At 44.6% G+C, this 57,671-nt stretch carries 46 protein-coding genes and 4 tRNA genes (2 of these 50 running past the window's edge); 28 read left to right on the top strand and 22 right to left on the bottom strand.

The features are described from left to right. The 10 genes from CLHUN_RS04645 to CLHUN_RS04605 all read left to right on the top strand — a co-directional run. Positions 1-262, top strand: the 3' portion of a protein-coding gene (locus CLHUN_RS04645) for a PAAR domain-containing protein (protein WP_080063393.1). It extends 134 nt beyond the left edge of the window; the window shows 262 of its 396 coding nt (coding positions 135-396); its start codon lies beyond the left edge, outside the window; the stop codon is at positions 260-262. 120 nt (positions 263-382) lie between these two features. Continuing rightward, positions 383-778 (top strand): GPW/gp25 family protein, encoded by a 396-nt coding sequence (locus CLHUN_RS04640; RefSeq protein ID WP_080063392.1) that lies wholly within the window; start codon positions 383-385, stop codon positions 776-778. Continuing rightward, positions 778-4,353 carry a putative baseplate assembly protein gene (locus CLHUN_RS04635; RefSeq protein WP_080063391.1) on the top strand — a complete coding sequence of 1,192 codons (3,576 nt, stop codon included), beginning with the start codon at positions 778-780 and terminating at the stop codon, positions 4,351-4,353. The genes CLHUN_RS04640 and CLHUN_RS04635 overlap by 1 nt, the downstream gene beginning before the upstream one ends. 21 nt (positions 4,354-4,374) lie before the next feature. Then, positions 4,375-5,247 (top strand): baseplate J/gp47 family protein, encoded by an 873-nt coding sequence (locus CLHUN_RS04630; protein ID WP_080063390.1) that lies wholly within the window; start codon positions 4,375-4,377, stop codon positions 5,245-5,247. After that, complete coding sequence (locus tag CLHUN_RS04625) at positions 5,244-5,987, top strand: phage tail protein (protein WP_080063389.1); 744 nt, start codon at positions 5,244-5,246, stop codon at positions 5,985-5,987. The genes CLHUN_RS04630 and CLHUN_RS04625 overlap by 4 nt, the downstream gene beginning before the upstream one ends. 44 nt (positions 5,988-6,031) lie before the next feature. Beyond that, positions 6,032-8,581: a tail fiber domain-containing protein gene (locus CLHUN_RS04620; RefSeq protein ID WP_080063388.1), complete on the top strand. Its 2,550-nt coding sequence runs from the start codon at positions 6,032-6,034 to the stop codon at positions 8,579-8,581. Positions 8,582-8,627: 46 nt separating this feature from the next. After that, entirely contained in the window at positions 8,628-8,807 is a 180-nt protein-coding gene (locus CLHUN_RS04615; protein ID WP_080063387.1) for a hypothetical protein, read from the top strand. Positions 8,808-8,868: 61 nt separating this feature from the next. After that, on the top strand, positions 8,869-11,559 hold the full coding sequence (locus tag CLHUN_RS04610; protein WP_080063386.1) for a tail fiber domain-containing protein: 2,691 nt from the start codon (positions 8,869-8,871) through the stop codon (positions 11,557-11,559). A gap of 31 nt (positions 11,560-11,590) precedes the next feature. Next, on the top strand, positions 11,591-11,767 hold the full coding sequence (locus CLHUN_RS22030) for a hypothetical protein (protein ID WP_165755654.1): 177 nt from the start codon (positions 11,591-11,593) through the stop codon (positions 11,765-11,767). Positions 11,768-11,819: 52 nt separating this feature from the next. Next, positions 11,820-17,414 (top strand): tail fiber domain-containing protein, encoded by a 5,595-nt coding sequence (locus tag CLHUN_RS04605; RefSeq protein ID WP_080063385.1) that lies wholly within the window; start codon positions 11,820-11,822, stop codon positions 17,412-17,414. Between the two features lie 111 nt (positions 17,415-17,525). Here the strand turns inward: CLHUN_RS04605 and CLHUN_RS04600 are convergent, their stop codons facing one another. Continuing rightward, entirely contained in the window at positions 17,526-18,836 is a 1,311-nt protein-coding gene (locus CLHUN_RS04600; protein ID WP_080063384.1) for a S1C family serine protease, read from the bottom strand. A gap of 168 nt (positions 18,837-19,004) precedes the next feature. After that, positions 19,005-19,259, bottom strand: a complete 255-nt coding sequence (locus CLHUN_RS04595) for a hypothetical protein (protein ID WP_080063383.1) — start codon at positions 19,257-19,259, stop codon at positions 19,005-19,007. Between the two features lie 338 nt (positions 19,260-19,597). Between CLHUN_RS04595 and CLHUN_RS04590 the strand changes: the two genes are divergently transcribed. Both CLHUN_RS04590 and CLHUN_RS04585 read left to right on the top strand, forming a co-directional pair. Further along, complete coding sequence (locus CLHUN_RS04590) at positions 19,598-20,299, top strand: ABC transporter ATP-binding protein (RefSeq protein WP_080063382.1); 702 nt, start codon at positions 19,598-19,600, stop codon at positions 20,297-20,299. 18 nt (positions 20,300-20,317) lie between these two features. Next, positions 20,318-23,353: an ABC transporter permease gene (locus CLHUN_RS04585; RefSeq protein ID WP_080063381.1), complete on the top strand. Its 3,036-nt coding sequence runs from the start codon at positions 20,318-20,320 to the stop codon at positions 23,351-23,353. A 95-nt stretch (positions 23,354-23,448) separates the two neighbouring features. On the opposite strand, the gene CLHUN_RS04580 is transcribed toward CLHUN_RS04585, so the two are convergent. Next, complete coding sequence (locus CLHUN_RS04580) at positions 23,449-25,155, bottom strand: hypothetical protein (protein WP_080063380.1); 1,707 nt, start codon at positions 25,153-25,155, stop codon at positions 23,449-23,451. An 84-nt stretch (positions 25,156-25,239) separates the two neighbouring features. Next, positions 25,240-26,097, bottom strand: a complete 858-nt coding sequence (locus tag CLHUN_RS04575) for a helix-turn-helix domain-containing protein (protein ID WP_165755653.1) — start codon at positions 26,095-26,097, stop codon at positions 25,240-25,242. A 166-nt stretch (positions 26,098-26,263) separates the two neighbouring features. Here CLHUN_RS04575 and CLHUN_RS04570 point away from each other — a divergent pair, with 166 nt between their 5' ends. Together CLHUN_RS04570 and CLHUN_RS04565 are read left to right on the top strand one after the other, a co-directional pair. After that, positions 26,264-26,995, top strand: coding sequence for a hypothetical protein (locus CLHUN_RS04570; protein ID WP_080063378.1), 732 nt, complete (start codon positions 26,264-26,266; stop codon positions 26,993-26,995). 272 nt (positions 26,996-27,267) lie between these two features. Then, a complete protein-coding gene (locus tag CLHUN_RS04565) occupies positions 27,268-27,714 on the top strand; it encodes a hypothetical protein (protein ID WP_080063377.1) in 447 nt (148 codons plus the stop codon). A 185-nt stretch (positions 27,715-27,899) separates the two neighbouring features. Here CLHUN_RS04565 and CLHUN_RS04560 read toward each other — a convergent pair whose 3' ends face one another. Then, entirely contained in the window at positions 27,900-29,093 is a 1,194-nt protein-coding gene (locus CLHUN_RS04560) for a C39 family peptidase (protein WP_080063376.1), read from the bottom strand. Between the two features lie 756 nt (positions 29,094-29,849). On the opposite strand from CLHUN_RS04560, the gene CLHUN_RS04555 reads away from it, so the two are divergent. From CLHUN_RS04555 to CLHUN_RS04545, 3 genes are all read left to right on the top strand, one after another. Beyond that, positions 29,850-29,926 (top strand) — tRNA-Met (locus tag CLHUN_RS04555). 32 nt (positions 29,927-29,958) lie between these two features. Next, positions 29,959-30,033 (top strand) — tRNA-Glu (locus CLHUN_RS04550). Positions 30,034-30,234: 201 nt separating this feature from the next. Further along, a tRNA-Val gene (locus tag CLHUN_RS04545) sits at positions 30,235-30,310 on the top strand. A 109-nt stretch (positions 30,311-30,419) separates the two neighbouring features. Here the strand turns inward: CLHUN_RS04545 and CLHUN_RS04540 are convergent. From CLHUN_RS04540 to CLHUN_RS04525, 4 genes are all read right to left on the bottom strand, one after another. Next, positions 30,420-30,917 carry a CBO0543 family protein gene (locus tag CLHUN_RS04540; RefSeq protein WP_080063375.1) on the bottom strand — a complete coding sequence of 166 codons (498 nt, stop codon included), beginning with the start codon at positions 30,915-30,917 and terminating at the stop codon, positions 30,420-30,422. 94 nt (positions 30,918-31,011) lie between these two features. Next, the gene (locus CLHUN_RS04535) at positions 31,012-31,863 is read right to left on the bottom strand and encodes a YitT family protein (RefSeq protein ID WP_080063374.1); all 852 of its coding nucleotides are present in this window, start codon (positions 31,861-31,863) and stop codon (positions 31,012-31,014) included. A gap of 18 nt (positions 31,864-31,881) precedes the next feature. Further along, positions 31,882-32,172 carry a hypothetical protein gene (locus tag CLHUN_RS04530; protein WP_080063373.1) on the bottom strand — a complete coding sequence of 97 codons (291 nt, stop codon included), beginning with the start codon at positions 32,170-32,172 and terminating at the stop codon, positions 31,882-31,884. Between the two features lie 115 nt (positions 32,173-32,287). Continuing rightward, positions 32,288-33,379 carry a putative NPN-dependent ornithine cyclodeaminase gene (locus CLHUN_RS04525; protein WP_340148322.1) on the bottom strand — a complete coding sequence of 364 codons (1,092 nt, stop codon included), beginning with the start codon at positions 33,377-33,379 and terminating at the stop codon, positions 32,288-32,290. 478 nt (positions 33,380-33,857) lie between these two features. Here CLHUN_RS04525 and CLHUN_RS04520 point away from each other — a divergent pair, with 478 nt between their 5' ends. Then, positions 33,858-34,403, top strand: coding sequence for a DUF6273 domain-containing protein (locus CLHUN_RS04520; RefSeq protein WP_340148321.1), 546 nt, complete (start codon positions 33,858-33,860; stop codon positions 34,401-34,403). 251 nt (positions 34,404-34,654) lie between these two features. Next, positions 34,655-35,131, top strand: a complete 477-nt coding sequence (locus CLHUN_RS04515) for a pyridoxamine 5'-phosphate oxidase family protein (RefSeq protein WP_080063371.1) — start codon at positions 34,655-34,657, stop codon at positions 35,129-35,131. 267 nt (positions 35,132-35,398) lie between these two features. Here the strand turns inward: CLHUN_RS04515 and CLHUN_RS04510 are convergent, their stop codons facing one another. From CLHUN_RS04510 to CLHUN_RS04500, 3 genes are all read right to left on the bottom strand, one after another. Next, the gene (locus tag CLHUN_RS04510; RefSeq protein ID WP_080063370.1) at positions 35,399-35,797 is read right to left on the bottom strand and encodes a hypothetical protein; all 399 of its coding nucleotides are present in this window, start codon (positions 35,795-35,797) and stop codon (positions 35,399-35,401) included. Positions 35,798-36,018: 221 nt separating this feature from the next. Further along, entirely contained in the window at positions 36,019-36,813 is a 795-nt protein-coding gene (locus tag CLHUN_RS04505; RefSeq protein WP_080063369.1) for a T9SS type A sorting domain-containing protein, read from the bottom strand. Positions 36,814-36,896: 83 nt separating this feature from the next. Next, positions 36,897-37,139 (bottom strand): hypothetical protein, encoded by a 243-nt coding sequence (locus CLHUN_RS04500; RefSeq protein ID WP_080063368.1) that lies wholly within the window; start codon positions 37,137-37,139, stop codon positions 36,897-36,899. Between the two features lie 218 nt (positions 37,140-37,357). Between CLHUN_RS04500 and spoIIE the strand changes: the two genes are divergently transcribed. From spoIIE to CLHUN_RS04480, 4 genes are all read left to right on the top strand, one after another. Next, a complete protein-coding gene (gene spoIIE / locus CLHUN_RS04495) occupies positions 37,358-39,766 on the top strand; it encodes a stage II sporulation protein E (protein WP_080063367.1) in 2,409 nt (802 codons plus the stop codon). Between the two features lie 133 nt (positions 39,767-39,899). Then, the gene (locus CLHUN_RS04490) at positions 39,900-40,244 is read left to right on the top strand and encodes a hypothetical protein (protein WP_080063366.1); all 345 of its coding nucleotides are present in this window, start codon (positions 39,900-39,902) and stop codon (positions 40,242-40,244) included. Positions 40,245-40,319: 75 nt separating this feature from the next. Further along, positions 40,320-40,958: a hypothetical protein gene (locus tag CLHUN_RS04485; RefSeq protein WP_080063365.1), complete on the top strand. Its 639-nt coding sequence runs from the start codon at positions 40,320-40,322 to the stop codon at positions 40,956-40,958. A gap of 78 nt (positions 40,959-41,036) precedes the next feature. Continuing rightward, positions 41,037-41,111 (top strand) — tRNA-Arg (locus CLHUN_RS04480). Between the two features lie 66 nt (positions 41,112-41,177). Here the strand turns inward: CLHUN_RS04480 and CLHUN_RS04475 are convergent. After that, on the bottom strand, positions 41,178-42,269 hold the full coding sequence (locus tag CLHUN_RS04475) for a DNRLRE domain-containing protein (protein ID WP_080063364.1): 1,092 nt from the start codon (positions 42,267-42,269) through the stop codon (positions 41,178-41,180). A 183-nt stretch (positions 42,270-42,452) separates the two neighbouring features. Between CLHUN_RS04475 and dusB the strand changes: the two genes are divergently transcribed. Further along, on the top strand, positions 42,453-43,433 hold the full coding sequence (gene dusB, locus CLHUN_RS04470; RefSeq protein ID WP_080063363.1) for a tRNA dihydrouridine synthase DusB: 981 nt from the start codon (positions 42,453-42,455) through the stop codon (positions 43,431-43,433). Here dusB and CLHUN_RS04465 read toward each other — a convergent pair. Together CLHUN_RS04465 and CLHUN_RS04460 are read right to left on the bottom strand one after the other, a co-directional pair. Further along, on the bottom strand, positions 43,381-44,142 hold the full coding sequence (locus CLHUN_RS04465) for an N-acetylmuramoyl-L-alanine amidase family protein (protein WP_080063362.1): 762 nt from the start codon (positions 44,140-44,142) through the stop codon (positions 43,381-43,383). The two genes, dusB and CLHUN_RS04465, sit on opposite strands and share 53 nt — an antisense overlap. 387 nt (positions 44,143-44,529) lie before the next feature. Further along, positions 44,530-45,357 (bottom strand): C40 family peptidase, encoded by an 828-nt coding sequence (locus CLHUN_RS04460; RefSeq protein WP_242656438.1) that lies wholly within the window; start codon positions 45,355-45,357, stop codon positions 44,530-44,532. A gap of 385 nt (positions 45,358-45,742) precedes the next feature. On the opposite strand from CLHUN_RS04460, the gene spoVB reads away from it, so the two are divergent. Beyond that, the gene (spoVB, locus tag CLHUN_RS04455) at positions 45,743-47,311 is read left to right on the top strand and encodes a stage V sporulation protein B (protein WP_080063361.1); all 1,569 of its coding nucleotides are present in this window, start codon (positions 45,743-45,745) and stop codon (positions 47,309-47,311) included. A gap of 163 nt (positions 47,312-47,474) precedes the next feature. Then, positions 47,475-47,912: an Hsp20/alpha crystallin family protein gene (locus CLHUN_RS04450; protein ID WP_080063360.1), complete on the top strand. Its 438-nt coding sequence runs from the start codon at positions 47,475-47,477 to the stop codon at positions 47,910-47,912. 127 nt (positions 47,913-48,039) lie between these two features. Here CLHUN_RS04450 and nudC read toward each other — a convergent pair whose 3' ends face one another. The 7 genes from nudC to CLHUN_RS04415 form a co-directional block, all read right to left on the bottom strand. Beyond that, complete coding sequence (gene nudC / locus CLHUN_RS04445) at positions 48,040-48,909, bottom strand: NAD(+) diphosphatase (protein WP_242656437.1); 870 nt, start codon at positions 48,907-48,909, stop codon at positions 48,040-48,042. Between the two features lie 208 nt (positions 48,910-49,117). Continuing rightward, positions 49,118-50,833, bottom strand: a complete 1,716-nt coding sequence (locus tag CLHUN_RS04440; RefSeq protein ID WP_080063359.1) for an O-antigen ligase family protein — start codon at positions 50,831-50,833, stop codon at positions 49,118-49,120. Positions 50,834-50,845: 12 nt separating this feature from the next. Then, positions 50,846-51,340: a DUF4330 domain-containing protein gene (locus tag CLHUN_RS04435; RefSeq protein WP_165755652.1), complete on the bottom strand. Its 495-nt coding sequence runs from the start codon at positions 51,338-51,340 to the stop codon at positions 50,846-50,848. A 123-nt stretch (positions 51,341-51,463) separates the two neighbouring features. Continuing rightward, positions 51,464-52,414: a glycosyltransferase family 2 protein gene (locus CLHUN_RS04430; protein WP_080063357.1), complete on the bottom strand. Its 951-nt coding sequence runs from the start codon at positions 52,412-52,414 to the stop codon at positions 51,464-51,466. A gap of 86 nt (positions 52,415-52,500) precedes the next feature. After that, on the bottom strand, positions 52,501-53,679 hold the full coding sequence (locus tag CLHUN_RS04425) for a Coenzyme F420 hydrogenase/dehydrogenase, beta subunit C-terminal domain (protein WP_080063356.1): 1,179 nt from the start codon (positions 53,677-53,679) through the stop codon (positions 52,501-52,503). A 39-nt stretch (positions 53,680-53,718) separates the two neighbouring features. Continuing rightward, positions 53,719-55,242 (bottom strand): oligosaccharide flippase family protein, encoded by a 1,524-nt coding sequence (locus CLHUN_RS04420; RefSeq protein ID WP_080063355.1) that lies wholly within the window; start codon positions 55,240-55,242, stop codon positions 53,719-53,721. 103 nt (positions 55,243-55,345) lie between these two features. After that, a complete protein-coding gene (locus CLHUN_RS04415; RefSeq protein WP_080063419.1) occupies positions 55,346-56,524 on the bottom strand; it encodes a polysaccharide pyruvyl transferase family protein in 1,179 nt (392 codons plus the stop codon). Positions 56,525-56,783: 259 nt separating this feature from the next. Between CLHUN_RS04415 and CLHUN_RS04410 the strand changes: the two genes are divergently transcribed. Continuing rightward, positions 56,784-57,416 (top strand): coiled-coil domain-containing protein, encoded by a 633-nt coding sequence (locus CLHUN_RS04410; protein ID WP_080063354.1) that lies wholly within the window; start codon positions 56,784-56,786, stop codon positions 57,414-57,416. Positions 57,417-57,460: 44 nt separating this feature from the next. Then, positions 57,461-57,671, top strand: the start of a protein-coding gene (locus CLHUN_RS04405; RefSeq protein ID WP_080063353.1) for an NAD(P)H-hydrate dehydratase. Its footprint extends 1,340 nt past the window's final position; the window shows 211 of its 1,551 coding nt (coding positions 1-211); it begins with the start codon at positions 57,461-57,463; its stop codon lies off the right edge, out of view.

Below are 57,671 nucleotides of genomic sequence, written 5' to 3'. Positions count from 1 at the left end.
CAGCAGTGATGTGAACATTATGGGAAAGCCTGCCGCGACGGTGGATTCAACGGCCACCAACACACCGTCCCATGTTCCTAACGGGGACAGCTTTCAAGCTTCTCCCAGCAATAAGGGAACCATCAAATTGGGGAGTGCTACTGTCAAAATCAATGGGAAGATGGCCGCGAGAAACGGCGATATGGCAATGACCTGCAATGACCCGGCGGATCTTCCTGTGGGAAAGGTCGTCGCAGTAGGCACGGTATTCATTGGAGGCTAGCTGTAGCATGCTTCTTTGCCGCCTTTTAGTCGGGGCTTCAGGTTTAACTGCCGGAAGATATAAAGAATATTAATATTGTGGGCCATGTGGCCGGAGGCCGTAACATGGCGGGAGGTTTGTATGGAAGTAATAGATTTCTTGGGCAAGGGACTCAAATATCCTGTATCGGTAAAAAAGGCAAAAATGAGAACATCAGTGGGAGAAGAATCTATAAAAGAGTCTATTATACTTATTCTGGGGACAGCCAGGGGCGAAAGGGTGATGCGGCCGGATTTCGGCTGCAGGCTAAATGAAATGGTGTTTGCTTCAAATGATTTAAACACCGCAACCTTGATTCAGAATTATGTTGATGAGGCGCTGCTCAATTGGGAACCCAGAATAGAGGTGGAAGCTGTAACAGCAAACATGAGAATGGAAGAGCCCGTTATAGAAATAAATATTGAGTATATTATCAAATCCAGCAATAGTAAGGACAATCTTGTTTATCCATTTTATCTTGAAAGTGTGGGAAAATAATGACGAAAATCTTACCTAAAATCGACCAGCGAAGCCAGGAAGACCTGGTGAGCGAAATAAGACGGCTGCTGCTGTATCATTGTCCCGAATTTGAGGATATTAGTGAAATCAAATCGGACAAACAGGCAGATGCTCTTGTGAATATTTTTGCAAATATGATGGAACGTGTGCTGGGAGCCTTAAACAAGGCACCTGACAAAAATTTTACGGCCTTTTTGAATTTGATAGGTGTAAGCCCCACTGCTCCCAAGGTGGCAAAGGCGGCTGTGATGTTCAAGCTTAAGGAGGATTGGAGTAAAGACGGCTTCATACCTGCCGGGACAAAACTGTCTGCACAGCCTGAAAATCAGGAAGAGGTGGTTTTTGAAACTGAAAATGACCTGACGGTAATCCGGCCGGGTCTGGTCAGGGTGGCGTGCATAGAACCTGCCGAAGACAAATGGAGTGATTTTGATTTTCTTTTGTCGGTTGAAGCTGACGGCAGGGAAGCCGAGCTTTTCAGAGGAGATAATCCTATTCTGCACCGGGTTTATATAGGACATAAAGATATACTGTCCCTTAAGGAGGCTGCAATCAATCTGAACATGCAGCTTGCACAGAATGGCTCTATAAATGCTTCCGCCGACATAAACTGGTTTTATTTTGATGATAAGGGAGAGGCTGTGCCATTGCTGGTTCAGGCAGGACTCAGACAATCGGCCTTTTCTCAAAGCGGGCAGATTTCCTTTTCAAAGGCAGGGGAAATAGCACCTAAAACCATATGTGGATTTGATAAAAACAATGAATATCAGAGCTGGACAAATTACTGGATATTTGCCGAATTGAAATCACCGCTCCTGAATGCCGATCTGATGCCCGAGGTTGAAGCCATGAAGCTGGGAGTGAGGATTACTGAAGCTGCGCTGAGGCCAAAGTCGGCAGTATTCAACTATGCACCCTTGGATTTGACAAAGGATTTTTACCTTTTTGGTGAAAGACCGGCGTTTAATGACAGCTTCTATGTATCCTGCGGGGAAGCATTCTCAAAGGAGACTGCGGACATATCCCTGGAAGTATGGCTTTCAGAAGGAAGGGAAGCCAGTCAGAGCACAAATGCCGTTATTGCCCTGGAGTGCTGGAACGGTGTCAAGTGGAATGAGTTTGGACGGCTTGGAGATGCAAAAAACAAAGGCAATGTCATCTCGGACGACACAGGGGTGTTTACCAGAGATGGGATACTTTTGTTCAAGTGTCCTGCAATTAATTTATACAACCTGAACGGTGAGGAAGACTATTGGATCAGATTCAGAATACTCAGCGGCAACTATGGAAGCGACAGTACAATCGCGTATGACACAAAGACGGTGACAATCCAGGAGGAGGAAGTGCCTCTTTCCCAGGTTGTGTACACTGCGGCCAGCTTTCTTCCTCCATCGGTAAAAGAAATACTCATAAGTTATGAATACAATTCCAAACAGGTATATCCTGAAACTGTAATTACCGAAAACAATTTTCTTTTTGTGGACAGGACGGCGGAATGTTCCTCTCAGGGCAAGACCTTCAAGCTGTTTTCAACCTGTGCCGATTCAAATCCAGCCTTATATTTCGGCTTTGACGGAGATATAAGCAGTTTACCCCTGTCCATGTTCTTTCCGCTTAAGGGAGACCAGGTGGGGGACAAGCCGGTGGTAGCCTGGGAGTATTGGAACGGAAGAAAGTGGCTTACCTTAAGTGTGAATGATGCAATAAGGGATTTTACAAGACGGGAGATACAGCAGTTGTCAATCCCTTTGGATATCAAAAAGGCCGCTCTTTTTGGAACGGCTCAATACTGGATTCGTGCAAGGCTGGAAGAGGGAGACTTTGACATTTTCCCCAAGCTTGATGCCGTATATTCAAATACGGTATGGGCCGCCAATGCGGTTACTCTGAAAGATGAGATACTGGGTTCCAGCAACGGAGAGCCAAGCCAGGTGTTCCAATTCACACGTACACCTGTTCTTCCCAATCAGGTGATAAAGGTGAAGGAAATTCTTGGACAGGTAGCTCCGGTACTATGGGAGGAAGTACAGACCTTCTCACTCTCAGGCCCCGAAAGCAGGCATTATATGCTGGATGCGGACACCGGAAAGCTGACCTTCGGGGATGGGAAAAGCGGAATGATTCCTCCTGCGGGGAAAGAAAATATTATTTCCGATTACAGATATGGAGGAGGTTCACGGGGGAATGTGGAGGCGGACACAATTAAAAAGACCTGGGTTAATTTTGCAGAAATCGATTCGGTTACCAATCCTGTGGGAGCCGATGGGGGATTTAACCAGGAGGAGGCAGAGGAAGCACGAATTCGCGGACCGCATACTTTGAAAAGCTGGGATCGGGGTATTACCTGTGAGGATGTGGAATGGCTGGTACGTGAAGCAGCTCCACAGATAGCAATTGTCAAATGCTTTCCCACAATGGACAGGGAACTGGATTTCACTCCGGGCAAGGCGACTGTCATAGTGGTTCCGGAATACAGCAACCCAAAACCATCTCCCAGCCAGGAGATGTTGAACGAAATTGACAGGTATCTGGCCACCAGGATTGCAGCGGTACTAAACACCTCCCAATTTCCAAGGCTGGATGTTATAGGCCCGGAATATATACGTATCGGAGTTGAAGCAGCGGTAAAATATACAACTCCTGAGTCTGGAAAAATAATTGAAGGACAGATAATGGACAATCTCAGGGAATTTCTGAACCCGCTGCGCGGCGGCCAGGAAAAGACGGGCTGGTCCCTGGGCAAGAACCTGTACATATCGGAAGTGTGCTCTGTGATAAAGAATACTCCCGGTGTTGATTATATTTCCGACATTACGGTCAAGTCCTCCGTCCAGTGCTACACACTGAATATTGAGCAGCTAAAGGACGGACCCTATAAGCCCGGTGTCACATATCCTGCGTACAGTGCCGTAAAAAGCAGGGACAACAGGATTGTATTCGCACTTGCTCAAAAGCTGGAACAGGATAAAGGTGTAAAAACCTTGCTGGTTAAAGGTTTCAGGGAAGGTCATCAGATAGAGCTGACCTACAGAAATCTTCCTCCTGAAAAACTGATTATCAAGGCCGTGGACGGAGATGTTCTTGAATGCAGTACCTATGACGGTGATCCACTGTCCGCGGACTATCCAGTGGGAAGTGACATCCAGTTTGCAGTGACTCCAGATCTTACTTTGCGGTCCTTCATATTGAATGAAATAAAAGGCGGACAGGAGACCTTCTTTATTAAAATGGCCATACTTGAGCCAAGGGATGTGGTCTATTTGAGCCGGAATGACGAGTATACAAATACTGCTCCTTTAAAAATAACCGAGGTGCTGTCAGGGGATGTATTCCTGGAAGAGGATGAACTGGTATACAGCGGTGACCACCTGATAAACAAAAAGCCTGAGCTGCGGTTCCCATACCTTTTGAACAGGGACACGCAAATAATACATGATGCAGGCTATACAGGAGATAACTGCCGTATAACAGATATTCTGAAGGAAGACAGAAGATATCTGGAAAAGGTTGCCGAAGTGCCCGGAGCAGAATTGTGTGACGATTGTATGACTTAAAAAAGGAAAGGAGGTGGAAAAATGTCGCTGCCATTACAAAGTCTGGACGAAATTACCTTTGAAGAACTGATAAAGGAGGCAAAATCCCTAATCCCGGTGTATGCTCCGGAATGGACAAACCACAATCCTTCAGACCCCGGAATAACTCTGGTGGAGTTGTTTGCCTGGCTGTGTGAGATGATTATTTACCGTATTGATCAGATACCGGAGCAAAACTATCTGCGTTTTCTCAATCTGCTTGGAATACAACTGGAGGAAGGGGAGGGACTTGCCTCGGGAATACGCAGGGGAGTACAACAGCTTTCGGAGTGTACCAGAGCTGTTACTGTGGAAGATTATGAGCTGCTGGCTTACAGGGCCCTTATGGAAAAGCCCGGGATAAGGGAGGTTTTTCCCGACATCACCGCGCGAACCATATGTCTGTCCAACAGAGACATGGAAAACAACAAATCGGAGGATTCGGAACAATTCGGACATGTTTCTGTGATTCTCATAGTGTCAACACAAAATCAGCTTGATTTGATGAAGGAAACCTATGATATCAAACAGTATGTCAGGCAATATCTTTCGGAAAGAAAAGTGCTCACAAACCGTGTGCATGTGGTAGACCCTGACTATCAGGATATCAGCATCAACCTGCAGGTGTCGGCCAGGGACGGCAAAATCGCCGATACTGTAAGAAATGTCATAGCGCAGCATATTGATCCTATTGTTGGCGGTGAGGACAAAAAAGGCTGGCCTCTTGGAAGAAACCTGTATAAATCCGATCTGTATTATCTGGTGGAAGGGATTGCGGGAATAGATCACGTCAGGCATATAGAACTTGATGCACCGTCCCTCAAGCCCTATCAGCTTATTAAACTAAAAGAATTAAATATCGAGGTGGAAGCATGAGTTATCCTGAATACAGCAAATATACCCAATACCTCCCTCGAATATTTCAGAAGGGAAATACCGAGGACAGCGAAGACTATTTTCTCGGCCGTTTCCTTAAGGCCTTTGAGCAGATTCTGTCGGGAGGTACAGAACTGCAGGAAACGGTGGGAATTGAAAAACTTTTGAACGAATTTGACCTGTATCTGGATCCTGACAGGACCCCTCCGCAGTTTCTGGAGTGGCTTGCCGGATGGGTGGCACTTGAACTGGAGGATACAGCCGACTTTTTCGGCACTGAAGACAAGGAGCTGAAGAATTCCCTTCAAAATCAGGTCCTGCCGCTGGAACAGCCGCGCAAAACAATAAACAGGCAAATGATCGGCGCCATTGTACAGCTATACAAAAAGCGCGGAACCTGTAACGGATTGTTGGAATACCTGCAGCTTTATGCAGGTGATGAGACTACCATATCAATCAATGAGTTTCAGGAGACTGCAAGAATAGGAAATAAAAGAGAAGTCGGTCAGAACACCATGGTTGGCAGCTCGTCCCCCTGCTTCTTTTCAGTAAACGCTATAATCCCGGCGCACAGCAGAAGCATGCTGAACAACAAGGTTGCACTGATGCGCAGGGTTATTGAAAACGAAAAACCTTTTTATACCAATTACAAGCTTAATGTTGAGATACCTGCATTGAGAATCGGAGTCTATTCAAAAGTGGGAAGAGAGACTCTGGTTGGCGGAATGATTGAGGATTAAGCATAACTTTGACTAAAACATTATGAAATCCGGAGGAAGTGGCAATGGGTAAAGAATTAAAAAGAATGCGCTATTTTGACGGACTCCTGTTGGATGCGGAAGACTATAAGCTTGATCAGAATTATCAAAAAAGGCTTCAGCAGCTTCACAACCGTTACCTGCATACCTGGGGTATCGTAGCAGGACTGGAGGTTGAACCGTCAGTACAATATCTGAAGGTCGCAGTAAAGGAAGGGATTGCAATAAACCAGGTGCAGGACAGCAACGGTGAGAGTACCAGCCAGTACATATATATTACCGACAAGCATCCTGACAGTATTATAGATCTGTCTCCCTTCAGTGCGGGAGATGACATCTACATTTTTGTCAGCTATGAAGAAGAGCTTATGGACAAGGACGACCTGGAAAAGGGCAAAGGACAGGAAATCCACATATATGAACGGGGACGCATAAAATATGCTATGGTCAAGCCCAAGGATGACAAGGCAAATGTAATTCTGGCAAGAGTACAGATGAAGTTGGTGGATAATAAGAAGTACCTGGGGAAGGACTGTATATTTGAAACCCAGCCGGACGGAACTCAGTTGAGGAGGTATGCGGGACCTGCGGGACGTGTACTCGCCATTGAAAAAATTATTTTCAAATTAACCGAGGATATAAAGGGGATGCCCTTCATCAAGGCTGTGGACCGGGGTAATGCCGGCACGGGACTGGAGGTTAATGCTTTAAAAGCCAATTTTTCCGGTTCTGTTAATGTTGCCGGAGATCTTATAGTTAACGGAAAACTGCAAAATGATGATGCAAAGGCAAATGAACTCCTGATCTCAAACTGCTTTGTCCAGGTTAACAGCAGGCCGGAAGAGGGTGAATGGAAACCGCAGGATGGAGGTCTGGAGGTATATAGGGGTGATTCCACGGATTCTCCCGATGCAAGACTTGTCTGGTCGGAAACGGATAAAAAGTGGAAGATCGGTCTGGGCAGCAACCTCTGGGATATAGCCTATGGCCCTGTGTGGGAAAGACTTATAAAAAGTGATATAGCCGATGAACTGCATAAACATTCCGTTCTGAGCTATCCGGGAGGCAATGCCCTTGAAGCTGACGCCTCGGGAAACCTGGCAGTAAAGGGAAACCTGTGTCTGGGAGACAAGACAATGTTGTTGAGAACCTCCGACAATACAGCCCACGGACTGGGATGGTTCGGCAGCGACAAGCTTTTTGCCGGAATAAATGTGGACGGTCCGGTCCTGTACGGCCTTAAAGGGGGAATCATGGGGACTACCGACGGTGGGCAGAGACCCATAATATCCTGGAACAGTCTGGGAAATGTGGGTATTGATACTCCGAGCCCCAAGGATGACAAACTGGAAGTCACAGGGAGCCTCCGTATATTAAGCCAATCCAACCCTGTCAGATTTACTTCCATGTGGAGCGGCTTTCCTGACGGAAATAAGAATTGTGCTGAAATAAGCAATGATACCAGTTATCATAAGGCTCTTATGATTGTTGGTAATCAATCTGCCGGACAGGGCAGGAAGGTAGCCATTTGGGACAGGCTGGACGTGAACGGCTTCCTGTATGTAAACGGCAATATGCAGCTTACTCAGGCTCTCACCCCAAGTGCCGGCAGCGGCAGGAACGGAATAATATTTCCCAGCGATCCCGGAGGAGGCTCAGGGGATTCTGCATGGCTGAAGTACTATGCGCGGAGCGGAGAAGCCTGTACCTTTGAAATAGGAACCTCAAATGACGCCAATGACCACATCTCATTAATGGCATCCGGCAACCTGGGAGTGGGAACACTAAATCCAAACGACAAGCTGGATGTCAGTGGATGGATGAGGGTACTCAGCGGTTCAAATCCCTTGCGCTTTACATCCTCCTGGAGCGGGTTTCCCGATCAGGCTGGAAATCAGGCGGAGATATGCAATGATACCACTAACTATAAATCGTTGATGATTGTGGGCAACAAATCCAGTGGCAGCAGAAAGGTTTCTATCTGGGACAGGCTTGATGTAAACGGAACCACACAGGTCAACGGCGATATTCAAACCGTATGTGCAATCGTACCCAGTGTGGGGAGCGGAGACAACAATGGAATAACCTTCCCCAAAAACTACTACGGCGGCACTGGTGATGCTGCCTGGATAAAATACTACTCTGATCTGAACCGTGGCGGCGGAGAGAACATGACTCTTGAAATCGGCATATCCAATGACGTGGGTACGGGGGGATACTATGGCGGAGGAGACCGTATCAGGCTCTACGCCACAGGAGGAGTTTATGTGGACGGATATTTTTACTACAGCTCTTCTCGTGAATTGAAGGAAAACATTAATTCACTTTCCACCAAAAAGGCAAAAGAAATCCTGGAAGGAATGAATCCTGTCAGCTTTAATTTCAAGGGTGACAGCGAAAAGACCACCCTGGGCTTCATTGCGGAAGATATGCCGGATGCGGTTGCGGCTAACGATCAGAAGGCCATAAGCCCAATGGAGATTATTGCCGTACTCACAAGTGTGGTAAAGGATCAAAGAAAGTCAATAAATAAAATGCAGCAGGATCTGGACAAGATGGCTGCTGGCAGGAACTAATCAATACTGACTGAGTAACCGCACTAAAAGCGGAATGGAGGACAAAATGAAAGAACAAGTGGAGTCAAGAATAAATGAGCTCAGAGTTGAGCTTGAAGCCGGACAGAAGGCAATGGAAGAATTGGATATTCAACGCTCAAATATCACATATGCACTGCTTCGCATCAACGGAGCCATACAGGTACTTGAGGAACTGTTAAATAAAGATGAAGCCTCTGTTTCGTAATGAACTTATTTATTAATGCCAGAGTTCTGGCAGTATTTTGAGTATCCGGAGGAAGAGGCAAATGGGAAAAGAATTAAAAAGAATGAACTATTTTGACGGACTCCTTTTAAAAGCAGAAGACTACAGCCATGACAAGGATTACATCAGAAGACTACAGGGAATCCATAACCGCTATCTCCATACCTGGGGAATAGTGGGCGGCCTCGAGGTCAATCCTGTAATTGACGGTAATATGGAAGTGGTCGTTACTGAAGGAGCGGCGCTGGATTCGGTAGATGGAGAATACGGGCCGGATGTAAAAGAGAGTACCAGCAGGCTGATTTTGATATATGAGGGACATCCTGAAAATCCTCTGGATCTTTCCGAATATCCTGCAGGCGCAAACATCTACATAACCGTCAGCTACTGTGAAACCGGAGCTGACAGGGATAATGAAAAGGGGCAGGGCCAGGAAATACATGTTTGGGAATGTGCAAAACTGAGTCACAGCAGTGAAAAACCCAAGGACGTAAAGAAGGATGTTATCCTGGCACGGATTGTACCAAAAGTCGTAGAGCGGGAATTTATCAATAATGATGGTGAAAGGGACACCTACCAGGAAGTTATTATTGACAGTACCTGCATATTTGACGCGGATACGGACGGAACCCCCTTAAGGGTATATGCAGGTCCCTATGCACGTGTGCTTGAACTGCAAAGGTTCATATTCAAATTGGGTGAAGAAATTGAAGAGATGCCCTACCTCACCGAGACGTTAGATGTGAAGACAAGGGAACACCATTTGGATATAAACTCAGAATCCGTCAAATTCAGCGGAGAGGTTGAGATTGCCAAGGACCTTTGGTTTCGGGGACAATTGATTTCCAAAAAAGATGGAAAGATCACTCATGAGTTTGAAACCGAGGAAAATATCTTTCAGGTGAACAGTATAAATGTGATCAATCCGGAATTGTGGAAAAAAAGGGACGGAGGACTTGAAGTCTTCAGAGGAGGAAACGCTTCCGACCCGGATGCCCGCATTGTATGGTCCGAGCAGGAGGCAAGGTGGCTTGCCGGAATAGGCCTTGATTTAGGTCCCATAGCAAGTGGTGCGGGCTGGGATAAGATGATAAACAAATCCTTTGTGGATTCTCATGGCCACAGCAGGCTGTTTTCCTCAAAGGGAACTGTTCTGGAGGTGGATAATTCAGGAACTGTTTCCGGCAGGACAGGCTTGTCTGTGCCCGAAAGAATACTGATGTCCCCCGGTAATTCCGTAACAGGCCTGGCCTGGTATGGAGAAGGACGGCCATATGGTTCCCAGCCCGTTGAAGGGCCGGCGCTGACCGGCTTGAAGGGGGGCATGCTGGGTACCACCGAGAATGGTCAGAGGCCGGCTCTATCCTGGAATTCAAGCGGAAATGTGGGTATAGGCCCGGTTAATGCTACATCCGACAAGCTTGAGGTATCCGGCAGTATAAGACTGCTGAGCAAATCAAATCCCATAAGACTTACATCGGAGTGGACCGCCTTTCCGGACCTTACTACCAACCAGGCAGAAATATGCAACGATACCGTATACCATAAGGCCTTGATGATAGTGGGCAACCAATCGGCAGGACAGGGCAGGAAGGTTTCCATATGGGACAGGCTGGACGTGAACGGGCTTCTCCAGGTAAACGGCAGCATGCAGCTCTCCCAGGCTCTCAATGTAACTGCAGGTTCGGGAAACAACGGTATTGTTTTTCCAAATGATCCGGGAGGAGGCCTGTGGGATGGAGCATGGGTCAAATACTACCCGAGAAGCGGTGAAGCGTGTACCCTTGAAATCGGAACGTCAAACGACGGGGATGACAATATATGCCTTATGGCCTCAGGAGGTACCGGGGTAGGAACCGCAGAACCCAAGGACAGTTTTGATGCGGTTGGCATGACTCGAATCATGAGCAGTACAAATCCCATAAGGTTTACATCAGCCTGGAGCGGTTTTACCGAGGCGTCTTCAAGGAATTCGGAAATATCCAATGACATTTCGGGCTACAAAACGCTGATGCTTGTTGGAAACAGGTCGGCGGGCCAGGAAAGAAAGGTATCCATCTGGGATAATCTGGATGTGCATGGAACCATGAGAGTGACAGGAAATCTCATTGCAAAGGGTGCTATCGTACCGGGAGTGGGAAACTGTGACGTCAAGGGTATCATGTGGGAAAGAGACAAGTATGGAGGCAGCGGGGATGCGGCCTGGATAAGGTATTATTCCGACCCGCAGCGAGGCGGCGGGGAAAACATGACGCTTGAAATAGGAATAGCGAATGACTCCAATCTGCAGTCATATTCCTACAGCGAATTTGTCAGAACATGCCCCTATAGCTGGGTCAGCAATCCCTGCGGCTATTACAGGACTGTCAGTTATTCCTTTTATGGCAACGGGGGTGACAGGCTGCGCCTCTATGCAAGCGGAGGAACCTATGTGGACGGAAATCTGTATTATTCCTCAACCAGAGAATATAAGCAAAATATTTCAGACCTTGAAAAGTCATCGGCCCAGGCGGCGTTCGAAAAGCTGGAACCGGTGGAATTCAATTTCAAGGGGGATATGAAAAGAAGAACCCTGGGCTTCATAGCGGAAGAGGTTCCCGAGATGTTCTCGGCAAATGATAAAAAGGCAATCAGCCCCATGGAGATAATTGCGGTTCTGGTAAGCGAAGTCAAGGAGCAGGAAAAGCTTATTGCCAAATTAAAGAAAAGAATTACCGCCCTTAAGGCTAAATAAATGAAAATACTGACGGATTGGAGGGAGAAGAGTGAAAGAACTGCTGGAGAAAAGAGTTAATGAACTGAAAAATGAGTTCGAGAACGGACAAAAAATACTTGAGGAATTGGACGCAAAACGTACAAATCTTACACAGACACTTTTGAGGATCAGCGGAGCCATACAGGCATTGGAAGGGTTGCTTCCAAAAGAGGGAGAGAGCAATTAACTGAAACATAAAGATTAGGTTTCATAAATTTGAGAATTCGGAGGAACGAAAAATGTCAAACGAAATCAAGCGTATGAAGTATTTTAACGGTCTGTTGCTGAAGGAAGAGGACCTTGCACTTGAGCAGGAATACCATATGAAACTTCAGCGCCTTCATAACAGGTTTTTTCATGACTGGGGAGTTGTAGACGGATTGACCGTTACCCCAGTGGGAGGCTATCCTCAGGTTACAGTTTCCCAGGGCCTTGCACTTAATAGAATAGCAGTTGAGGAAACAAATGAAAAGTTCAGCCAGGAGATCTGGATTTGTGATAACCATCCCGACAATCCTGTTGATTTATCAGGGTATGATGCAAATAAAGACATATATATTACTGTCGTATATGAAGAGGCCGCCGCCGACAAGGACAACAAAAAAGGCGGTGACAAGGAAATACACATCTGGGAACGCGGAAGAATCAAACATAGAAGTGATATGCCCGAAGATCCCAGCAAGGAAGTGGTACTTGCCAGAGTAAGGCTCAGTTCCACTGAAGCCGGAGGGAAGACTGTCTCGGAAGTAGCTGAAAAAGAGGCAGACGGTATAACACAAATCCGTACATATGCTGTGACCCAGGGGACGGCTCAGGAATTTGCAAAGATATCCATAGGAGAAAAGGACAAGCTGAACCTGCCGTATTTAACAGGGTTCATTGACAGAACACTGAGCCAGAATGACGGGCTGGAAGTACATTCTCCATATACCAAATTTTCAGGCAAGGTAATAAGCGGGGAGCTCAAAGCAAATGGCAATATGAATGTCAATGGAGTACTGACAGTCAATGCCAATAATGCGGAGGCTTTCAAGGTGGATTCAAGCGGAGGTGTCAATATTTCAAAAAATGCCGCTGTTGCAGGAACTCTTTCGGCAGCGGGAGGCATACAGGTAAGCGGGGAGAATACAACCCTTAATACCACGAATGTTATTATGACCGGCAATATGCTTACCGTCAGCAAATACACTCCGAAGACCGGCGAAATAGATCCAAGGATACAGAGCAGCGGTGTGGAGGTGTTCAGAGGCGGAGAAAGGCCAAATGCAAAACTGGTTTGGGATGAAGTGAGCAAGAGCTGGAAGGCTGGTACTGACATAAAGGAGGGTGACGGCGGAAGCGGATTGTACAATTTGGCTTACGGTCCTGACTGGGAAAAGATACATAACGGGTCAAATGCTGATGAGCTCCACAAACACAGTACGGTTTTCGGAACTGACGGAAGAGCGGCTCTCACTGCTGATGACAAGGGAAATATCAATATCGATAAGAAGATAACTGTCACAGGCAGTATTGTTGCCAAAGGTGGAATTGAAGTTCCAAGTCAGGAATCCAGTGCCAGGCTGGTGTGGAATGAAGAAGATCAGCGCTGGCAAATAGGCCTTGGAACTGAAATGTATAATATACCCTATGGAAAGTCCTGGCAGGATTTGACCACCGGAACCAATGCCGACTTATACCACAGCCACAGCGAATTCTACAACGGGGATGGCAATCTTGTAATGAGCGGAACTCCCTCCGGCGATGTGAAGGTCTATTCTGATCTGGCCGTTGCCAAGAACCTGACGGTTGATGGAAATCTCACGGTAAAGAATAAGACCGAATTCACCGAAGTTCAGCAGGTGATTACAGAGAGTGTGGTTTTGGTCAATAAACCGAATAACGGGCAGCAGCCAATCTCGGAAGGCGGCCTGGAGGTTTACCGGGGTGAGGGGCTGCCCAATGCCAGATTGATCTGGGACGAGGGCAGTGACAAATGGAAGATTGGAACCGGTCCAAGTCTGATTGAAATACCCAGCGGCATAGAATGGGAATATCTCACCCACGGACAGGTGGCGGATGGGCTTCACAGCCACGGTGCCCTTACAGATGAAGAGGGCACGCCGATTGTAGATATTGATGTGGATGGAAATGTGCAAATGCTGGGCGATTTGAATATAGACGGCGATGTGGCTGTTGAAAAAAATGCGTCGGTAAAGGGTGACATGGGTGTGGACGGCTCGGTTACCATAAAAGGCGATCTTACAATAAAGGGCAAGCAATCTGTGCTGAATACCACGACAATAAATGTTGACAACAATACCATAGTTGTCAACAGGTATACCGGTACCAGCGTACCCATCAAAAATGAAGGCGGCCTGGAGGTTTACCGGGGCGGAAGTGCGCCTAACGCGAAGATAATCTGGAATGAAGCTGAAGGAACATGGAAAATCGGCACGGGAAACAATATGAAAGAGCTTCCCTATGGAGATAAGTGGGACACTCTTACACAAAAGCTGTCAGCAGATAAACTCCACAATCACAGCATGCTTTGTGACAAAAACGGAACCTCTGCCATAGGCTTCAATACCAACGGAGATATCGGCATCGGTAAAAATACCAAAATAAACGGAACTCTCGGGGTTGAAGGCTCAGTGACCGTAAAAGGCGATTTGGATGTAATAGGGACAGTTACGTCTGTTAACAATATAGTAAACAAAATCGAGAGTCAGGTGGAAGACAGTGTTCTCCTGCTTAATAAATTTGAAGGAAGCACTCCGCCGCTTAACGAGAGCGGTATAGAAATCTTCCGGGGTGATGCGAAACCTAAAGCCAGAATGATATGGGATGAAGCCGCCCAGGTCTGGAAAATGGGCTTGGGTGATGAACTTAAGGAAATAGCCTCCGGGAAGGTATGGGACAAGCTCACGACCCAGAAAAATGCCGATTCGCTGCATAAGCACGGACAGCTTTATAATGAGAAAGGTGATATCCTTTCCCTGAGCACCCGGGCTTCGGGAAGTGTGGATGTGGCACATGACCTCACAGTGGGGCAGGACCTGACAATTCTGGGGAATCTGGATGTCAGGGGAGGTCTCACCAGGATAAACAGCTCGAACATTGAAGTAGTAGGCAATTCCATAACTCTCAACCGGTTTGATTCCGGTGAGTTGAAAAAGATAGACAGCGGTATTTCCATCTTCAGGGGAAATACTCAAAACAGTGCCATACTGGCCTGGGATGAGGCCAAAAGCAATTGGAAAGTGGGTATGTCCAACGGCACCCAGCATTTAAGGATAAATCAGGACGGAAGTATTCAGACCCCTTCCGCGGCAGTTGAGGGTGATTTCACAGCAGGCAGTGCATATATCAAAAACAGCCTGATATTAAAGGACGGTATCCAGATAGACAGGGATGAGGAGCCAAAGCCGGTAATCAAGTGGGTAAAGGATTTGAACCAGTGGATAATCGGAGTAGGGCAGGTTGGATTTATAACCGCAGACAGCAAGGGAAATGTGGGAATAGGTAATTCCACACCCCGGCAAAGATTGGATGTGGCAGGAAGCGCTGTTGTCAGCGGGGATATGAATATAGCCGGAGCTTCAACCATTGCCGGGAAACTGATTGCGGGAAGTACTGAAGTAAACGGAAATCTGAAGGTGGCAGGAGATTTCTCTCTGAAAAAGGGCATTGAAGTTGAAAGAGAGGGTAATAACGGCACAAAGCTTGATCCCGCAAAAATCATATGGAAGGAAGCCGATATGAAATGGTATCTGGGGTATGGCGACAACCTTGATCCCATTATTCTCGACAGCCAGCATACACACTGGAAGCTGTATTCTCCGGATGAAAAAACCGTTGCTGTGACTGCGGATGAAAGCGGCAATATTGGAATAGGTACAACAGCGCCTGAGGCCAAGCTTGATGTGGCCGGAGATGCCATTGTAAACGGGAAGCTGCAGGTAAAAGACACCCTGGAGGTAACGGGCAGTGCTTTTGTCAATGGAAAGGTGACCGCCATGGACTCCTTCGAATTATACAGGGAGGGTGCAGACGCTGCAATACTGTACTGGAATGCGGGAAGTGATTCCTGGCAGGCCGGCACCGGAAGCAATCTCAAAAACATTTCACTTTCCGGGCATAAGCACAACAGTTTGTATTCAGGTGACTCCGCCACAGTATTGGTGGACGGCAGCGGAAATGTGGCAATCGGAAAGACGGCGCCTGAAGCCAAGCTTGATGTTTCAGGAAATATCAGGGCCAACGGAGCCATAATATCCGGGAACATTTCAGCAGTGGGCAGCATTAAGGGCTCCGATGCCGATATAAGCGGATTGCTGAAAACGGCAAATGCCACGGTTACCCAAAATTTAACCGTGGAAGGAAATCTTACTGTAAATGGTGATGTTGTAACTGTAAACACTAAAACTCTTGAGGTGGAAGATAATATAATTACAATCAACAGGTACAGCACCGCGCCTTCACCTGCTAACACAAGTGCAGGTATCGAGGTTTACAGAGGAGGAACGGCTGCAAATGCCCAGTTGCTGTGGAACGAGGCGGCCGGCGGAATATGGCAGGCCGGCACCACAGATGGCCTGAAAACCTTGTGCTTCGATGACCACAAGCATGTGGAGCTTACTGCAATTACAGGTATTATCACTGCAAAGGACGGGAAAGTCGGAATAGGCACCGCTTCACCTTCAGAAAAACTGGATGTGGAAGGAAATGCGGATATCAGCGGGAAAATTTCTGCCGGAGAGGCCGGTATTTCAGGCAGGCTCACTGCAGCCAGCGCTGCTGTCAGCGGCACTCTTGATGCAGATATAATAGCAGCCGGGAATATCAGTGTGAGCGGAGCTCTCAATGCAGGCAGCGGCGTGGAATTTACCCGTTCAGGAGATCCAAAGAAAGCCAGGCTTCTCTGGAGTGAAGCCGACAAGATGTGGCAGGCCGGAATAGAGGGAGACCTGAAGAACATCTCCTTGAATGGCCATACACATGCTGAAATAACCAACATAACCGGAGTATTGACTGTAAAATCGGGCAATGTGGGAATAGGCAACACAAATCCGGCTAAAAAGCTTGATATTACCGGGGATGCAGGCATCAGCGGCAAATTGTCGGCTGCCAGCGTTGGAGTGACAGGTGGTTTGACAGCCAAGGATATTACGGCAGAAACTATCTCAACAGGCGTCGTTTCGACGGAAAGCCTGACAGCGGGCAGCATATCAGCAGATGGAAGCAAGCTTACCGCAGCCGCGGCAGACATCTCAGGTGTGCTCACTCTGAGTGAGGGGATTAAAGCAGCCGGTGCCAAAGAAGGCAGGATCATTTGGGACGAGGAAAAAGGCCATTGGCTGGCAGGAACCGAGGACAGCCTTGAAGCTATTGGCTTTGCAGAACACAGACACACTAACCTTTTCACCGAGGCCGGAGAGGAAATATTAAGTGTCAATTCCGCAGGGAACATCGGTATTGGCAAAGAGCCGTCAGAAGGTGTGAAGCTTGATATCGACGGAATAGTAAAAGCAACCAACATCACCCAGACATCTTCAGCCTCATATAAGGAAAATATAGAAGAGCTCCCCGTAAAAACAGCCCTGGAGCTGTTGAAAGGCTTAAATCCGGTATCCTTTGACTACAAGGGGAACTACTTCAAGAAGCACAATATAGGCTTCATAGCAGAGGAAGTGCCGGAAATATTCACAACCTCCGACAGCAAATCCATTTCCATAATGGACATAGTTGCAGTACTGACCTCTGTAGTTAAAAAGCAGCAGTCGGAAAGTGCTGCTATGAGAAAACAGCTCAATGCACTGCAAAAGCAGGTGGCTGAACTCATCGGTGCCTGATATTGGAATACAGGCAGGAAGCCCGTGCTGTACAGCACGGGCTTCCTGGATTTAAAGGGGAAAATCTTACACGAATATATGATTGAACTATTGAATCAATAGAGGATTTTACTATTTGGCTTCAGTAAAGGTTATATTCATGGAAACCTCGGTGCCGGCTCTGGAAACTACGGCTTTAACCGTATCTCCAGCCTTATGCTTTTTCTTGACAGCGTCAAGGTCGGACATGGTTTTGATTTTTGTGCCGTCAAGGCTCAGCAGTACATCGCCCTTTTTCATACCGGCAGTCTGAGCGGCTCCGCCGGGAGTGACCTCTGAAATGTATACTCCTACCGGAAGGCCATACATTCTGGAAATATCCTCGGTTACCTCTTGAGCAGATATGCCTATCAAGGGTTTACCCTTGACATAGCCATAATCCTTAAGCTGATCCACTATGGGCTTGGCCGTATTCATGGGGATTGCAAACCCAAGGCCTTCAACACCTGCGACCGATATCTTTGCGGAATTTATTCCGATTACCTGACCTTTTGAATTAACCAGCGCACCTCCGCTGTTGCCGGGATTGATTGCCGCATCTGTCTGTATAAGGCTCATGCTGTTGTCTCCCGTATCCAACTGCCTGTTAAGGGCACTTATTACTCCATAGGTCACCGAACCTGCAAACTCCATTCCCAGAGGATTGCCTATGGCCACAGCGGGATCGCCTACTTCAACCTCGGAGGAGTCTCCCAGTTCGGCAGCCGGCAGATCGGAAAGGTTGATTTTAATAACTGCAAGGTCATTTTCACTGTCTCCGCCTACAAAGGTTGCCTTTGCTTCTCTCTTGTCAGGCAAATATACTGTCAGGGTGGTGCTGGCAGCGCCGTTTTTAGGATCGGCATACTGTACTACATGATAATTTGTTATTATATATCCGTCCTGCGTAAATATGATGCCGGAACCTTCTGAATCGGAAGTGGATGATCTGCTGCCGTAAAATGCCGACTGCCTTGTTGACTGTACCGACATTTTAATTCCTACTATAGACGGGCCCACCTTTTTTGCTATCTGTGCTACAGAAAGGTTACCCGTGCTTTCGTTAAAAAGATTCGTTACCTTTAACTGGTCTGTGGTGGCTATGGACAGCTTTGTGGACGATACGCCGTCATTCAGGGCCGTATTTAAGGCCGAGGTTTGCTTAAGTGCACTTACCTGGGTGTCCAACTGCCTGGAAAAACTTGAGTACATTGCTCCGCCCACGGCAAAGCTTGTGACAAGTGAAGTTACCAAAACCAGTGAAAGATAAGTAATAAGCTTTCCGCCTCTTTTTTTACGGGGTACTGTAATTATTTCATTATTACTGTATGTGTGATTATCATAGTTATAGTCATGCTGGCCCTGATAATTCCAATCTTCATTGTTATAACCGTTATTGTTCATATTTTACTCCTCCAATCCTTAATTTCATTAAATTTATCCTATGCTTATATAATAGACGCTAATTATGTATTTTTTAAGGAGAAAAAATTAATAATCTGTTATAAAATTTAGAACAAATTGTTAACAACTTTAAAAACACCTTATAAAATAACCAAGGCAGGTAAAATATTACCTGCCTTCTGCTTCTTTTTTGGTTTCGCCGTTTTCAGGCACATATCTTTCATTTACAAAAGTGAAATCACAAGGTATTTCTTCACTGAAAATTTCAAATAACGACTTGCTTGCGTTTCCATCAACATCAACCAGCACGTGTTCCTCCAGTACCGCAATAACCTTTCCGTAGCCTATAAACTTGTCATCGCGGGTTATTGCTATCGTGTCGTCCTGTAGAATAAATTCCTTTCTCTCACATTGGATTATCATAAATTCACCTGACAGATATATACTCACTTTCTGAATAGTATGAAAATTTTGCTATAAATTGGATGCTTCTAAGTACGAAAGTGGCATTATTATTTATACCCTTTGAAGGGCAGCTTTATACCTGCGGGAAGAGGGATTTGGAGCACAAAAAAACATATATCCTTTATAGGCTGTGTAGATATATAATAAAATATTAGTAATAATAGTGGTATGCAACATCTGAAGCCATAGCCGGGCAATATAAGTTTCAGATGTCACAGACCACTGGAATTATAGAAAAACTACCTGTTGCAGTTATTTGCAAAAAAAATTGCCTGTGATGAGAGATGGAGGTTTATATGGGGTTTGTGGAATTCAGAAATGTGTATAAGCGCTATAAAATGGGAGAAGTGATTATTAACGCTGCCAATGGCATTAATTTTGAAATAGACAGGGGCGAATTCGTGGTAATAGTGGGGCCCAGCGGAGCGGGAAAAACAACCGTTCTTAATATACTGGGGGGAATGGATACCTGTGATGAGGGAGAAATAATTGTTGACGGTCAGAAAATCAATGAGTACAAAGCCCGGCAGTTGATAACCTACAGAAGATTTGACATAGGTTTTGTCTTCCAGTTTTATAACCTTATACAAAATCTCACTGCCAGGGAAAATGTAGAGCTGGCTTCCCAAATATGCAAGGACCCCATGGATGCGGAGGAAATTCTCAGGGAAGTAGGTCTGGGAGAAAGAATGGGGAATTTTCCCGCTCAGCTTTCAGGGGGGGAACAGCAGAGGGTAGCCATTGCCAGGGCCCTTGCCAAGAAGCCTAAACTGCTTTTGTGTGACGAGCCTACGGGAGCTCTGGATTATGCAACCGGCAAAAGTATACTCAAGCTTTTGCAGGATACTTGCAGGCAGAACGGTATGACTGTTATTGTAATAACCCATAATATGGCCATTACACCTATGGCGGACAGAGTCATCAAAATCAAAAACAGCAAAGTTGAAAACATGGGGCGAAACCACAGTCCTGCAGATGTAGAAACTATAGAATGGTAGAGGGGAGGCGGAGACTGTATGAAGAACGCTCATTTAAAAGATACCTTCAGAGAACTGTGGCGTACCAGGAGCAGGTTCATAGCGATCTTTGCAATTATAGCCCTTGGCACCGGCTTTTTTGCAGGAGTAAAGGTTACTTGTCCGGATATGCAATTGACCGCCGACAGGTATTTTGACGATTATAAACTTATGGATCTCAGGCTGGTTTCCACTTACGGCTTTAACCGGGAGGATGCGGAGGCTGTCAGGGGCAGCGAGGCTGTGAGGGAAATAATGCCTGCATATACCCTTGATGCAATAGTAAAAACAAAAAATGAAGACAAGGTAGCAAAGATACATTCCATTCCTGTGGGCGGGACCGGCGGCAGCAATACCGGATACCTTAACCGGTACAGGGTAATTGAAGGCCGGCTGCCGCAAAAGCAGGGTGAGTGTGCCATTGAAAAAGGAAAGCTGGGCGGCATAAGCATAGAGCTGGGGGAAAAGATAACCCTGGACAGCGGTAAGGAAGGCGAGGCTATTACCCACCGGCTCAAAAGGTCAACCTATGAGGTTGTGGGCTATATTGAAACACCTTATTATCTTACTTTTGAAAAAGGAACCTCCAGCCTTGGAAATGGGACGGTGACCTTATATGCGGCTATACCGGAAGAGGATTTCAATATGGAGGTCTACACCGATATATATCTTACCCTTAAGAGCACGCAGGACCTTTCTGCCTTCAGCAGCAAGTATGAGTCTTCAATAACTGCCGGCAAGGAAAAATTTGAGGCAATAGCAGATGTCAGAGAGGAACAGCGCTTCAGCGAAACTTATAAGACTGCGGAAGAAAAGCTTGAGGATTCAAAAAAACAACTGGCAGACGGTGAGAAGGAACAAAAGGAGAAGCTGGCGGAAGCTCTTGAAAAGCTGGAGAAGGGCGAAGCGGGTATCCAAAGCGGAAGGCGGGAGCTGGCCAGGCAAAAAAGTGAGTATAACAGTAAGACCGCAATGGCAGCAAAGGAAATAAACAAGGCGAAAGAGCAGCTTGAAAGCGGGGAAAAGCAATATTTCCAACAGCTCTCCCTTTTCGAGAAAAACAAGGAACTCCTGCCTCCGGAGCAGGCAGCCTTAAACGAAGCTGCCCTGAAAGAGGCCCGGAAAAAACTTGATGCAGGTGCCGCGGAGCTGGAAAAACAGAAGGCTGTTTATGAAAAATCAAGGGAAGAGGGTGCGCAAAGGCTTCTGAAAGCTGGGCAGGATATTGACGCTCACGAGAAGGAATTGATTGATGGCCGCAATGAATATGAAGAGCAGAAAAAGGCTTCCCACAAGAAACTGCAGGATGCCAAAAAGGAGATAGCAGAGGCTGAAGGGAAGCTGGAGGACATTGAGAAGCCACAGTGGTATATAACCGGCAGAAATAACAATCCCGGATATTCTTCCTATTCTGAGGACACCAAAAGAGTTGATGCCGTAGCACGTATATTCCCGGTATTTTTCTTCATAGTGGCCGCATTCGTATGCCTTACCACAATGACCAGGATGGTGGAGGAACAAAGAACTCAGATAGGCACTCTCAAGGCGTTGGGCTACGGGAATTTTACCATAGCAGCAAAATACCTTGTTTATGCGGCCACAGCCAGCATTGCAGGCAGCATGGCCGGACTGGCCGTGGGGCTTAAGCTGTTTCCGTATGTTATTACAAATGCGTATGGCATGCTGTACAGACTGCCTCCCACAATTATGCCTTTCAGGGCTGACTATGTTTTCTGGATCACTTTGGGAGCCCTGGCCTGTACCTCTCTTGCGGTATATCTGGCCTGCTACAAGGAGCTGACCGAGCAGCCGTCTGCACTGATGAGGCCCAAGGCTCCCAAGATGGGAAAAAGGGTGCTGCTGGAAAGGGTTCCCTTCATTTGGTCCAGATTGAATTTTTTCAGTAAGGTAACCGTAAGAAATCTTTTCAGATACAAGAAAAGGCTTTTTATGACACTGCTGGGAGTGGCGGGCTGCACAGCGCTAATGCTGGCAGGCTTCGGGCTGAGAGACGCAATTTCCAGCATTGTTCCAAAGCAATATGGTGACGTTTTCAAGTTTAATGCGATGATAATTCTCGATGAAAATGCGAAGGAGCAGGAACGGACAGAGGCTCTTGAGATTTTAAGCCGGGACGGCAATATACAAAGCACTCTCGATGTTCGTATCAAAAATTATGAAGCAGGCTATAACGGCGATTGGCAAAAGGTCAATCTTATAGTGCCCGGCGACAGGGATAAATTACAGGAATTCATATCCATCCATAAGATGAAGGGTAAAAAGCCCATAGAGCTTTCCCATAATGGAGTTGTAATAGGAGAGAAGCTTGCAAAGACCCTTGACCTTCATGCAGGAGATAAAATGACAATAAAGGATGGGGATTTTAAAAGTGTAGAGGTTACAATCGATGGGATAAATGAAAACTATGCACTGCATTATGTATATATGACAGCAGAGCTGTACCGGGAGAAATTCGGAGAAGAACCTGTTCTCAACGGAGTGCTGGTTACCATGAAAGAGGTTTCACAGGAATCGGAGGATCAAATAAGCTCAAAACTGGTAAATAAAAAGGCGGTGCTGCAAATGAATTTCAACAGGACCAACCAGCAGAACTTTTCGGATATGGTGGGGAATCTCAACAGCATAGTATTTGTAATGATTATTTCGGCTGGAGCACTTGCCTTTGTGGTGCTGTATAACCTCACAAACATAAATATAACCGAAAGAATCAGAGAAATAGCAAGTATCAAGGTTCTGGGGTTTTATGACCTGGAGGTGTCGGAATATGTATTCAGGGAAAATATTATTCTCACCTTGATAAATGTGTTCATAGGACTTCTGGGAGGGATTGTGCTGAACAGGTTTGTGCTTGAAACCTCTGAGATTGACGTTGTAATGTTCGGCAGGGAAATTTACTGGTACAGCTACGTTATGTCGGCTTTGCTCACGGTTGCCTTTGCAGTGCTGGTCAATATAGTCATGCACTTCAGGCTGAAGAAGATAAGCATGATAGAATCATTAAAATCTGTTGAGTAAGCCAACGGCTTGGACGGCTGCCCGAGATATATGCAATCAGCCCGGGCCCGGGAGCAGATATTTCCAGGACCTGTACTCCCGGGCAGCAAGCCGGGTTATTCAATTGAAAGAACTTTATAGGAGCCGGGCCGCAGGAATATCTTATAATATGTCATTCCTTTTCCGGTCCGTTTCTCCAGGGTGGCGCCCATTCTGTGCCTGTTGGTGGCAAGCTGTCTGAGGACGGCATCCTCCCTGTGAACGGCAATGGTCACTTCTGCATTGGTTTCCCTGAAGGAATGGACTATAAAGGTATTATTGTCATAAAGGAACAGGGAGATTTGAGAGGGTGCCTCCATATGAAGGGGCAGTTCCTTTGAGGCCTCTTCCCTGAGCACATTCAGGATTCCTGCGGGGTAGCTGTACAAATCTCCGGGGTTATCGGGGATGGTAAGTACATATAGCCTTCCACTGCTGTATTTGTTTTCAAGCAGAACGGGATGGTTATTGTGGTTGTCGATGCCCACGGCTCTTTGCCAGGTATCGTTGGTTTTAAAAGCGATATGCGGTATCAGGATATCCCTGTCCGACTGTTGATAATCCTTGAAGGAACAGGTCTCCATAGTGGCTGCAAAGGTCTTTACCAAGGCCTTCCTGTCGGTGCAATATATCTCTGCAATGTCGGACAGCTCGCTGTTCAGTGCTTTTAACAGGCCTGAGGTGATAATGACTTGCCCTCCAGCCTTAAGACTGGCTTTTATCTTGTCGGCAATGGCGGTATCCTTTTTTGCACTTTCAGTCAAAAGCAGCAGCTTGCTGTGGACAGGGTATTCAGGAGTTGGCTGCAGGGGCAGGCCCAGCATTCCCAGGTAACCGTGGAGGAAATCCTCTCCGTCTGATTTAAACGGCTTGTAACAGGGGATGCCCATGGGTTCTCCAAGCTTTCCCGCCAGCCTGTCCAGCTCTTTTAACACATGTCCCGCTATTGGAACACATATACTGTAATCAGATGCCAGCAAGCCTGCACAAAAAAGGGTTATTTCCTTTGCCTTGGCAAAAGCCGTCAGGTTCAACTGTTCCACATAGGCGTTCAATGAACAGTCAAAGGTGTCAAACCAGCCGCCCAGGTTTTTTCCGGGCTTGATACTCTCAAAGTATCTCATGATAAAATAGCCCAAATACCTTTGAAGTACCTGCTGGGTGTACTGTGAGTCCCTTGTCTCGGTTCCCGTATAGAAGGAGTCGAAAATCCCGGCCTGATCGCCTGGAGTATATCCTGTGAATTGATGGTGGTCATACCAGTTCGGGTACTTTATTATCATGTTTATGTCAGGCTTCAACTGCTTTGCAGTCTTAACTATCTCCTGGGATACCTCAGCCATCTGTGCCGTCCTGAAATCCGGCCAGCTCCTTGTGCCTTTAGTCTCAATACAACGATCGCATTTGCAGTTGGTAAAATAAAAGTCATCCAGGATGATTTCATCAAAAATACCTGCTGTATAAGCCACAATTTCATTCAACTGCTTTCTCTGCTCCGGGTCGCTATAGCAGAAAGAACGGAAATCCCAGATGATATCACACTTCTGTGTTGTGGTTATGGCACCGGATACCTTGATCCCCTTTTTGTTGAAGAATTCCTTGCAGGCCAGCATATCCTCCTTGGACAAATATGTACTGCCTCGGTAGGTTTCAAGGTAGACCTTGGAAATTTCAATGTGTTTGGAGAAAAAGTCATAGGTTTCTTCAAAGATATTTTCTCTTTTAAGCACTTCCAGATCATATGCATTGTAAAAAATTGCTGTGGAAAAGTTTTTGTAGGACATAAACAACCTCCAATACCCCAATGGATTTTATGTCATAATTATAAGAAAGATAGCTTTTAATTTCTCGCCAAAGCTTGCTGGATACTACTCAAATATTGCTTTTTTAAACTCTGACGGAGAGCAGCCCTTAATTTGCTTAAAAACCCTGTTGAAGGTTTTGATGCTGTTAAAGCCTGAATTGAAGGCGATTTCAGAAATTGTGTCAGAAGTGTTTATCAGGTAATTTGCAGCTTTTGATACCTTATAATTGTTTAGATATTGCCAAAAAGTCATACCGGTGGTGTCTTTAAAAAATCTTGTGAAGTGGTACATGCTGAAATTAACATATTTTGATACCTCCTCAAGAGTTATTTCACCGTATAGGTTTCTGTCAACATAGTCGGCTACTTGCTCCAACAGTTGGAGCTTTTTCATCTGTTTATTCATCTCGGCCGGGCAAAGCTTTTCGTTGGGTATATACCTGATTATTCCTGCTGCAAGATCATACAGACGGCCGCCCAGAAAAAATTCAAAGCCCTTCTCTCTGCGGTGTATTTCCAGATGTATGTCCAGTATAATCCGCTCAAAATATTCGTGCAGGGAAAAGACCTCCGGAGCATTTTCAGGACAAAAGGGAATCAGCGGATTCAGCAGCCTCCGGCCGGATATGCTGTTGGCAAGACTTCCGAACAGGGACAATTCGAAATGGACAATAATCCTGTCACACTTCTGGGGCTGCATCAGAAAATAATGCACCTCGCCCATTCCCACAATCAGGATATCTCTTTTGTGAAGGGTATAAACACAATTATTCAGGCCTATTTTAAGTTCGTCTCCCAAAACATATACAATCTCTATCCTCTCATGCCAGTGGGGAGGAAAAACCTGAACATCGGTATTAAAGACATTTACCGGAAAATGTCCTGTATTTATATTTATACTTTTTTGATGATGAGCTTCCATAAGCCACTCCTGAAAATAAATGGTTTTAAGCCTATTATAAAACATTATATAATATAATTCCATTCACCAATACCTTCTCAAACCATATTATATATTGAACGGAGCAATGCCGGAAAATTGATGCGGTGCGGACCTTGACGGTCGGGCACGCAGAGGGGGGTCCCATATGTACTACAGTGAAAGATTTGATCAGCTTGGCAGCGATTCCAACATAATTACGGGAGCATATGGTGATGTCAATGGAGATAACATAAGGGACTATGTATACCTTACAGGCACCAGGACACCAAACAGCGGCTATATACAGAATATAACCCTGGTGATAAGAGACGGGAGAACGGGAATCAAACAAAAAGCCAGGCTCCAGTCCGACTCCGGATATTCTCCCACAGTAACCCTTCAGGATTTTACAGGAGATAAGATAAAGGACATTATGGTGGGTATCGCCTCCGGAGGCAGCGGAGGAATAATGTTTTACTATATATTTTCAGATGTGAATAACCGGCTTTTTCAGATGTTCGATTATGAGGAGTACAATGGCAGATATAATTATGAGGTCAAATATGAAGACCATTATAAAGTTACCGTAAAAAACAGGGAGAGGGAGGTCTCTTTTATTATAGATATTTCCAACAGGGGCAGAGAATACTTGGACGAAATATATACTCCCCAGGGAATTCTGAAGCAGCCCATAGAAGGCTGGGTAGACCCTTTGGGGGGACTGTACCCTGTGGATTTTGACGGCAACGGGATATATGAACTGCTGGGATACCAGGGTATCTCAGGCCGGTATCATGCAGATTCCCTGGGCTATGTTCAGAGTGTGCTGAAATGGAATGGCAAAAAGTTTTACCTTACCGAGCAATATGTTGCCGTGTTTGGTGGGGAATCGGGTTAGAGGGACTAGTTGTGTATTTTTTGAATTTGAGATTTAATTGCAGGATTATTTCCATGTCCCACATTTAGCACAAAACTCTATGAAAGTCACGGCATGGAATCGGTGCCACATTTTTATTTGGTTCAAAATTTCTGTTAACCTTGATGCCTTCTTAGTTAGTCTTCTAGTTAAAACCTACATTCATGTCAAGACATAATACTAATATTGAAAGAAATAGGATTTTATGGTATTGTTTTTTCATAAGCGGCACTTCAGAAGGGAGACTACGCTTTATGAAAAAAAAAATATTATGGGTTGTCATTCCCCTGCTCTTGATAGCAGCCATTTCCGTGCTGTTATTTTTTCAGATTAAGTACCCAAAAAAGACCTTCAGTGAGCTTCTGGGAACGGATGAGGCAAATATAACAAAGGTTTTGATGCGGAAAGGATTTGATATGAGTTCCGTAGAAACTACTGATAAAGCCAAAATCAAGGAACTCATTAATATGTTGAACGACAGATACTACAAAAAGTCTTTCAATCAGGATCCTAGGACAGGATATATCTATGGATATATTTTTTATTCCGGAAATAATAAGGCTTTAACAATGGTTTGCAGCGGAAATAATATATATATAGATAATAAAGAAAAGACTGGTGCTGTTTATTATAACGCAGTCAAAGAAATATCTATTGATTGGAGTGATAACTGGTTTAATTCTCTATCTGATAAAAAATAATATAATATATAAAATGCCCGTTGAAATTAATCTAGCGGGCATTTTCATACTATTCTAATAGAAAATGAGTTTACTCCTTACAAAATACTATCACTCAATTGATACTGAAATTTATTGAATTAATTGAGCTGTAATTTTGCCCATAGGATATATATACTGATGCTCCCGGTGTAACAGCATTATTGTCATATACCTCCATATACTGGTGACCTTCCGTTACGTATAAACTCTATATATCCAACTCCTGTGACTGAGTGGTTAAGATAGAATGTATGACTGAAAAAAGAGATAAGAGATGGACCATAACTCAGGTCAGACTTTACCGTGGACCATGAAGCATTTGTATGTAAAGTTGCAGTAGCCCCATAATATTTTCTTCCTCTGGCAGCCATTTGAATACCTGATGCCTGATTATAAATAGAAGTATCGCCAGTGTCATTTGTTTGCATACAGTTTCTTAATAAAAGCATTGTCTGGTCTTTATCAATATTTCCATTGCTGTCCTTCATGAGCAGATTTGATTTGCCTCTTGAAAAGTGCCAATAATAAAAGATATTATATGCGGATGTGGGAGCACACCCGGAAGGACCCGTCCATAATGAAGAATTCCATTGGTTTTCATCAGTAACCCCATTATGATATATTGAATTTATACTGTTATACGGGTTATTGTACTCAAACATTATGCTGTCCGTTACCCCGTCGGTATCAGTACCTATTTGCTTGAGTGTAATAGCCGATGCCAGCTGCTCAATTTCAGCCCAAGTCTGCTGACTCTCGGTGTTTACAGTTTTTTCAGCTTTGGGCAGCAAAGTGTTTTCTGATGAAGGAATACTCTCCAGCTTATTTTCAGCTATCAAATCCGCTGAACCGTCAGTATAATCAACCTTCGCTCCAAATTTTCCAGGTGCAAGCCACACTACCTTTTTTGTCTTGACTTTTTTGAAGGAATCCAACGAATCTATTGAAGCCATACCAACTTTGCTATCAGCGATATTCAGATCCTCCATAGCTTCTTCTTCAAATTCTGTGTTGTTTACAGTGTATGAATAGCTCGATATCGGAAAATCATTCTTGTTATTACCGATTTCAACATAGCCTGCCGGCTCTTCACCAATCTGCAAATTAACAATATAACTATGTAATTCATTAGACGCATCAAAAACCTCTATAGGTTCTAATGCAGTAACATTTTTGTCCTTCCAGGCTGATTGTTGATTCACGGTTTGGTCTAGCTTAACATGATACAGTGCTGCCGCTATTGCCTCGGTTTTAGAAACCTCCGAGCTGCTGTTTGCATTGACTACTGGTGATGCAGATACAGGTGCCAGCAGAGACAAGCTGATACACAAGCATAAATATATCTTTTTTAGTGACATAAAATACCTCCGTTATTAATCAGATTTTAGTTTCGTTGCTTTTAGAACTTTTACAGTATAGTATACGTTACTTGAAAAAATTGTAATATTTTGAATTATAAGATAAATTCAGCACTCCTGCCAATTAAAACTCAAATCTAATTTAAACGGTATATTTTTCTACTTCTATTCAAAAATAGATTGCGATTTACTCATTCGACCCAAGGTTTTATACATATTTTTCATTAAAATACTGTCAATAGGCTATTTGTTGTAAATCCCCCTTTTATACTCCGCCCCACCTTCTTCTCCCTCATCTTCAGAAAGCTTTTATTTCATTTATAGGGTGGGTGAGCATTGACGGTCAAAAATGTACAATAAAATTATTACAAACAATATAAATTTTAAATATTTTTAACATATACATATATGCCGTATTCATATAAAATTTGGATAGTGAAAATAATTTATTCTGGCTGGTGGATTTATTCCACCGGCCGGTCTTAAAATATATTCCTCCTAAAAAAATGTGAGTCCTTGTGTTTATTTGAACATGAGGATTTTTGTTTTGTAATGAAACTGACAGCCTGTCAATTTTGGACTTTGTCAGGAGTTATATAAAAAGTTTTGAAGAGGAGGTAACAGGCAGTCTGGACAGAATTTTACAGCCATAAAATGCCATCAAATCCGCCCGAAAAAAATAAAAAAATTCTATTGACATACCAGATACTTGTTATGTATAATGTAAAAGCACGTTGGAAAACGGGCAATATAAATGGCGGCGTAGCTCAGTTGGCCAGAGCATCCGGTTCATACCCGGCAGGTCGTAGGTTCAAATCCCACCGCCGCTACCAGCTTAAGCGATAGTAACTATCGCTTATTTTATGGCCCATTGGTCAAGTGGTTAAGACACCGCCCTTTCACGGCGATAACAGGGGTTCGAGTCCCCTATGGGTCACCATTTATTTAAATTTTATAGACTTTCCTAGAATCATTTTCTGATGATGTGGGATTCGAACCCGAGAGGGCGCGAGCGTGGCGGAATGGCCTGAACGGCCATGAAGCAGTGAGCGTAGGAGTCCGGCACCGTAAGCGAAGCGAGCGGTGGACGACGTCAATAGCATGCAGTGCATGCGGCGAGTCCCCTATGGGTCACCAAATTGGGAGCTTAGCTCAGCTGGGAGAGCATCTGCCTTACAAGCAGAGGGTCATAGGTTCGAGCCCTATAGTTCCCACCAATCAAAACACTTTCGTATAAACGGAAGTGTTTTTTTGTAGGCTGAGGGGCTGGCGAAAATTGTTAAAGAGAATTTTCCACGCCGGCAATGTTTTAGATGTTGCAGAACACTAGAGCAACTTGACGGGAAAACTGCGTATTATGACTACTACAACTATTATAGAAAGAACATATGCCAGCACCGGTTTTTTGTTATGCACCATCCATATAAAAAACATCATAACATTCCACAAGACCGAGCAAAGGAAGCACCAGCCATAATTGTATTTGATAAGTCCATATGTGAAAAAGATGTATTCCAGTACTGAATAAACAACAGTGTATTTGACCAATTTCAGAAATTTTCCGAAAACTCCTTCCGGAAGATTTGACAAAAGCATAATGGCTGTCAGCGGCAAGATTATAAACGTATAAATAAGCTCTATGCACGTATGACTTCGAAACAGACCTGGTTTTACTTCCCAAAGGTAGTGGTGGTAATAGATGGTATTATACAGGAGATTTCCAAGGGAAGATAAAAGCATTGTTGCATGATAGCTCTGCCAGTTTTTCCAGTCTCCCCACTTCCAGGCAGAAAAAACAACTATTAGTAATACTGCGGCATTCAAAACAGGTATGACCTCCCTTGCCAGGTTACATGGTGTCAAAAGATATTATGCCCGTTCTGAATTTACTATTATGCAAATACTGAAAGTTTTGGTGTTAACTATCGATATTTCTGAAGCCCTTTCCTATGATTTCAGAAGTATTGCTGATGGTAATAAAGGCGGAGGAATCTATGCTCCTTATAAAAGAGCGCAATTTTATAGCCTGCCGCCTGCTCACAACAGTAGAAATTACATTCTCCTGACTGTGGGTAAAAGCACCTTCCGCCTTATAGATGGTTGCCCCCCTATTAAGCCGGTTTACAATATAGTCTCTGATATCCTTGTCCCTTGCGCTGATTATGACCATTTGCTTACTGACATTCAAGCCTTCGATAACCGAGTCTATGGTGAATGCTTTTAAAATCAGTCCCAGAACTGAATAAAGTCCTATTTTGACCCCGAATACCGCTCCCGCCCCAAGGGCTATCAACAAATCTGTAAGCAAAAGAGTTTTTCCAATATTCAGATTGGTGTACTTGCTGAGAATCTTTGCGACAATATCAGTCCCTCCGGTGGAGGCATTGCAGTTAAATACAATTGCAGAACCTACCGCAGGAAATATAATAGAATAAATGAGCTCCAAAAGCATATCATTGGTAAGCGGCTGACTTAAAGGGAGTACCTTTTGGATGATCCATACAATACCGGATAAGGCAAAGCTGGAATAAACAGTCTTGGAGCCGAAGTCGGAGCCCAGAAAGAAATAGCCTATGCCCAGCAGCAGGATATTTATTATCATCATCATGGGACCGACATCAATCCTGACAAAAAAGCTGCTGGAAATTATAGCCAGACCGCTTACTCCTCCGGTTGCAAAATGATTTGGTATCTTGAACAGGGCTATTCCAATTCCAACCAGCAGTAATCCCAGATTTATAAGCAGAAACTCGGTAATTCTTTTTCTCATATGTGGCCCCCAAAATTATTATTTCCCAGCATTATCTCTGTTGCGCTGCAAAATGCCCATAATAAATGCTGTGAGAAAGGACAGGAAAAATACTATGCACGCTATAAGCGCCAGAATGACAAAGCCAATGTCCTCAAAGCCGGTAGCAAAGAATCTTGCTTTTATATAGGAGGCTATGCCGGCCAGGACTGCCAGCAGTGACGGAATATATCTTACCAGGGGCTTGTCCTTGAACTGCCTGCCAAGAAAAAATGTCGCCAGCATGGCTAAAATGCCGGCTATTGAAACAATCATATAAAATCCTGTCATGGCTGAAGTATCCTCTCTTTTCATATTAGGCAAACGGTAATTCAGGTATAATAATATAATATCTTAAAAAGCTAAAGATATTCAGCCTCAAGACCGGATTTTTATAATGCAGAGCTTATATAACGCCCAGGCTGCGTGCAGCGTTTATAAGGAAGTCCTGCACATTGGTCACTATACTGTTGACACTCAGGCTTCCTCTGTCATGAAGCTTTCCAACTGCAAACTCTGAAATATCAACAGTGTAAAAATATACCGGGCGGAGCCGGCCATCGGCGCACTTCTGCCAGGAAGGAGTCATATTCCCGGCAGCGATGGTATGGAGCTGGGTAGCCAGTGCTATCACTGTTGTTGCCTTCATAATATGCTGCCGCATGGCATCCTGTGCATCATAAACATTTCCAATAACACCTGGCAGCGGCCCGTCATCCCGTATTGAACCCGCAAGGACAAAAGGAACCTTTTTCTTTACACAGGAGGAAATGATGCCGTCAGCCATACCGTTTTGCACTACGAAATCTTCTATTGAGCCCGCACCTCTCACCCTGTTGATAGTCTCAAGGTGGTGATAGTGACCGTTGTAATACAGCTCCTTGGTATATATGTCCTGCCCCAGACCTGTATTGAAAAGGCCCGCCTCCAGATCGTGGGTGGCCAGTGCATTTCCCGCAAACAGTGCATCTACGTAGCCGTGCTCGATGAGACCCGACATGGAGCGGCGGGCATCAAAGTCAAAAGCTACCGCCGGCCCGAGTACCCACACGATAGAGCCGTGCTCCCGGTCATGCCTTAAGATATCGTATAGCTGGTCATAATCTCTTGAATAGGAAGATTCCCTGGACTTACCGGTACGGAAGGCAAAGTGCTGCACCTTTCCCGAACTGCTTTCCTTAAAGGCGTCATAATGAATAAATACCCCGTTGGAAAGGTCTTCTTTGCGTCCGATTACAACAGCCTCGCCCTTTCTGACTCTTCTTGCTTCAACTGCAAAGGGCATTCCGGACCGGATTACGACGGCACAGTCCATTCTTGGCGCATTTATCAATTGCCAGGTATTTTCTATCTTAAAGTACTCAGGATAAATAGTTGTAGCATAAAAATTATCCGGCAGGAGGCCGTCGCCTGGTGCAGGCGAGGTGAGAACAGACGGAGCTGCTTCAAATCCGGATTCGTTAAAATCAGGTGCTGTGTATTGGGGAAGAGTGAACAAAACTGTCATCCTTTCTGAACTGGTATTTTATAGCCGGGATTTATACGGCTATAACCATTGTATCAGTACAATTTTCAATTTTAAAGCCTCTTTTTTATATATAGCTGAAAATATGAAAAACCCGGGCCGTGGGCCAATATCATTAAGTTAAGACACAATCCGTGATGAAAAAACACCCCTGCCTATTTTTGAAAAATGAGTAGGGGGCTTTTTCCGGTATCCGTTTGTTTGAGCGCAATTAATATGGAATTACTTGTGTGAAATTTGTTATAATGTTTATGGGAATGACAAACAGGAATTTGTCACGAAGATAATGAGCATTTGCTCTTGCAGGCGCATTGAAACAGAACTGCAGAAAATTTATATTATACGAGTATTATACCAGGAGAAAGAGAATGAGAGAGTTTAATATCGGCTCAATCGTGCCATTTGGCGGTTATCATTGGCGCATTCTTGATATACAAGGGGCAATGCGGCCTTGATTATAACTGAATACATGATAGAACAACACCCCTATAATAATTGCGCTGGTGATGTGACATGGGCTGACTGCTCGCTAAGAAAATATCTTAACGGTGAGTTTTATAACAAATTCACCGCGGCCGAACGGTCAAGAATCATTCCGGTATTGAACAAAAACCACGACAATCAGTGGTACGGTTCAAGAGGCGGAGAAGATACCCGGGATTACATATTTCTTCTAAGCATTGAAGAAGCAGTGTGCAAATATTTCGGTGACAGCAGTAAAAACCTTGAAAACCGCAGCGCCAAACAACGATACTGGTTTCAAAGGAAAGACGAAAACAACAACAAGCGAAGATCGACATTCGATGGGTATGCATGGTGGTGGTGGCTTCGGTCGTCCGGGCGTGACAATAGAAGAGCCGTATATATCCACGGCGACGGCAATATAGGCATTCAGGGAAACGGCACCTTCCGCTACAGCAGCAACACGATTCATACTTCAACAGGCGATAACAGCGGCGGAGTTCGTCCCGCTCTGTGGCTGAGCTTGGAATTATAACGAGGCAATAAAATGAGCCCCCGCCCCACCTCTTACTAGGTGGCGGGTACCGCTTCGGTTTTCAGGCGGCGAGCATATCCCAAGTATCCGCTTCGCGGATACCTCGTTGAAACGCCGCTGAGGTAAGTAAATTTTTCTACAGCCGAAAAATTTACTTTTGAACCGAGGCGTTATAAATCTTGGGGTACTTTTCAAGTGGTTCGATTATCATTACAACATAAATGTCATCAATGTAAAGGAGAAAATTAAAAATGGGCAAGTACGAAAACGCAATGAAACTGATGGAGGAGCGGTGCGGAAATGGCAAGGAAGAAGTGATTGCCCTTGCGACAATATCACTATCTCCGAGCGCTGCCGGAAATCCCCGACCTGCTGTCCGTATGGTCTGCGCCTATTATGACGGCGGCGTATTTTATGTTTCTACGGATGCAAAGAAAAATAAAATGCTGCAAATTGAGAAGAACGCCGAGGTTTCCGTCGGCGGGTTAGGCTGGTATGCGTTCCAAGGCACGGCCGAAAATCTCGGTTGGGTGAAAGACGAGAAGAATGCGGAAATCAGAGCGAAATTCAAGAGCATCTTCGATTGGTTCGATGAAGTTGGCGACGAAAACAATCCGACCTCAATCGTTCTGCGTATCACCCTTACGGAGGGTACTATTACTGACAATGAAAGAAAATACGGTGAGCGGCAGTATGAAGTTGATTTTATCAATCATACGGCAAAATAAATAAATCCGTATAGTATGAGTGTTCGCTCCTGTAGTCGAAGTAAAACAAAGCTATAGGAAATTCATTTAACAAACCGGCAAATTCCAATTTGTCGTACTCCATAATTTGTGATAGTGAATTTTGTAATGAAAAAGAATAGGTGTTTCAACGTAAAACAAGTGGTGCGGTGGTTGTAATACCGTGCCCCTGTTTTTGTATCTCAGAAAAACACAACCAGTAATCGGCATTATATAGAAAAGCTCGCTGATTGCAGAATCTGCGTATAATTAAATGATTGAGCCATATTCTGAAACTAGAAGTTTGATAACGGTTTCCATCGGGAGCTTGCGTTGGCGCGTGAAACTGGCCGGGGTATTGATGTATTCGCCGCGGCACGCGATAGCCTGTGCGATAGCCGCGTCCAGTCCGGTTTTTACGATATTGGGATACGTCATTAACAACATCTCCCATCCGTCCACAAAGTACATAGGCTGGTTCCTGAATTTTGGATTGTCGAATATCGCATTGCTCAATTCTTTTTTCATTTCAGCCCTGATGTTACTTACCGTTCTTTCAATCGCTTTTTCAGGGGTTTCAGACAGCCCTATAATCAGTTTGTCAGAAACGCCACAAATACAACCGTTACAAGTGAGGCCAATGCTGATGCTGTCCGGCAGTTTCCCCATTATTTCGTTTTCTGCTTGTAGATTCTCTCTGGCTTCATTCGCAACCTGGCGGGTAAAACCGGCAAAATATAAATTGTTTCCATGTTTAAGCGTCTCCTTTTATTTATTGACGGACTGCGACATACAAATAAACAAACAGAGCAATAGCAACAGCTCCCACCGGCATGGGAGGCTTTTGCTTCGCTCTGTTTTCAGTTTTTCAGAGGCTGCTGATAATGGAATTAAACAGCAGTCATTCTCAACCTGTAATTAAGCACAGACTCGGAACTATAGCTGAATACTTTTATATAATAGGTTCCGGGTGACAAGGTAACGGTGCAGTCGCCAATACCTCCATCGGAGCAGACATAGCCTCCTGTGCTGTTGTACACACTGAAATGGTAGCTTAAATCCACAGCCGGATTGTAAAGTACGATATGCTCGGTAGTTGTGCTGCTTACAGAAAATCTGTAATAGTCCACATCTCCAAGAGGATGGATATTGGCTTCCAGGTACAGACTTCCCGAGCCCATGTTTGAGGCCAGCTCACGGGTATCGTTGAATTCGTAAGCATCCCCGCCGTGAACAGGAGGTGTAGTGGGGGTTGTAGAGCCGGAACCGGATACGGTCAGTGTGTAATTGCTGCTGGACGTACCCGAGTATCCTTTTACATTGATATAATACAGCCCGGCGCTTAAGGTCCGGGTAATTTTTTCACTGGTATTTCCAAAAGCGGTTGATGAGCCTATGATGCTTCCGTTTGCATCATAGAGTATTAAATCGTAATCGCAGCCGCCAGGAATGTTGCTCAGCGAAAAGGTTGTGCTTGTGCCGGCCGTCAGACGCAGCTTGTAATAATCATTGTCTTTGTCAAATGAAATCTTCCCATATACCGTATCTCCGGCAGATATGGTATTTGCAGTGCCTGTGGAGTCATTGCTCTCGGTTTCGTATACTGTAGCGGCAAATGCCGTACCGGAAAAAGTTATGGAAAACAAAAGTGCGGCACAAATTATCAAAGAAAAGAGTTTCTTCATTAAATTACCTCCGTAAATTATATTTTTGATTTTTGCCCGTTTAAGCAGGGCATTGAACAGTAAAAAGGAATAATATTTTTCCTTCAGGCCTGATTTTCAAGAAATGCATTTCCGATAAAGATATTCCGGTTCGAACCGTTAATCATGAGCTCTGTAATTATTATATCCCATTTGCCCCTTTTTTCCAAACCCCGTATGGGGGTGAACCTGTCCCAAGGATTGGTATCAATGCCTTTGGGGGTTTTGAGAATCGCAGCTATTCTATGAAAAACCGAGCTAATCTGCTCTGATTGACTGCGGAAAAATCTTTCGACAACAGCTTTCATAATACTCGTAGACTTACTTAGTGCTTAGTATTTAAGCAAGCTTTAAACAGTTAAATTGATGTTCTACTTATACGACTTTTTGCTGATAAGTGTCTAAAGAATATTGGCAGTGGTTACCATAAATTGACAAAAAATATTCAGGGGCTGAATTATAATCATTCTGCATGCTAAAGACACTGCAGTGTAATAAACAAGCTGAACACAGGGGGACACATAAGATGAAAACTGGAATGCTTTCATACAAAAATCTTGGAGGATATGGTTCGGTAGTGCAGCAAAAGGGTAAAGGCGGAAAAGCCAATGCAATACTGGACTATCTGAATAAAACAAGTCTGATCATATTGCCGGCAGCCTTTCTGCTGGGCAGAATCTCATTGCTGGGAGGGCTGATGCCCTTCGGAATAGCTCTATATGCGGCCACATTAGGGCTGAATATCAACAGGATAATGATATCAGTTGCAATATTTGCAGGAATGCTTACAACAGGAGCGACAATTCAGTTGTATACAGCAATTGTTGCCATGCTGCTGTTCAATGCAATCAATATTCCATTTAAAAAAAGCCTTGGCTCACCGCTGAGAATAGGAATAATAGCATTTGCCGGGGTCCTTGTACCGGAGATGGTACTTACCTATCTCCAGGGCTTCTTAATGTACGATGTTATAAAGTCATTCATTAACGGATTTATAATTTTTGCACTTGTATTTGTGTTCAAGAATGTTCTGGAGGTTCTGGGAAACCCCTCAAGGAGATACTCGCTTACAAATGAAGAGATTCTCAGCATTGCCATAGCTTGTGCCCTGGCGGTAGGCGGGCTGGGAAGCTGGAGCATTCTTGGAGTGAGTATCAGAAATATTTTATGTATAATTATTATCCTGGTCTTCAGCTTTAAAACAGGTTCCGGAAATGGAGCGGCTATCGGGGTGATAGTGGGAACTGTCATAAGCATTTCCTCAAATTCCTCCCCGCTGATTATTGCTTCCTATGCATTTTGTGGACTGCTTTCAGGAATTTTAAGAAATATGGGGAAAATCGGATCGTGTGTGGGCGTTTTAATGGGCAATGCACTGCTGACCTTTTATACAAACGGCTCAACAGAAGTACTGGTGTTTTTATATGAAATCATAGTTTCAATAGTAATATTTATGCTGATTCCTGAAAAAGCCATGGATTCGGTGGTGGCCAAATTTGATAAAAGCCTGGCGGCAAGAGGGGATAAAAAGGGCTACAGCCTGCGGATAAAGGAAATTACAGTTGAAAAGCTGAACAAATTTTCACAGGCCTTCGGTGAGATGGCAAGAACCTTCGAGGAAATATCAGAAACAAAGGCAATTACGGAGAAGCATGATATCACAGCCATTTTCGACAGGGTGGCAGACCGGGTATGCAAAGACTGCAGCCTGTGTGCACACTGCTGGGAGCAGAACTTCTGCAATACCTATCAGGTAATGTTCAAAATAGTTGAGAAGCTTGACGGCAAGGGCTGGATAGAGCAAAAGGATATCCCGCAATATTTTCTTGAAAGATGTGAGAGGGTGGACGAATTTGTAAAGGCTGTAAACAATGTTTTTGAGCTTTTCAAGGTGGATATGGTGTGGAGAAGCAAGATTGGAGAAAGCCGAGGTCTGGTTTCCCAACAGTTAAAGAGCATGTCTACCATCATATCCAACCTTGCAAATGAGTTGAATACCGATATCAGCTTTAAGGATGAGCTGGAAAATCAAATAGTGCTTGAACTTACGAAGGCGGGTATAAAAAATGCCGATGCGGTAGTATATGAGAACAAGTACGGCAAATATGAAATGACTCTTACCTACAGGGGCTGCGGCGGTAAGAGAAGCTGTATAAGCAGCGTTGAAAAGATAATCTCGGACATAGTAGGGCGGAAGATGGTCAAGGAAGGGAGCGAATGCGGGCTTAATTCCAAAACCAATACCTGTACAATAAGACTGGCCGAAGAAGAGATATTTAAAGTCATTACCGGTGTGGCGAGAATGGCCAAGGAGGAGAAGCATGTTTCAGGAGACAATTATACTTTTTTAAACACCGGAGACGGCAAGTATATAGGGGCCTTGAGCGATGGCATGGGAACGGGGCACAAGGCCTGCATGCAGAGCAAGGCCACGGTAAACCTTATTGAGCAATTTATGGAATCCGGTTTTGACAAGGACACCACAGTCAGGCTGATTAATTCCATACTTGTTTTAAGGTCCACTGACGACTCCTTTGCGACTATTGATATATCGGTAGTTGATCTGTACGAAGGGGAGGTTGAATTCTGCAAGGTAGGAGCTGCACCCACTTATATAAAAAGAGAGGAATATGTTGAAATAATCAAGGCTGCCTCACTGCCAGCAGGAATTTTGAGTGATGTGGAAGTGGAACTCATTCATAAAAAGGTTGGCAGCGGAGACTTTGTCATAATGCTTTCGGACGGGATAATTGATGCCTTTAAGGACTGCCAGGATGGTGTGAAGGAGGTTCAGAACCTTTTACAGGCCATGGATTCCAAGAATCCTCAGAAAATAGCTGATGACCTGCTGGATGCAGCTTTAAGCCACTGCCCCCGCAAGGAGCCGGTGGATGATATGATGGTGCTGGTATCAAAAATATGGAGGCCGAAATAAGCAGCCGGCAAACTGTGAATTTCCTTTTCGGCCATAAAGCCTTCGGAAAATAATCTGGTATTATATCAAAGCAATGCATAAAAATGTAAAAATTCCACAAACTACCCATAATCAGAGTTCTTTGGAGGGTACTATGTTTTATGGAAAATCTAAAAAAGTTATAATTATTAAGGACATACACTCAAATTTATTTGAAGAGGCTATTTTGGTTCTGAAGGAGGATACCGAGCAGGGAAAGGAGGATAGGGGAGTTCTGACTGCCCCGAAGAAAATAAATATTAAAAGTGATTTCATACTGAAGGAGGCAGAAACGGTAATAAACAATTACATTAAGGATAACAAGGGCAATTTTCATTCTCCAAAAAAGAAGGAGCTGTTTAAGGTCAACCCGAAATTTATGAAAAACCTGCTGATAAATTCCGCACTTTTCGGAAGTATAGCGGCAGTGATTTTTCTCTTGCTGAAGCTATTTTTATAATATTTGCTCTATTGATTTTCGTCTGTTAAATAGTTATAGTAGTATAAGTAAACGCAATTGGACAAGGAGCAAATAATGAAACTCAAAACATCAAGGGTTATAGATTTTTTTCTGCTGCAAAAAGATTTTTATTCAAAATTAAACGATAAGAATATGTGGCTATACATAGGCATTGTTCTGGTGGGAATACGTGATGTGGGACTGGGTGTCCTGGGGCTTAGCCTGGCTTCCGCGGATAAGCCTGCCATTGTCTTTAACCTTAAAACAGGCGCTGTTCTTGTGGCGGCTGCCATCCTTATAGGGCTGATAGATGTAGTGTGCTTCTCATATCCGGTTTTTGACATAATAAATCATTTCAAAAAGCGGAGCGGCAATAATTCAATGCCTGTGGGAACTTCCTACACAAGTATTCTGACAAAGGTCATGAAGGTATACATAGTGGTTAATATAATATTAACACCCTTGAACCTGTTGGGCTATTATACCTTGTATCTCAGCAACAGCATGAATTGGCTGACGATGATGTACATTACGGCAGTACTGGATATTATAGCGTACTTCTGGTTTAATGGAGCCATCACCCGAGGCTTGTGCGTGCTGTTCAAGCTTCCGTCAGGCGCCCGCAGCCTGGTGTTCATGCTGGTGTTTTTATGGAATGCACTTCTGAGCGAGGCTCTGGCCCTTTTATTTTCAATGGTTATACACAGATTGTGACCGCGGAGATTTTTTTATATGAAAGTGCTTACTTAATGTTTGCCATGTGGCAAATTTCTGCTATAATAATAAGGCGATGTCTCGGTAGTCTAATGGATAGGACGGTGGATTCCGGTTCCACTGATACGGGTTCGATTCCTGTCCGGGACGCCAAAAACAGCCTCTGGCATAAGCCAGGGGCTGTTTTATTATGCTTTGGAATCGGACCCTCAAATATCTCTACGCCCTCCCAAAGGCTTCCGATACTGAAATCTCAAGCTTTTTGCCCCTGGCGGCTGCAGCTTCGGGAAATACCGGCAAAATCAAATTTATATTGTTTACAGGCATAAATATGGGAGTATTACCCTCCGGGTCGGACAGGACAAGCAATCCATACTCGTTTTTATATATTGCTCCTGAAGCGGTAATGTTGGAACCTGCATATATGGTAACTGCTGTCTCCAGCAGCAGGTATTCATAATAAGCCGTAATGAGATCTGTGTCAAAGCCGGGAGTAAACTGCTGCGGAGGAGTCAGGTACGTGATGGAAGGATTGTACACCGAGCCGGCACCGGTATAAATTGCGGTAATAGCCTGGAGCGGAATAGGCTCCTGCTGCCCTGAATCCATAAGGATGAATATAGCCCCGAAAGTACCGGCAGAGGACTTGTAAAGCTCATAGGGAATTCCCGTTATTGAAGAGGCAGCCAGACCTCTTGTGAAGACTGTGATTACATTTGCAGGATAAAAAGTTATAAGCTGCCGGATAAGGTGGGCTAATTGGGCATAGCTGAAATTAGTCCCGGTATTTAGTATGGGGGATTCCGTATAGGTCAGGATCAGGCTGGGAAAGTAAGGCTCATGCACTATATTGTTTGTGGCAAACTGCACTCCCGATAGCTGGTCGGCGGTTGTAAGGGCAATGCCGAAATTTTCCGCCGTCCCGTTTATCCAGTCAATTACAAGTTCTGTTACATCAATCTGTATATTAGTATACAAATCCTCCGTTGTTACAATATACTGGCTTTCAGTGGCAACATAAGCCGGCTGGGTGGAATAGGTCACTGCAGATGTATCGAAGTCTGCCGTTATCCTGTTTACAATTACAGTACTTGGAGCGGCACCGTTTTTTACTATTACAGCCAGGCTGAGTATCGCACTGTCCACAGATGCCAGGGGAAGCTGGGGCAGATTGATTTTCAGCAGTCCGGTGCAATCGAGATAAGTTGAGTCAGTGCCGACAAACATGAGCGGAAAGGTCGAAAAATTGTCATCGGGTGCACCGGAGGCCACAAAGGTAGTTTGCGGTATGTTTACTGTTACTGTGGGCATTGGTTGTACCTTCTTTCATATTGAAAATGATAAAATTGAAAATGATAAAAATCCTGTATATTAACATAATATGTGCACGGACCAATTATGTTGCAGCCATATAATTCCGTGGAGTGGTTCTTTACTAGATTTCAGAATATCTGTTACAATAAGTATTGTTTATTGTTTAAGGAGGCACATGTTTTGAAAATAGGAAATGTTGAACTGTCGAACAGAGTTTTTCTGGCGCCTATGGCCGGAGTCACCGACATGCCCTTCAGGGTGCTGTGCAAGGAGCAGGGGTGCGGGCTGGTCTATACTGAAATGGTAAGTGCAAAGGGCATGCATTATCAGGATGAGAAAAGCACAAAGCTTACCTTGCTGGATGAGAGAGAGAAGCCCGGCGCCGTTCAGATATTCGGTTCGGAGCCGGATATTATGGCGGGCGTTGCTGAAAAACTCAATGCATCGGATGCAGGCATAATTGATATAAATATGGGCTGTCCGGCTCCAAAAATAACTAAAAACGGAGAGGGCAGCGCCTTGATGAAAAGGCCGGAACTGGTGGAGAGAATAGTCAAGGCGGTAGTGAGAGTATCTCAAAAACCTGTAACTGTGAAAATACGTAAGGGCTGGGATGAATGCAGCATAAACGCCGTTGAAATAGCTAAGATAGCTGAAGCCTGCGGAGCAAGTGCGGTAGCCGTTCATGGACGGACAAGGGAACAGTATTACAGCGGTAAAGCCGACTGGAATATCATCAGACAGGTAAAGCAGGCCATCTCTATTCCTGTTGTGGGCAATGGAGATGTAACCGGTCCAAGGGAGGCCAAACGCCTTTTTGAAGAAACAGGCTGTGATGCCATAATGATTGGCAGAGGAGCTCAGGGGAATCCATGGATTTTCAGCCGCATACTCACATATCTGCAAACAGGTGAGCTGGCAGGGGAACCCACTGCCGAGGTGAAAATAAACACCATCATAAGACATATGAATATGTTGATAGAGCACAAGGGAGAGAGAACAGGAATACTTGAGATGAGGTCTCATATAGCCTGGTACATCAAAGGTCTTAGGGATGCCGCCCATACAAAGCAAAAAATTTTCAATATGAACGACAAGGAGGAAATAATCAATCTCCTTCAGGGCTTTCTTCTCCGGCAGCAGTGCCGGGAGCAAGAATGAAATCCTTAAGAATTTCTTCAATACCTGAAACTATCCGCTGTGCGCATTTTTGCTGGAAATCGCCGTCGGTCATCAGTTTCAGGTCTTTTTTATTTGAGATAAATCCGATTTCAAGCAACAGGGCGGGCATTTCTGTATGACGAAGCACATACAGGTTGGGGCGGGGCATTATATCCCTGTTCCTCATGCCTATATCGCTTAATTTGGACTGCATTACTTGAGCAATGTCCCTGCCTGTTGGCGAATTGGGATTATAGGCAGTCAGAATGCCGCTTTGAGCTGAGTCGGTAAAAGAGTTGTTATGGATGCTGATAAACAGTCTGCCCTTTTTCTCATTTGCAATTTTAGCCCTGTCTTCCAGGCTGACATAGGTATCATCCGTTCTTATCATTAAATACTCAATACCCTTCTGGGCCAGCAATTTTTCTATTTCCAGAGATATGTCCAGGACTACATCCTTTTCGTTAATCTGACCGTTCCCCGCCCCCGGCTCCCAACCTCCATGTCCGGCATCTATAACTACCATAGGGGGAGTTTCCAAAGGCTCAACTGTTGAGGACGACGCCTGGGGAACAGCCGGAGCACCGGATTTTCTTAGATATCCGCCAATGACAGCAATTATGGCAATGGACAGTAAAATTATCAGAACTATCAGCATATTGTGACTTAACTTTTTATTGGTTTTTTCAAAAAATTTGTTGAAATCCATAAATAGCCGTTATACCTCCGGAAAGTATGCCCTTGTTTCATCCAATGTCAAATATGTACATTAATTTTATCATAATAATTAAAAAAAGTGCCGCGAAATTAAAAATTAATATATGTTAAAAAGAGAATTTAACCTGTAGTGCTAAGTAAAAATGTGGTAACAGTCAGAAAATGCCGCTCACTCCCGGCCGAGCTTCAAATAAAAGCTTTTAATCATACTGCGCATTTCTTTAAAGCCGTCCTCGCGTGGCTTGCAAACTTGTCTCTTAAAGACTTTATTAACTGGCACTACAGGTTAATTTATACACATATCAATTTCAAAAAAGTCAATTACTACCGGTTTTCAGCCGATAGTAATTGACTTTTTCCGTGCACTGTCCTTCATTTATCAGAATACTCGCTTTGCGCCTATATACCTGCTTGAATAATAGGTGCTGTCAAGACTGGAAATAGTCACTCCCTTTGAGGAACTTGCGTGGATGAACTTGCCTCCGCCCATATAAAAGCCCACATGAGACGGTCCCGGCTTGTACGTTGTAAAGAAAACCAGGTCGCCGGCTCTCAGGCTGCTTTTGGATACAGAGGTACCCGTGCCGAACTGGTCAGACGTAACCCTTGGTATAGTGATACCGTTTTTATTTAAAACATACTGGGTAAAGCCCGAGCAGTCGAAGCCGCTTGGAGTAACACCGCCCCATACATAGGGTATGCCGATATAGCTTTTTGCAGTGGCAATTACGGCACTTGCCTTTGAACTGGCGGCTGACGCGGTACCTGTAGAGGTAGCTCGGACTGTTGAAGCTGAGGAGCCTCCTCTTGAAACAGAGGTCCGGGCTTTAGAGGCAGTCTTGGTATTACTTGTGCTTGAAGATTTTTTGAGGGCTGTGCCTGTGTTTTTTGAAGCTGTTGCTGATTTTTTGACTGCCGGAGCAGAAGCTTTAGCCGCAGCGGCAGTGCTTTTTGCTGCGGGTGCAGTAGAAGCAGCTTTGACTGCCGTCTCCGCAATGGGTGCATTCATGGATTTTGTAGCTATATCTTCTGCTTTCATTGTTTCGGATTCCCATATTATCAAATCCTCAGCCTGTGTGCCGGTTTGCTGCTGAATTTTAGCCGGCTCAAGAATTTCCCTGTTGTAGGACAAATTCTTATAGACCGGAGCTATTGCTGTTAAACAAAGCGCCAGTGCCATACCACTTGCCATAAGTTTTTTATTCATATTGACCTCCCTGAAATGAAAGCCCCCGATTTTTATTTTAGATTCCAACAAAATGTTGTCTGGGGGATTATTTTAGCGCTTGTTAAAGCTGCGCTTTTTAAAATTTAGTAATGTGACTAATCTTAGTGACATGCTGTGACAAACGGCAAAGCCGTTTTATGGAATCTTTATTCCATTTTAAGGCCTATGGCCCATGCAGCAAATATTTAGTATAGCTGCCACTGTATAAATGGATTGTGTAAAGCAACTGATGGGCTTATTATAAGTGCCCCCAGCCAGGGTATCAACCTGTAATTTATGGTAAACTGCTGGAAACCTAGAGTCATAAAAGGTTACGCAGCTCAATAAAATTTATCAAGGTACTTAAATTCTGGAGGTGCGCAGGATGAAAAAAACATTTATAACCGGGGCCATAATTTTAATAGCGGCGGGGTTTGTAACCAGAATTATCGGGTTTATATATAGAATTTACCTGTCAAATCTCATAGGTGCAGAAGGAATGGGAGTATATCAGTTGATAGTGCCGGTTTATACACTGGTTATTCTCACCTTGACCTCGGGAGTTTCAATAGCGGTTTCCAAGATGATTGCCGAACAGGCAGCCCTGGGCAATCATATAAATATAAGGAGGATTTCCAAGGTCGGTCTGGCGGGAGTTACGGCAGCCAGTGCGATTGTCTCGGTATTCCTTTACATAAATATTGATTTCATAGTCAATGTTATTTTAAAAGATACTAGAACCTATATGTCAGTCTTGATAATGATTCCATGTATACCCGTCATTGCAGCAGCTTCTGCCTATAAAGGCTATTTTTACGGGATACAGGAGGTTACACCTACGGCATTTTCTCAAATCGCAGAGCAACTGGTCAAGATAGGAATAACGCTGGCACTGGCGGCCCGGTTTCTGGAAGCGGGGCTGGAATATGCCTGTGCACTTGCAACAGTGGGTATGGCAGTAGGAGAAATGTCAAATCTTCTGGTGCTGGCGGCGTATTACAGGTTTAAAAAATATCCTCATATAACTCCTGCTTCAAGCAAGGGCAGAATACAAAAGCGCAAGCTGGTGACATCCATAGTAGGCTGTGCGGCACCCATATCCTTCAACAGGTTTATAATATCGGTCATGTATGCGGCAGAGGTGATTCTGATCCCTCAGAGGCTGCTGGCGGGAGGGCTTGACTATGTCAGGTGCATGGAGGAATACGGTAAGCTCATGGGAATGGCTATGCCCCTTATTATGTTTCCCGCACTGGTTACCACATCTCTGGCCACAACCCTGGTGCCTGCCATTTCAGAATCCATATCCCTCAACAACTATGGAAGAGCTAATTACAGGATATCAAAATCTATTCAGATTACCATGGTTCTCGGCTTCGTGTTTACGGCGCTTTTTTTCTGCTATCCCCACAAGATAGCAGATATGATTTATCCGGGGCAGAATGTGGGACACACCTTGCTGCTTTTATCCTTTACCTGCATATTCATGTACCTTCAGCAGATTTTGATGGGAATAATGAACGGCCTGGGGAAACAAGGCCTTTTACTTGTAAATTCCATAGTGGGCTCGGTTATCAGAATACTGTGCGTATTTTATTTGATTCCACAGTATGGTATACCTTCGTACATTGCAGGAGTGATATTCAGTACTCTTATAGTTTGCGTGCTGAACTTTATAACCATAGTCCGCAGTACAGGAATGGCGCTGGATTTCAGGCACTGGTTAATAAGACCGGGCTTGGTAATGGTGGTACTGCTTTTTACAGGCAATTACATATTCAGTTTCTTTAATTTCTTAAAACTTCCGGTAGCTTTACATACACTATTGGCAGTGGGGGCATATATTGTAATAGCACTTTTTCTTATGGCTTTGGTGGGAGCTGTCGACTGGCGTGAACTGTTGCAACTGCTAGGCATTAAAAGTAAAAAAGTCAGAAAATACAAGAAAGAATAAGCTATATCAAGATAAAGTAAGATAAACCGCCATTAGTTGAACAAAAAGATCAAAGAAAGTCAAAATCAATTTTGAAAAATGAATAGTAGTGTTTTAAAATATAATCACAAGGTCAAAGAAAGTCAAAATCAAAAATAAATATTAATTTTTGGAGGTGTATTATATGTTTGGAATAGTTCCATTCAGAAACAACAAGATTAATCAAAGGGGCGGCTGGCTGGATATGGACAGCATTTTCAGCGATTTCTTCAATGATGCGTCGCTTGGCTTTTCAGGTGCTGGGGCCATTAAAGCCGATATAAAGGAGAACGACAGGGAATATGTAGTGGAAGCGGAAGTACCGGGTGCCAGGAAGGAAGATATAAAGCTGGAGCTGAAAGATGACAGGCTTACTATTTCAGTTGAAAGGTCGGAAGAGACAGAGGAGGAAAGAAGCAACTACATCAGAAGGGAAAGAAGATATGGGTCCGCCAGCAGAAGCTTCTTCATAGAGAACGTGAAGCAGGAGGACGTTACCGCAAAATATGAAAACGGTATTCTGTCAATCGTCCTTCCCAAGAGTGAAACCAGGAAAACCAACAGCAGGATTGAAATCCAATAATAATTGTTCCATAATATCTACCCCCTGAAGACATAACTGAAAGGGAAGCTGCAAAGGATGAAATATCCTTATGCAGCTTCCCTTTCAGGTTTTATTTGAGTGGCAGCAATTTAACAGACTGCCCGCTTTAAGCCTTTTCAGGATTTTGTTCTGGCTGTTCCAGCCACCAGTTTATAATTTTTCTGGCTATGCTCACTTCTGACGGCAAACCGGGAAGACTGCCTGTAGTATACCAGTTTGCGTCGGTTATTTCCAGTCCGTCCACAGCTATCTCACCATGGGCATACTCTGCGGTAAAACCGAGCATCATGGAATTGGGAAATGGCCAGGGCTGGCTTCCCAGATACCGGATATTTTTGACGCTGAGACCCACTTCCTCCATTATTTCCCTCCGGACAGCCTCCTCCAGTGTTTCTCCTGCCTCAACAAAGCCTGCAATCAGGGAGTACATGCCTTCCTTAAAGTGCCGGGCATGGGCCAGCAGCAGCTTATCCCCCTTTGTGACGGCAGTAATTACGGCAGGGCATATTCTGGGATAGCTGATGAAATTACATCTGGGACATACCTTTGCCCTCTCTCCGGCAAGGTCCTCAGTTGGTGAGCCGCATTTGCCGCAATACTGGTGTGCCTGATCCCAGCAAATTATCTGATAGGCCTTTCCTGCCAGAAGGAACAAGTCCTCATCAACAAGTTCATAAAGGGCTCTGAGTTCCACAAAGGCCATTCCCTCGGGTAGCGGCTCCTCCGAGGCGATTTCAGCCGAATAGCAGGGCTGCCCTTGCAGCAGGCCCAGGTATTGTGTCCTGACAACGGGAATGTTGAGTTGTTCAAAACCCTTTATATACGGAATATGGCATACATCGCCCTGAAAACCCACCAATATCTTATTTGTGTAAAAGCCGAGCCAGTATGCTTTTTCCGGGAGCTCCGGCGGAGCTGTGACTGCGGGCTCATATCTCTTATATATGCTGTCTCTTTTTATGATTTCATACTGCATAATAATCCTCCAAGTAGTTAAATCAATACCTATAGCTCCATTTAGAATAACACAGTTAAGCAGTAAAAAGCAAAGCCGGCAATGAAAATGTCCGCAATAAAAATTAAAGGAGCCGCACAGTTATTTTTTAATAGCTACTGTGACAACCCCTTTTGAAAAGTTTTCATATATCAATTACAGGTTGGTATATCAATTATCGGACCGGTAATCAATTACCGGTTTTATCGGTCAGAACATTGTTGGGGCCCTTTTTAACATATCCAAGGAATATGCACACGGCGGCAATAGTCCAGAAATAGGTTGTGACAGAAGGGGCATCAAAGTTGTTGAGCACCACATTGGTAACAAGTATTCCAACCATGGCACCAAAACCGCTCTGTATAAGCCCTTTGGAAACCTTGTCCTCAACCTTGTAGGAGGCTCTCAGGGACCATACGGTCCCGTTGTATAAAGCCGCTAAAAAGGTGACCAGTCCGAAAATTCCCATTTCAACGGCAGCCTTTATATAATAGTTATCTACGTAAAAAGCACCTCTGACCTTGTTGATGGTGGCGACCGAACCGCCAAACCTGCCGAAGCCTTCTCCAAAGAGCAGATTATTAAAAAACATCTCAAGGGCTTTAGGCCATCTGGCAAATCTTCCGCCTCTGAAGCTGCTGGCAATATAGGCGGGGTCCAGCATATAGTCGATTCTGTCGCGAACCTGGGAGACCAGGCTGTATGCCAGTAATGCGACAACCGCAAGTCCTATGATAAGATAATATTTCCTGCTTAAGATAGAATATATAATCAGTGCACAGCCCACAGCTATCCAGGAGGAGCGGGAGCCGGTAAGCAGAATGCAGATGCCCATCAGTCCACTTGCAACAGCGTAAAGGGTTTTCTGAATAAAATGTCTTTCAGTAAACATTAATGCCACCGCAAGGGGTATCAGCATTGCCAGAAGGCAGCCGAGAACATTGGGGCTCTGCACTATGGAAAATACTCTTGGGCCGGAGGAGGATTCCACCTTGTCGGTCCAATATGCAGGTGTATCAACCTTGGCGATATACTGGTATATGCCGTGGATGGACATGATAACGCCCGTTGAAATCATGAGCTTGATAAGGTTCTTTGCACCCTGCTCCGATCTGAGCAGCTTAACCACTATAAAGAAAAAGAACATATACTCTATAACGGCTCTTAGTCCGTCAAAGCCAAGCCCGTCAAAGCCAAGCTGATTAAAGGAAGTGATAACAAACAGAATTATGCAGACTATAAAAAATATTATCAGAGAAAAGTCCACAGGTGTCCATGCAAAGTTAAAGTCCTTCCTGTCAACCATCCATCTGTAAAACCATATTCCCATACAGAAAACAATCAGCAATTCGTCCCAGGTGGAAGCCAGGGACCCTATATCCAGTTTGCCGGCCAGGAAATAAAGTATGGGATAAAGGCCTACAAGATAAGCGGCTCTTTCAAAATTTCTGAGAATGAGTACTGCCGCCAATATGGCTGCCATTGCCACAACGGCAAGCTTTGGCAGTACAAATGCCGAAGCAGTGAATACTGCTGCCAGTATGATAAAGTTAGCTATGTGGCTCCATTTGCCAAAGACTTTCCTGCCAAGAGCCAGCAGACCTTTATAAGCCTTGCCCAGAAAACTGTGCCTGTAAGCCTTGGTATATAATAAATGTATATAACCCATGAGCCTGTCAAGCCTTTTACCCATAAAGGCCAAAAACCTGTATGTAATTGAAAAGGAGTACTTCGGTGGCGACATAATGAAGTTTTGCTTTGTCCGGTGAAGAAAACTATGACTGTTCCATCGGGACAAAGTGTCAGCACACTTCTTCACAAGGCTGTTTTTATATGCATTGCCCACCAGTTCGTAAATAAATATCAGGAACCTGTAAAGCAGGCTGTTCGAGACATATTTCCACACAATATGACCTCCTTATTTGAATTCAATAGCTTCTATAGTTCCATTATTCTCAAAGGTCCTGGTCTTCAGAATAAATTGCTTTCCTACTGCAACCTCCTGGGATTCAAGCTTTATTATTCCACCGCCTTTGCTGGCCTTCATGGTGAATTTTACGGTGATAGCCTGTTTTTTGGGATCAACGGAATACACCTGTCTGCCGTCCGCAGTACTTATGGGAGTTTCATAGGGTGAATAGGTTACCGAAGTGATATAGGCATCTACAGGCTTGAGCAGAGAAATGAGCTGATCTTTTTCTTTTAGTGCCTTAGGCTGCTCGTCACCGCGGACAGAACTCTTAAAAGTCACTGTGATTTCCTGAAGGCTCTCTTCACTTGTAATAGGGCCCACATCCTTACCCATGGTTTTCAGAAACAGCACCGATCCGATTAAAAGAATCAGAACAACAATACTTAAATCAACAATGTTAATTAAACCGAATAATTTTCCCTTTTCATTAACAATCTTCATTTTTACGCTCTCCTTAGTCATTTTTTTTGAATGACCGGGGGTTAACCGGCTGGCCATTCCTATTTAAAATTCTCCTGAATATTTTTACCGCAAGGTACATTCAAAAGAATATTAAACCATAAGCTACAGCTTGCTTTTATAGCCGTACCTGTACAGGATTAACAATTTCTTGATCCATAGCTTCAGTCCTGTTGAGGAAAAGCTGGGCCTGTATTGGGATACCAAACGGGGAGGAACCTTCGACAGAAAGTCCTGCCCGGTGCCTTCACCTGATATCAGCAACTGGTACGTGCAAAATACGGCTATGGAAGGTATCTTGTACCGCTGCACCGCCTGATGGATTTTCTTTTTGCTGCAGCCGGCCTGTTCAGGAAACGAGTCCAGCCAGGCCATAAATTCCTTCCATAAAACTATTTCAGGTGTTCTGTCCGGCAATACTGACAAGGAATCCGGCCTTTGCCTGTAAAGAGCCAGTGTCTCCCGAACACAGCAGAAATTGCATATGTACATCAGCTTGCAGAAAAATTCCATATCCTCACTCCAGTTGAGGCCTGGGCGGAAGGTTAGGTTATTATTTGTAACAATGGATTTTTTTATAACTATGGTGCTTGTCCACACCGAAACTTTTTCCATAATTACCTGGGGCAGTATTTTGCCTTCATAATACCGTTCGGGAAAGGCCCTGCCCATTTCATCCCCGCAGAACATCCTGTAGCCGCAGTAACAGGCTTCCATACCCGTGGTTTGAATTCTCCGGATTTGCTTTTCAAGCTTGTGGGGCTCCCACAGGTCATCGCTGTCCAAAAATGCCAGGTATTCTCCCGAGGCATTCTCCATAGCAGTGTTTCTGGCGGTTGAGACACCCTGGTTATTCTGATGTATATATTTTACCCTGGGGTCGGCCTCCTGCAAAAGGGCAACGAGCTTTGCGCCGTCATCGGTGCTGCCGTCATCCACTATAACTACTTCAAGTTTGCCGTATGTCTGGGTTAATACGCTTTTAACCGTTCGTTCAATAAAGCCTGCGGTATTATACATGGGTATAATAACCGATATCAAGGGTGAATTGTCCATCAAACCGACTCCCTGTAATATTTTTGATGTTAGTTTAGCATCTCATTTTTGAGATGTCAATTTTCCGGCAGGATTCAGAGGAAAAATTAAGATTTTCTTAATATTATTTTTGCCATTCTGCGGGGTATTCCAATACACCTTCTCCACAAAAGCCGCACCTTTGAAGGAGCCCTCAAAAATTTGGCTTCAAGAGCGGCAAAGTCTGACCTGGCCATCTGGCTGAAAAATTCTCCTCTGCGCCTGTGAGGGCTTGAAGGGCCAGTGAGGCTGGGGTTTTCTCTTGCAGCGGCAGGCAGGTCGGCTTTGTGGATTGTCAGCTCATCCCCGCAGGCTTCCAGCAGCTCCAGACCTGCCGGTGAATTTACCAGTATCAAGGAGGTCCCCTTATCGTCATCCAGTCCGGGGTCAAACCTGGCCACACCCCAGAAATCAGCAAGTGTAATGTCTGACTGCCTTTGCACCGATGCATACCTGCAGCCGTGACAGGAGGGCCTCAGGTACATATTCCCGGTAAAACCCCTCATGTAAGGATCGGCCTTAAAATCAGTCCGGTGTTGTCTCCCGTTTTTAAAGTCTACTTTAATATTATAGTTTTTCCAACCGGCGGATTTGTTACGAAAGTTAAAACTTTGTATTTCAGAAGCATATATTTTTTCCAGGTGTGACTTATAAAGCTCGAAAACAAGGGGGGACGGAACCCCGTGGCACACGCAGTCACAGGTGTAAAGAAGCTTATGGTCTTTCCCGAGGTAGGAGTAAAGTCCGCCTGTCTGGCAGGGAGTTCCCGAGTACAGGACGGTTTTTCCAGCCTGCAGAAGGGCTTTTACTTCTTTAAAAGTATCTCCTGTCACACTCTGGGCATACTTGGAGCCCTGCAGCCGCCATAGCTGCTCCTGGTCATAAACCCCTGTGTGAGCCACCCGCAGGTTTTCATCAAAGGCCGCACCGAAAACAACACCGCCTTTTGAAAGAACATGCTTTGCCAAAACGGTAAAAACTCCCCCCGAGGTGCTGGTGCTGCGGATATTCTCATCTTTGCTCCACATTGCATATACCTGTGGAAAGGAAGCGGCCTGGGACTTGATATCCTTGAAAATCGGACAGGACTTTCTACACAGGCCGCAGTCGGTACACCTGCCTGCATCAATTTCAGGATACCTGAACCCCTCGGAGTCCTGGGGAAAAGCTATGGCACCCGACGGACACACCTGCACGCAGGCTGCACAGCCAAAACAATCATTCTTATTGTCAAATACTGAATTCATCGAACCCTCCGATTTGCCATGGCACTTTAACGTCAGCGGCTATTTCCTTATTTGCCTTAGTATTCCCACAACCGGCCCGCTGAATAAGTTTTTTTCATATGTATTCATGCCCGTGGTCCAGGTTGCTGCGGCATAAACCAGTGTAAACAGGATACCCTTTACCAGCAGCCCTGCCCAACCCCACACGGGGATATAGAGAATAGCGAAGCCCGCTGCAAGGCTGATAAGCATGGCAGGCAGCAGACCGCCAAGCACCTCTTTGAAGAACCTGGGTATGTCCAGTCCTACCTTCCTTTTATAGTAAATATTAATTATTATTATATTGCCTAAAATCAGAGAAATGGAGGTACCTACCACCGCTCCCATAATTCCGATTTCCTTTGTAAGCAGTATGCTTATACCAAGGTTTACTACTGAGATTATCAGATACATTACAGATCTGAAGGCGTGGAGGTTTTTAGCCTGTAATATGGATATGCCCACATTCTGTATCAGAGGTATTGTCAGAGGAATCATTGCCATGAGTGCTATATAATACACCTGACCGTAGTCCGGACCGGCCCAGAGAAGCACAAAGGGCTTTCCCAGCAGGATAAAGCCTGAAAGTATATAGCCTATGACTATAAACTGAATACGGCCGGTCTTTATAAACAGGTTATCCAGCTCCTGCATGGGAGCATTGTCAACGCACATCTGGGTTGCCCTTGGCAGGAATACTCCTGATATGGCGTTTGAAAAGTTCATGTAATAACCGGGAAATTGCATTCCCAGCCCGAAGATTGCAACCGGCACAGCCCCGTAATAAATGCCTACCACCAACTGGCCCAATCTCCAATACACCTGGTCTACAATCATATTGATAAAGACAAAGACTGAAAACAGAAGGATTTCCTTGACAAAAGGCCAGTTGTGAGGATGATACCTTACCTTTATCTTCATTACATGAAATACAAAAAACATATTTACCAGCAGCAACAGGATATTCAGAACAGTATCCACCACTACGATGGAAAAGGCTTTATGGCCCATGAGCAGCAGTATGATAATTGTCAGAGGCCGCGCTATGACCCTGACTATGGTTACAGCTCTTGGAAATACGAATTTTTCATAGCCCGACATTATTGAAGTAAAGGCATTTAAAAATAAGGTCAGTCCTATATTTATTATCAATACCTCGAACATCCTGCGGGCAGTATCCAGCTCGGAGGAGGTAAGGGATTTGCCGAAGATGGCGGGAAGAGCAGGCAGCATGGCCATACCCGCACATATTGCAACTACGGTTAAAACTGCATATATGATAAATGCAAGGGACAGAAAGCCCTGTTCACCCTGCTTGTCATTTTGCGCCCTGTATTTGGCCACATATCTGGTAATTGTATTTCCAAGTCCGAAATCCAAAACAGCCATGTAACCTACGAAGGCTCCGATCAAGGTATACAGGCCGTATTCGGATTTGCCCAGGTTTAAGAGCAGGAAGGGTGTAAACGCCAGATTTATCACATTGGACAGCAATATGTTGGTATATGAAAGGGCGGCACCCCATTTTAATTCATTAATCTTCATCTTTATCTCCCTGTCCGCTCTGCGGACATAAATTCAAAGGGTTGAAAGTGGTTTTATTTCAACCTTTTACCTTTGTTATCCCTTAAATTTATTCTATTTGAAACTACTGACGGGTTATCAGGTTTCCCACATGCCGGCCTGCCGAACAGGCACTTTCAATGTAGCCCGGCATAAATTGAGCCAGATGCTTGCGTATATCCTCCTGTGCATGGTCAAGCTCCTGATAGGCCGAAATCAACTGCTCGGACTGTTCCAGTTTCTGGACGGGCAGAATATGACCGGCCTCACTTCCGAAAATGTCTTTTGCTATACCTCTGGCCTTTACGGAATAGCCTATAACCAGTGTTGGAACACCTGTGGAATAGGCAGCTATGGTTGCATGGGTACGTGCGCCGATAAACAGTTTGCAGCGGGATATGAAGCCCTTAAGCTCCATACAGTTGTAGCTGCCGTCCAGCAGCACAACTCTGCCTGTGGTTTTGAACAGGCCGTATAGCTCGGACAGGGGGACCATGTCATTGTCATGCTCCCAGAGAACGTGGGGAACAAGTGCAATCTGGCTGTCGGTAGTATCTATTATGTGCTGCATAAGCTTCACATAGCTCTTGAATACAATCCCCCCGCTGGTTTCGTTTCTCATGACAAGAGGACTGACATTCAAGCCTATGGTATTTCCTTCGGCGAAACCCTTCGGCAGGGGAAGGATTTTAGCATCCAGCGTGAAAGCCGGATCAGGCAAAAGAATGGTGTTGGTCAGGCCCTTGTCCAGAAATGCCTGATAGGTGATGCTTTCTCTTGCTATAATGAGGCTGTATTTTCTCAAATCTGCAAGCATTTCGTCATTAATGGCTTCAGGCTCCACAGAACAACCCCAGAAAACAGTTTTGCTGCCTTTTTGGGCGGCAAGGTTGTTTGTGTGGTATATCCACCTGGGAATGCCATAGCAGTAATTATCTCCGCCGATTGACAGACACAGGGTATTTTCATCCAGGTTTTCCTTTATAGCCTTCTGAGAGAAGGAGAAGAGAAAGTCCTGCTTAAGCTTTAGCTTTCTGAGGCCGGCATCCATGAGCCTTATGGGATGCATGCCTTCATAACGCTTATATGGTATAAAATTCAAATTAAAATCTGAGGCAAGAAAGTCAATGTCTTCCTGCAACCTGAAGGTTGCCAGATATACTTCCGTATTACCGGGCTTCAAAATTTTCATGGTGGACCTTACAATTGCCTCGCAACCATGATTTTTACTGCCGGCATGTGCATATAGCAATAAACGCTTCATATATAACCTGTCCTTTTGTACTTTAATGTTGCCATACATTTGCTGCCTTCTGACACGGGGACTGACGCCCGATAATTTATTATACCCTCGGGTATTGAGCTTTACAAGTTTTCGTCTCAAAAGAAAAAGAACTATTTGGCAACTTAATCATTATATTTAAGCAATTTTCTACCGATATACATTATTAGGTAAAATAAATGAAATGGTATGTTATTATAGATGAAAACAGTTTTTTCTGTCAAAAACTATGGAGGGGCAAATGTGGAAGTTATTTAGCAAAAAAAAGCCGGAGCCTCAGTTGGATATGAAGGTGCTTTTTAAAAATGACATAACCCTGCTGACTTTGGATGAAAGATGGAACAGTTTGTTTAAGAACATAGTGAAAACCGAAGAAATATCTCAATGTGAGAATAGCATTAAGGAGCTCCTCAAGGAACAGTCCAGAGTCATTTCCGAGTCCAAGGAGATTGCTGCCAGGAAAAAGGAGTGCATGGACAACATAATAAGACTGACCACGGAGGTTTTTGACAACAACAATCAGGATGCCCAGACTGAGATGCAGGAATGTGAAAAGCAGATAATAGGTATTAATACCAGACTGACCGAAATTGAAGAAAGACTGGCCGATATACCCAAGGAAATCAGGCAGGTAAACCTTGAGCTTCTGGAAAATACCGTTAAACTGGTGTATTTTTCAATAAGAGAGAATCAGCAGAGAGTTACCCAACTGGACAAGGAAATAGCCGAGACAAAGGAGAAGCTTATAAAACTGGTGGATGAAAGGGAACTAAGGGCCCAGGATGATACCGATACATATTCATATTTTCATGATTTGCTGGGAGGAGATCAACTGCAAAAGCTGGATGAAGTTTATTTCAGCAGCAGAGAATAGCCTTTTTTGGCTAAGCATGAATTGTAATTGAGAGGAGTGCGGTTGTGAAAGCAGTTACAGGTGCCCAGATGGGTGAAATTGATAAATATTCCATAGAGAAGCTGGGGATCCCAGGCATTGTATTGATGGAAAATGCAGCCTTGAAAATTGTTAAACATATAAATATGTTTTTGGGTGAGAGCAAGGTTTTGACAAAGAAGGTGGTTATTGTTGCGGGAAAAGGCAATAATGCCGGGGATGCGTATGCAGTGTCAA

The organism is Ruminiclostridium hungatei (genome assembly GCF_002051585.1).
GTDB lineage: Bacteria > Bacillota > Clostridia > Acetivibrionales > DSM-1351 > Ruminiclostridium > Ruminiclostridium hungatei.
This window is presented reverse-complemented; position numbering and strand designations above follow the sequence as displayed.

Bases quoted from the DNA above. Each gene is read 5' to 3' on its own strand.
- CLHUN_RS04640 (WP_080063392.1), top strand. From the start codon at position 383: ATGGAAGTAATAGATTTCTTGGGCAAGGGACTCAAATATCCTGTATCG.
- CLHUN_RS04635 (WP_080063391.1), top strand. From the start codon at position 778: ATGACGAAAATCTTACCTAAAATCGACCAGCGAAGCCAGGAAGACCTG.
- CLHUN_RS04630 (WP_080063390.1), top strand. From the start codon at position 4,375: ATGTCGCTGCCATTACAAAGTCTGGACGAAATTACCTTTGAAGAACTG.
- CLHUN_RS04625 (WP_080063389.1), top strand. From the start codon at position 5,244: ATGAGTTATCCTGAATACAGCAAATATACCCAATACCTCCCTCGAATA.
- CLHUN_RS04620 (WP_080063388.1), top strand. From the start codon at position 6,032: ATGGGTAAAGAATTAAAAAGAATGCGCTATTTTGACGGACTCCTGTTG.
- CLHUN_RS04615 (WP_080063387.1), top strand. From the start codon at position 8,628: ATGAAAGAACAAGTGGAGTCAAGAATAAATGAGCTCAGAGTTGAGCTT.
- CLHUN_RS04610 (WP_080063386.1), top strand. From the start codon at position 8,869: ATGGGAAAAGAATTAAAAAGAATGAACTATTTTGACGGACTCCTTTTA.
- CLHUN_RS04605 (WP_080063385.1), top strand. From the start codon at position 11,820: ATGTCAAACGAAATCAAGCGTATGAAGTATTTTAACGGTCTGTTGCTG.
- CLHUN_RS04600 (WP_080063384.1), bottom strand. From the start codon at position 18,836: ATGAACAATAACGGTTATAACAATGAAGATTGGAATTATCAGGGCCAG.
- CLHUN_RS04595 (WP_080063383.1), bottom strand. From the start codon at position 19,259: ATGATAATCCAATGTGAGAGAAAGGAATTTATTCTACAGGACGACACG.
- CLHUN_RS04590 (WP_080063382.1), top strand. From the start codon at position 19,598: ATGGGGTTTGTGGAATTCAGAAATGTGTATAAGCGCTATAAAATGGGA.
- CLHUN_RS04585 (WP_080063381.1), top strand. From the start codon at position 20,318: ATGAAGAACGCTCATTTAAAAGATACCTTCAGAGAACTGTGGCGTACC.
- CLHUN_RS04580 (WP_080063380.1), bottom strand. From the start codon at position 25,155: ATGTCCTACAAAAACTTTTCCACAGCAATTTTTTACAATGCATATGAT.
- CLHUN_RS04575 (WP_165755653.1), bottom strand. From the start codon at position 26,097: ATGGAAGCTCATCATCAAAAAAGTATAAATATAAATACAGGACATTTT.
- CLHUN_RS04570 (WP_080063378.1), top strand. From the start codon at position 26,264: ATGTACTACAGTGAAAGATTTGATCAGCTTGGCAGCGATTCCAACATA.
- CLHUN_RS04565 (WP_080063377.1), top strand. From the start codon at position 27,268: ATGAAAAAAAAAATATTATGGGTTGTCATTCCCCTGCTCTTGATAGCA.
- CLHUN_RS04560 (WP_080063376.1), bottom strand. From the start codon at position 29,093: ATGTCACTAAAAAAGATATATTTATGCTTGTGTATCAGCTTGTCTCTG.
- CLHUN_RS04535 (WP_080063374.1), bottom strand. From the start codon at position 31,863: ATGAGAAAAAGAATTACCGAGTTTCTGCTTATAAATCTGGGATTACTG.
- CLHUN_RS04530 (WP_080063373.1), bottom strand. From the start codon at position 32,172: ATGACAGGATTTTATATGATTGTTTCAATAGCCGGCATTTTAGCCATG.
- CLHUN_RS04515 (WP_080063371.1), top strand. From the start codon at position 34,655: ATGGGCAAGTACGAAAACGCAATGAAACTGATGGAGGAGCGGTGCGGA.
- CLHUN_RS04510 (WP_080063370.1), bottom strand. From the start codon at position 35,797: ATGGGGAAACTGCCGGACAGCATCAGCATTGGCCTCACTTGTAACGGT.
- CLHUN_RS04505 (WP_080063369.1), bottom strand. From the start codon at position 36,813: ATGAAGAAACTCTTTTCTTTGATAATTTGTGCCGCACTTTTGTTTTCC.
- CLHUN_RS04500 (WP_080063368.1), bottom strand. From the start codon at position 37,139: ATGAAAGCTGTTGTCGAAAGATTTTTCCGCAGTCAATCAGAGCAGATT.
- spoIIE (WP_080063367.1), top strand. From the start codon at position 37,358: ATGAAAACTGGAATGCTTTCATACAAAAATCTTGGAGGATATGGTTCG.
- CLHUN_RS04490 (WP_080063366.1), top strand. From the start codon at position 39,900: ATGTTTTATGGAAAATCTAAAAAAGTTATAATTATTAAGGACATACAC.
- CLHUN_RS04485 (WP_080063365.1), top strand. From the start codon at position 40,320: ATGAAACTCAAAACATCAAGGGTTATAGATTTTTTTCTGCTGCAAAAA.
- CLHUN_RS04475 (WP_080063364.1), bottom strand. From the start codon at position 42,269: ATGCCCACAGTAACAGTAAACATACCGCAAACTACCTTTGTGGCCTCC.
- CLHUN_RS04465 (WP_080063362.1), bottom strand. From the start codon at position 44,142: ATGGATTTCAACAAATTTTTTGAAAAAACCAATAAAAAGTTAAGTCAC.
- CLHUN_RS04460 (WP_242656438.1), bottom strand. From the start codon at position 45,357: ATGAATAAAAAACTTATGGCAAGTGGTATGGCACTGGCGCTTTGTTTA.
- spoVB (WP_080063361.1), top strand. From the start codon at position 45,743: ATGAAAAAAACATTTATAACCGGGGCCATAATTTTAATAGCGGCGGGG.
- CLHUN_RS04450 (WP_080063360.1), top strand. From the start codon at position 47,475: ATGTTTGGAATAGTTCCATTCAGAAACAACAAGATTAATCAAAGGGGC.
- nudC (WP_242656437.1), bottom strand. From the start codon at position 48,909: ATGCAGTATGAAATCATAAAAAGAGACAGCATATATAAGAGATATGAG.
- CLHUN_RS04435 (WP_165755652.1), bottom strand. From the start codon at position 51,340: ATGAAGATTGTTAATGAAAAGGGAAAATTATTCGGTTTAATTAACATT.
- CLHUN_RS04430 (WP_080063357.1), bottom strand. From the start codon at position 52,414: ATGGACAATTCACCCTTGATATCGGTTATTATACCCATGTATAATACC.
- CLHUN_RS04425 (WP_080063356.1), bottom strand. From the start codon at position 53,679: ATGAATTCAGTATTTGACAATAAGAATGATTGTTTTGGCTGTGCAGCC.
- CLHUN_RS04420 (WP_080063355.1), bottom strand. From the start codon at position 55,242: ATGAAGATTAATGAATTAAAATGGGGTGCCGCCCTTTCATATACCAAC.
- CLHUN_RS04415 (WP_080063419.1), bottom strand. From the start codon at position 56,524: ATGAAGCGTTTATTGCTATATGCACATGCCGGCAGTAAAAATCATGGT.
- CLHUN_RS04410 (WP_080063354.1), top strand. From the start codon at position 56,784: ATGTGGAAGTTATTTAGCAAAAAAAAGCCGGAGCCTCAGTTGGATATG.